The following is a 53883-nucleotide window of genomic DNA, read 5'->3' as shown; positions in this document are numbered from 1 at the left end:
GGCCCGGAATCCGGGCCACCAACGCGCGTTTCGACCTGCTGTGTCGGAGGCCTGCCGAGCAGGCGGCTCCTGGCGGACGGGAGGCCCGGTGCCAGCTGGCACCGGGCCTCCCCACCGGCACGGCCGGCCCGCCGCTGGCCCGTCGGTCCGGAACCGGCGGCGTGGGCCCACTCCGTCAGGCGCGCTGAGCGCGACGCAGGGTCAGGATCTCGGGACCGGTCTCGGTGACGGCGACCGTGTGCTCGACGTGCGCGGCACGGGATCCGTCGACGCTCCGGAGCGTCCAGCCGTCATCGTCCTGGTACAGCTCGTCGGTGCCGCGCATCAGCCACGGTTCGATCGCGACGACGAGGCCGGGTCGGAGCTTCAGGCCGCGGCCCGGTCGCGCGTCGTTCGGCACATGTGGTTCGCCGTGCATCGTGCGCCCGACCCCGTGGCCGCCGAACTGCAGGTTGACGTCGTAGCCGCCCTGGTGCGCGACCCCGCCGATCGCATGCGAGACGTCGCCGAGCCTGTTGCCGGGGCGCGCCGCGGCGATCCCGGCGACCAGGGCGCGTTCCACCGTGTCGATCAGCCGCTGGTCCTCGGCGTCCTGGGTGCCGACCTGCACCGTCACGGCGGAGTCTGCGACCCAGCCATCGAGACTCGCCGCGAAGTCGAGGCTGACCACGTCGCCGTCCTGGAGCCGGTAGGCGTGCGGCAGGCCGTGCAGCGCGGCGTCGTTGACCGACGTGCAGAGGTTCCTGCCGAACGGCGACTTCCCGAACGACGGGTGGTAGTCGACGTAGCAGCTCACGGCGCCGCGGTCGGCGATCATCCTGGCGGCCAGCCGGTCGAGGTCGAGCAGGTCGACGCCGACGTCCACCGTGGTGAGCAGCTCGTCGAGCACGTCGGCGACGAACCGGCCGGCGGCGCGGAGCCCGTCGAGTTCGTCGGGGGTGCGGAGTTCGATCATGCGTCCATCCTGGTCGGTGCGGATCCGTTTGGCTGCGACAGGACGATGTGGCAGTATTGAGCGCTGTGCCCTGGCTGGACTCTGCCACGGGGGAGTCGCCGACACCGGGCACATCACCACTTCGTTTCCGAATTCGATCCGCGGCGACCCGTGCGCGTCCGCAGAGAGTGACCCAACAATGAGCCAGCTCCTCGACAACGTCGACGCAGCATCGCTGCGGACCGACGTCCCCGACTTCCGTGCGGGTGACACCGTCAAGGTCCACGTGAACATCATCGAAGGCACGCGCTCGCGCATCCAGGTCTTCCAGGGTGTCGTCATCGGCCGTCAGGGCCACGGGCTCGGCGAGACCTTCAAGGTCCGCAAGGTCAGCTTCCAGGTCGGCGTCGAGCGCTGGTTCCCGGTGCACTCGCCGATCATCGACCACATCGAGGTCGTCACCCGTGGTGACGTGCGCCGCGCGAAGCTGTACTACCTCCGCGAACTCCGCGGCAAGGCGGCCCGCCGCAAGATCAAGGAGAAGCGCGACAACTGATCGCCNNNNGATGTACGGTTGTGCATCGGCGGGGGGCTTCCCTGTTCCCTGTTGTCCTGACTCGAGGGTGGAATGACCGACACGACCGAGAACGACGTGCATCGGCCGCGTTCCCCCAAGCAGCGGAACGGCGTCCTGACGTTCCTGCGCGACCTGCTCATCATCTTCGTCGCCGCACTGCTGGTGTCGTTCCTCGTGAAGACGTTCCTGATCCGCTCGTTCTACATCCCGTCGGCGTCGATGCAGAACACCCTGCAGATCAACGACCGGGTGATCGTGAACGAGCTCGTCCCGGACACCGTCGCGCTGAAGCACGGTGACGTCGTCGTCTTCAAGGACCCGGGTGGGTGGCTCACCGGCTCCGAGGTGCCGAGCGTGACGCCGACGTCCCAGCCGGCGAAGGCGATCGACTGGCTGCTGACGCAGGTCGGCCTCGGGACTGGCGACAGCGACGACCACCTCATCAAGCGCGTCATCGGCCTGCCGGGCGACAAGGTGGCCTGCTGCAACGACCTCGGGCAGATGACGGTCAACGGGGTGCCGCTCAAGGAGCCGTACCTCAAGCTGCCCGCGGGGGAGACCCGGGCCTCGGGCACGGACTTCTCGGTCACGGTGCCGAAGGGCACCATCTGGGTGATGGGCGACAACCGCTACGACTCGAAGGACTCCCGCTACAACGGGAACACCCCGTCCAAGGGGTTCGTGCCGCTCTCCGACGTCACCGGTCGGGCATTCGTGATCTCGTGGCCGACCAGCCGCTGGACGTGGCTCGACGACTACCCGAACGTCTTCGCGGGGGTCGAGGAGAAGGACCGGTGACCCCGGTCCGTCCGTCGCTCCGGCTCGAGAAGTCCCACTTCGCGGCCGGGCGCGTGACGGTGATCGGTGTGGACGAGGTGGGGCGTGGCGCCATCGCGGGTCCGGTGGCCGTCGGCGTCGCTGCCGTGACGGTCGACGTCCGACGGGTGCCGCAGGGCCTTGCCGACTCCAAGCTGATCTCGGCGGCGCGCCGCACCGAGCTCGTGCCGGCGGTCACCCGGTGGGCGAGGACGGCCGTGGGCATGGCCTCGGCGTCCGTCGTGGACTCCGAGGGCATCGTGCCCGCGCTCGGTCTCGCCGGAGCACGAGCCCTGTCGTCGCTCGTCGCGTCCGGGGTCTCGCTCGAGGGGGCGGTCGTGATCCTGGACGGGTCGTTCGACTGGCTCTCGCGCGCTCTGCCACCGACGCTCGTCACCGCTTCGGCTCCGCTCGACGTCACCGTCCGGGTGAAGGCCGACCGCGACTGCGCCTCGGTCGCCGCGGCCTCGGTCGTCGCGAAGGTCGAGCGAGACGCACTGATGGTCGCCGCGCACGAGGATGCCCCGCACTACGCCTGGGCGTCGAACAAGGGGTACGGGTCCAGCGCGCACTACGACGCGATCCGGGCCGTGGGGCCGCACAGCATGCACCGGACGACGTGGTTGCACACGGTCGTCGCCGCGACACCCTCGGTCGTGCTCGACGGGTTCGAGGAACTGGACGGGGTCGCCGGCTGAGCTCGTCGGTCGGTCTCGCGCCATGTGGTCCGTCGCGCGCTCCTGCGCCGTAGACTGTGGCCGCAATGGATGACGACGAATTCGACGACTACGACCGCGAGGTCGAGCTCGCCCTCTACCGTGAGTACCGCGACGTCGTGGCGCAGTTCCGCTACGTGGTCGAGACCGAGCGACGGTTCTACCTCGCCAACGAGGTCGAACTCGCCCGACGCGACACCGAACACGACTTCTACTTCGAACTGACCATGAACGACGTCTGGGTGTGGGACGTCTACCGTTCCGACCGATTCGTGAAATCGGTCCGCGTGCTGACGTTCAAGGACGTGAATGTCGAGGAACTCACGACGCGGGAACTCGAACTGCCGAAGGAACTCGCACTCGACGAGTGATCGTCGACTTTTCTGCCGCAGGAACGTCCTCCGACATTCCTTGGGAATGCGCGGTACGCTGACGGGGAATTCCTGTCCCCACAGCAAGGAGAACACAATGGCGCAGAAGGTCACCGTGCAGCTCGTCGACGACCTCGACGACTCGCCCATCACACCCGGTGCAGGACGGACCGTGGAATTCGCTTTCGACGGCTCCACCTACGAGATCGACCTGTCCGACGACAACGTGGACAAGTTCCGCGAATCGATCTCCGACTACGTCGCCGCCGCGCGCAAGGTGAGTGGCCGCCGTACCGGTGCCACGAGCACCCCGAAGGCCGCGCCCAAGCGGGGCAATTCCGAAGAGCTGGCCAAGGTCCGCGAATGGGCCAAGGAGAACGGGTACGAAGTCTCCACCCGCGGGCGTATCTCCACCCAGGTGCAGGAAGCGTACGCAGCCGCGCACTGAACGACTGCTCTCCAGGACCCGATCGACCACCATGGTCGGTCGGGTCCTGCGCGTTCGGCACCGTTGTTCCTGCACAGGTGCGTGAGGGTCGAATTTCCTCCACAGATCATGGTCCGGCCCGCCGTCCGCCTTTCTGGTTCGCGACGCTGTGCTCATGGGAACAGCGGAATTGGGTGCGCAGGGTGAAGACATCGCTGCTGCATGGCTCGAACGACACGGGTACACGATCGTCGACCGCAACTGGCGGTGTGCTCGCGGCGAGGTCGACATCGTCGCCCGGTGCGCCGACGGTCTCGTCTTCGTCGAGGTGAAGACCCGCAGCGGGGCGACGGCTGGGCACCCGCTCGAAGCGATCACCCGGACCAAGCTCCGGCGGCTCCGGCAACTCGTGCCCGCGTGGTTCGCGGCGCACCCGGACCACGCCGCGCCGCAGATCCGGATCGACGCGATGGCCGTGCACCTGATCGGGCCTCGTGCGGTCGTCGAGCACGTCGAGGCGATCGTATGAGCGACATCGGGCGATCGGCGGCCGTCGCACTGCTCGGGGTGAGCGGGCGGCTGGTCGAGGTCGAGGCGCACCTGACCAGCCAGCTCCCCGGATTCAGCATCATCGGGCTGCCGGACACGTCCCTCGGTGAAGCGCGTGAGCGTGTCCGCTCGGCCGCGGCGAACGCGGGCTGTCCGCTGCCGGCGCGACGCATCACGGTCAACCTCACACCCGCGGCGATACCGAAGCGGGGCTCGGGCTTCGACCTGGCCATCGCGATGGCGGTGCTCGCGGCGGCCGGCACGGCCCCGCGGACCTCCGGTCGGGTCGTCTACGTGGGCGAACTCGGACTCGACGGACGCGTCCGTCCGGTCCCCGGCGTGGTCCCGATGGTGCTCGCGGCGCGTGCGGCCGGTGTCGCGCGGGTCGTCGTGCCCGTGGGCAACCTCGAAGAAGCGCTCGTCGTCCCCGGCGTGCTCGTGCACGGCGTCGACTCACTTCGCGGTGCTGCCATCGACGCCGGGGCGATGCTGCCCGCCGTCGACGTCGACCCCGTCCTGCCGACCGCCCTCGCCGACGTCCGGGTCCCCGATGCCGAGTTCGGCGACGTCCTCGGCAACGAGATCGGCGTCCGGGCGATGCTGACCGCTGCTGCGGGCGGACACCACGTGCTGTTGCTCGGACCGCCCGGCGCGGGCAAGACGATGCTCGCCGAGCGGCTCCCCGGGCTCCTGCCCGACCTGCACTCCGAGGCGGCGCTCGAGGTCGCGGCCGTGCGTTCGGTCGCCGGTCTCGGTGCTCGGTCGTGGACGACCCGCCCGCCGTGGGAAGCCCCACACCACTCCGCGTCCGCGATCGCGCTCATCGGCGGCGGCTCGGGCACGATCCGGCCGGGTGCCGTGTCCCGGGCGACGCAGGGCGTGCTGTTCCTCGACGAGGCCCCCGAGTTCCCGCGTGCGGTGCTCGATGCCCTCCGACAGCCGCTCGAGTCGGGCCGGATCACGGTGCACCGCGCCGCCGGATCGGCCGAGTTCCCGGCGCGGTGCCAGGTGGTCTTGGCCGCCAACCCCTGTCCCTGCGGCCACGCCGGCAGCAGACCCGAGCTGGGCGGACCCGTCTGCGACTGCTCGCCGACCACCGTCCGGCGCTACCTCGCGCGGATGTCCGGGCCGCTCCTCGACCGCATCGACATCCGCGTGCAGGTGCCTCGGGTGACGGCCGCGGTGATGCGGCGGTCGGCCGGGACGACCCCGACCACCGCCGAGGCGCGGGTCGTCGTCGAAGCCGCACGCGCCCGCATGACGGACCGACTCGCCGGCACCGGGTGGAGCAGGAACGCCGAGGTCACGGGTGCATGGCTCCGGGGGCCGGGTCGAGCTGAGCCCGGTGCGACGACGGCCCTGGACCGAGGCCTCGAGCTCGGCACGCTGACGATGCGCGGGTGGGACCGGGTGATGCGCCTGGCCTGGACGATCGCCGACCTCACCGCGGTCGACCGTCCGGGTGGCGATCAGGTGTCGGCGGCCCTCGGGCTGCGGAGCGGGCTGTGAGCGCCGCCGACGCCGAGGCGCTCGCGCGGGTGGCGTGGAGCGCACTCGTCGAACCGGGGGACAGCACGGCCGGTGCGCTGGTCCGGATGCTCGGCGCGGAACGGTCGCTGCGGCTCGTCACCGGGCCCGGACCGGTGCAGGCGATCCGCGACGCGTGCGCCGCCGACGTCCATGCCGACGACTCGCTGGCCGACGGGCTCGCCGACGCACTCGTCGTGGCGCTGGAGCGGTGGCGCCCGCGGTTCGCCCGAGCCGACCCGGAGCGGATCCTCGATGCGGCGACGGCGGTCGGAGCGACCCTCCTGCTGCCGGGCGACCCCGAGTGGCCGGCGGGCATGGACGACCTCGGGGAGCACGCGCCACTGGTGCTCTGGCGTCGAGGCCGGCCGCGTGGGGACCAACCGCCCGTCGTGTCGCGTCCGTGCCTGTCCGTCGTCGGTGCCCGGTCGAACACGCTCGCCGGTGCGGAAGCGTGCGCCGAGATCACCTCGGCTGCTGCGGACGCCGGGTGCACGACCGTGAGCGGGGGCGCCTACGGGATTGACGCCGTCGCACACCGGGTCGCCATCGCCGCGCGGACGCCCACGGTCGCGGTCCTCGCCGGTGGCGTCGACCAGCTCTACCCGGCGGGGCACGTCGAACTGCTCGGCAACGTGGGGCGACAGGGCATGCTGCTCGCCGAGTCCCCGCCGGGCACCCCGCCCACCCGATGGCGGTTCCTCGCACGGAACCGGTTGATCGCGGCGCTCGGGCACACCGTCGTGGTGGTCGAGGCGGCTGCGCGGTCGGGAGCGCTCAACACGGCGCACCACGCGGCGCAGCTCGGGCGCCCGGTGTTCGCCGTCCCCGGCGCCTTCTCGTCTCCAGCCTCGGTCGGGTGTCACCGGCTGGTGGCCGACGGCGTCGCGCAGCTGGCCGTGTACGCCCATGACCCGGTGCGCTCCGCCGTCGCCGTCCACAGCGGCGTCGACCCCGACGACACGCCGACCACGTTGTGCTCGGCGACCGTCGACCCCGAGACGGTCCGGGTGGTCGATGCGCTGGGCCGCCGACCGATCACGGTCGTCGAGGTCGCCGAGCGCTCGGGGCTCTCCGTCGCCGCGGCCACCGACACGCTGGCGCTCGCCGAACTGCAGGGGCTCGTCGAGCGTCGCGTCGACGGCTGGGTGCTGGGTGCTGCTGGTCGTTCCGGTCCGACGGGTCGGCGCGCATGAGCGGGAGCGGTGCGGACGCCTACGCTGTCCGACATGGACCACGACGGCGGGACACTCGGCGCTGCGGTCCTCGCGTTCCTCGGACACACCGCCACCGGGCGGGGGCTCAGCGAGCAGACGGTGCGGGCGTACCGGGGCGACCTCGAGGACCTGCTCGGGTTCTGCGCCCAGCGCGGGGTCGACCGGGTCGCCGACTGCTCGCTCGACGTCCTGCGCGACTGGCTGTGGGCCGGCAGCGAGCGCGGGCTCGCGCGGTCGAGCATCGCGCGGCGATCGTCGTCAGTCCGCGCCTTCACCCGGTGGGCGACCGAGACCGGGCTCGTCACGACGGACCCCGGTGTGCGACTCCGTGCACCGAAGGGCGCGGCGCACCTGCCACGCGTCGTCTCCGAGGACCAGGTGCGGACGTTGCTCGACGGCCTGGCGGCACGTGCGAGCTCCGATGACCCGAGTGCCCTCCGGGACCTGGCGCTCGTCGAACTGCTGTACGCCGCGGCCATCCGCGTGAGCGAGCTCGTCGGCATCGACGTCGGCGACCTCGACCGTGGTCGCCTGACGGTCCGTGTGCTCGGGAAGGGCGGCAAGGAGCGCGTCGTGCCGTTCGGTGTCCCCGCGCGGGACGCCGTCGAGGGCTGGCTGGACCGGGGACGACCGGTGCTGCTCGGTCGGGCCGCCGGACCGTCGGATGCGCTCTTCCTGGGGGACCGCGGCGCCAGGCTGGGGGTCCGGAGCGCCTACCGCGTGGTCGCCCGGTTGCTGCAGGACCTGCCCGGCGAAGGGCCGAGCGGACCGCACACGTTCCGACACACCGCCGCGACGCACCTGCTCGACGGGGGAGCCGACCTGCGTGCCGTCCAGGAGCTCCTGGGGCACGCGAGTCTCGGGACGACGCAGATCTACACGCACGTGTCGTCGGCGCGTCTACGCGAGGTCTACCGCACGGCACACCCCCGCGCCTGACGGCTCGCCTCGGTGCACCCCGCTCGGCGGCTCGTGCCGGTGCTGATCGCCCCGGTGTACACCGCTCGGCGGCTCGTGCCGGTGCTGATCGCCCCGGTGCACACCGCTCCGAGGCTCGTCCCGGTGCGGATCGCTCGATGCCTGCCCCCGCCCTCGTCGGGTCATCCAGGCCAGGCATCGTCCGGCAGGAGCACTGGCCAGGCCGCCGAGGGCAGGTACGCTATCGGGTCGACGTACCGGTCGTCGACCCGGGCCCCGAGGTGCAGGCACGGCGAGGTCGACGGACAGTGCCCGACCGCGACCGTCCCGACGACGTCGCCCTGCGCCACCGGCTGGTCCTTCGTGACCGACGGCGCGACCGAGTCCAGCGTGCTGACGAGTCCGCCGCCGTGGTCGATCGTCACGACCCCACGACCGGCAACGGACCCCGCGAACGCAACGACTCCGTCGTCGACGGCGACCACCGGAGTTCCCAGCGCCGCGGGGACGTCGATCCCCCGGTGCCCGGCGCCGTAGTCGCCGTCGGGCGCTTCCCACGGTCGCTCGACCACGCGGTCGCCCGTCGGCCACACCCACGGAGCCGTCGCACGCGCGGGGGTCTGCGTGGACGCGGCAGTGCCAGCGGGGGATACGGCACCGGGTGCTGGCATCGGTTCTCTCAACGCGGCCACTGCGAGCACCGGGGGAGGCAACAGCACCGCGACGAGGGACGCCGCGACGGTCAGGAGCGGTCGGGTCATGGGGCCAGCCTGGCGGCGGTGGAGCCGGCCAGGTCGGCATGTTGGCCGACCTGTGGAGGGTGAGCCGGGCCTCCAGGATGTGGAGGGGCCGCGCATCGGCACCACGAGGTGCGCGCGTCGGCACCACCGCGTGCGCGCGCCGGCACCACCGCGTGCGTGCGCCCGCACCGCCAGGTGCGGACGCCCGCCCCGCCGCCGCAATCCGCCGATGTGACCATCCGTCGATCGGGGAGTACAGTCGGGGCCGCTCCGGAACACGCAACGCCGCTCGGACGGCGAACCAGCCGACCGCCGGGGCACCGTGCCCACACGCAGCACGGCGGCAGAACCCAGGAGCATCGTGTCCAACACAGCCACCGGGCACGGCGAGGACCGTGCGTTCAAGGGGAAGGTCACCGCGTTCGCCATCGCAGCAGCGGTGGGCGGTTTCCTCTTCGGTTTCGACTCGTCCGTCATCAACGGTGCCGTCGACGCGATCAAGGGTGAGTTCGGCCTGTCTGAGGCCGCCAGCGGCTTCGCGGTCGCCTCGGCACTGATCGGGTGTGCGTTCGGTGCGTTCTTCGCCGGGCGTCTCGCCGACCGGTTCGGCCGCACCCGCATCATGTTCTGGGCAGCGGTGCTGTTCTTCGTCTCGTCGATCGGCTCGGGCTTCGCGTTCGCCACGTGGGACTTCGTGATCTGGCGTCTGGTCGGCGGTCTCGGCATCGGCACCGCGTCGGTCATCGCGCCCGCCTACATCTCGGAGGTCTCCCCGAAGGCGATCCGTGGGCGGCTGGCCTCGTTCCAGCAGCTCGCCATCACCCTCGGCATCTTCGCCGCCCTGCTGTCCGACCAGTTCTTCGCGGTCACGGCAGGCGGCGCGTCCGAGGTCGTCGCCGGTCTTCCGGCATGGCGTTGGATGTTCCTGGTCGGCATCGTCCCGTCGATCGTCTACGGCATCCTCGCCATCACCCTGCCGGAGTCGCCGCGCTACCTGCTGGCGAAGGGCCGCACCGAGGACGCGCGCGAGGTCATGACGAAGATCGTGCCGCGCGACACGGTGAACACGAGCCTGGAGGAGATCCAGGACGGCATCGAGAAGGAAGCCAGCGAGAAGAAGGGCTCCATCCGCGGCAACCGCTTCGGTCTGCAGCCGATCGTCTGGGTGGGCATCATCCTGGCCGTGCTGCAGCAGTTCGTCGGCATCAACGTGATCTTCTACTACTCGACGACGCTCTGGCAGGCCGTGGGGTTCAAGGAGAGCGACTCGTTCCTCATCTCGACGATCACCTCCGTGGTCAACGTCGCCGTGACCTTCATCGCGATCTTCTCCGTGGACAAGCTCGGTCGGAAGCCGCTGCTGACCGCCGGTTCCGCGGGCATGTTCGTGTCGCTGCTCATGGTCGCCATCGCCTTCTCGCAGGCGACGATCGTCAACGGCTCGCCGCAGCTGCCCGGCGCGTGGGGGATCGTCGCCCTCATCTTCGCGAACCTGTTCGTCGTGTCCTTCGGCGCGACCTGGGGCCCGCTCATGTGGGTGCTGCTCGGTGAGATGTTCCCGAACCGCATCCGCGCCACCGCGCTGGGCGTCGGCTCCGCCGCGAACTGGGTCGCGAACTTCCTGGTCACGATCACGTTCCCGGTCCTGTCCGGCTTCAACCTGACGGTCACCTACGGCATCTACGCGCTGTTCGCGCTGATCTCGCTCTTCTTCGTCATCGCGAAGATCCCGGAGACCAAGGGCCGCTCGCTCGAGGAGATGGGCATCACGGCCGAAGGCGACACGGTCGACGCGAAGGCGTAGTCACCACCACGGCCAGGAGGCACGGTGCGGGTCCGACCCGCACCGTGCCTCCTTCCCGTCCTGCTAGTATCTCTGCAGCAGCGCGCTGTGCGCGCTGACTTCGCGTGTCCACGCAACACACCCGGTCATCGGTCCCGCTCTCGAGCGGGCGGTCGCGTGTCAGGACACCAGGGACAACGACCTCCGGTCGTGGTCGACACAACCGCACCAGGTGCACGGTCATGCCGCGCGCCGAGAACAACGAAGGAGGACGGCACATGGCCGTCGTCACCATCCGCCAGCTGCTCGACAGCGGCGTCCACTTCGGACACCAGACCCGTCGGTGGAACCCGAAGGTGAAGCGATTCATCCTCGCCGAGCGCTCCGGCATCCACATCATCGACCTGCAGCAGTCGCTGGCCTACATCGACCGCGCGTACGACTTCGTCAAGGAGACGGTCTCGCACGGCGGCACGATCCTCTTCGTGGGCACCAAGAAGCAGGCGCAGGGGTCCATCGCCGAGCAGGCGACCCGCGTCGGCCAGCCGTACGTCAACCAGCGTTGGCTCGGCGGTCTGCTCACGAACTTCCAGACGGTCTCCAAGCGCCTCGCGCGCATGAAGGAGCTCGAGGAGATCGACTTCGACGACACGACGAAGGGCTTCACCAAGAAGGAGCTCCTCATCAAGAAGCGCGAGCTGGACAAGCTCCACAAGACCCTCGGCGGCATCCGCAACCTCACGCGGACCCCGAGCGCGCTCTGGATCGTCGACACCAAGAAGGAGCACCTCGCCGTCGACGAGGCGCAGAAGCTCGGGATCCCGGTCATCGGCATCCTCGACACCAACTGCGACCCCGACGAGATCGCCTACCCGATCCCGGGCAACGACGACGCGATCCGCTCGGTCGGCCTGCTGACCCGCATCATCGCCGACGCCGCTGCCGAGGGCCTCAAGACCCGTCACAACGGTGGCGACGACGACGAGGCCACCGAGCCCCTCGCCGAGTGGGAGCAGGAGCTCCTCGGTGGCGAGACCGCCGCTCCGGCCGCCACGGAGACCCCGGCCGCTGCCGCCTCCGAGACCCCGGTCGAGGAGAACGACGCCGACGCACAGGTCGCCGCGAAGGAGATCGGCGAGCCGATCGCCGACGACGCGAAGAACGCGGAGCCGACGGCCGAGGCCGAGGCCGCTGCGGAGACCACCCCCGCCGAGTGAGTGTCCGAGGGCGCCGGGCCACGCGGCCCGGCGCCCTCGACGCCGCTCTCCCTCCACACACGCACAGTCCAGAAAGGACGCCAGCCAATGGCAAACTTCACCGCACAGGACGTGAAGAAGCTCCGCGAGGACCTCGGGGCCGGCATGATGGACGCGAAGAACGCGCTCGTCGAGGCCGACGGCGATTACGACAAGGCCGTCGAGCTGCTCCGCATCAAGGGCGCCAAGGCCGTCGCCAAGCGCGATGACCGCGCCACCTCCGAGGGCGTCGTCGTCGCGACCGCCGACAACGGTGCCGCCACCGTCGTCGAGCTGGCCAGCGAGACCGACTTCGTCGCGAAGAACGAGAAGTTCACCACCCTCGCCGACAAGGTCCTCGCCGCGGTCGCCGCTGCGGGTGCCACCGACGTCGCGTCGGCCAACCAGGCCCCGCTCGACGGCAAGACCGTCCTCGACGTCGTCAACGAGAACGCCGCCGCGCTCGGCGAGAAGCTCGAGGTCCGCACGGTCCGCCGTGTCGAGGGCTCGGCCTTCGAGATCTACCTGCACAAGACCAGCCAGGACCTGCCGCCGCAGATCGCCGTCGTCGTCGCGTACCAGGGTGACAACGCCGCCGAGGCCCGCTCGATCGCGCAGCACGTCGCGTTCGCGAACCCGACGTACCTGACGCGCGACGAGGTCCCGGCCGACGAGATCGCCAAGGAGCGCGCCACCGTCGAGGCGATCACGCGCGAAGAGGGCAAGCCCGAGGCCGCCCTCCCGAAGATCGTCGAGGGTCGGGTGAACGCCTACATCAAGCAGGTGTCGCTCCTCGACCAGGACTACGCGAAGGACAACAAGATCTCCGTCGCGAAGGCCGCCAGCAACGCCGGCATCACGATCCAGGGCTTCGCTCGCGTCAAGGTCGGCGCGTAACGAACCCGTGACGGGGTCAGGAACCAATCGGTTCCTGACCCCGTTTCTGTGCCCGCGGCACCACCGACCGCTCGGGCGCTAGTAGATTCCACGAGACGCACGCAACGAAGGGCGACCACATGACCGACGAGAAGACCGGGCGACGACGGGTCCTGCTGAAGCTCTCCGGAGAGGCGTTCGGCGCCGGCTCCCTGGGGGTCAACCCCGACGTGATCAGCACCATCGCGAAGGAGATCGCCATCGCCGCGCGCGACGTCGAGGTCGCCATCGTCGTGGGCGGCGGCAACTTCTTCCGCGGTGCCGAGCTCTCGCAGCGGGGCATGGACCGGGGGCGCGCCGACTACATGGGCATGCTCGGCACGGTCATGAACGCGCTCGCCCTGCAGGACTTCCTCGAGCAGGCCGGTGCAGCCACCCGCGTGCAGTCGGCGATCAGCATGACCCAGGTCGCCGAGCCCTACATCCCGCGGCGTGCTGAGCGGCACCTCGAGAAGGGCCGGGTCGTCATCTTCGGTGCCGGTGCCGGGCTGCCCTACTTCTCCACGGACACCGTCGCGGCGCAGCGTGCCCTCGAGATCGGCGCCACCGAGGTCCTCGTGGCCAAGAACGGCGTCGACGGCGTGTACTCCGCCGACCCCAAGAAGGACCCCTCGGCCGAGAAGCTCGACCACGTGACGTACCAGGACGCCCTGCTCAAGGGGCTCAAGGTCGTGGACGCCACCGCTTTCTCGCTCTGCATGGACAACGGCATGCCGATGCACGTGTTCGGCATGGAGGGCGAGGGCAACGTCCAGGCAGCCATCCGCGGTGAGCGCATCGGCACGGTCGTCAGCAACTGACACCTCGCCTGACTAGACTCGACGACGTACCGAAGGAGAACCACCGTGATCAGTGATGTCATGACCGAGGCCACCGAGAAGATGGCGAAGGCAGTCGACGTCGCGAAGGACGACTTCGCAACCGTCCGGACCGGCCGCATCAACGCCGCGCTCTTCCAGAAGATCCCCGTGGACTACTACGGTTCGCCGACGCCGCTCGCGCAGCTGGCCTCGCTCCAGACCCCCGAGGCGCGCACGCTCATCGTGACGCCCTACGACAAGACGGCGCTCAAGGAGATCGAGCGGTCCATCGCGACCTTCCCGAACCTCGGCGCCAGCCCGACCAACGACGGCGAGATCGTCCGCGTGACGATCCCCGAGCTCACGCAGGACCGCCGCAAGGAGTTCGTCAAGCTCGTCCGCGGCAAGGGCGAGGACCACAAGGTCGTCATCCGCAACATCCGCCGCCGGGCGAAGGACGACCTCGAGGCACTGAAGGGCGAGGTCTCCGACGACGAGATCGCACGCAGCGACAAGGACCTCGAGACCCTCACCAAGAAGCACGTCGACCTCATCGACGACGCGCTGAAGAAGAAGGAAGCCGAACTCCTCGAGGTCTGATGCCGCGTCGTGACGAGGGCGCAGACCGCCCCACAGCAGATGATCCCCGTCCCGCGACGAAGGGCTTGCGGCACGACTTCGATGCCCGGGCTCGAGCCGCCCGCGAGGACTTCGAGACCCAGCTCCGGCAGCGTCGCGCGTCGTTCGACGCACACCGGGCGTCGTTCGACGCCCGCAACGAAGCCCTGACGGCGCGGACGGGGCGCAACCTGCCTGCGGCGATCGCGATCGCCCTGGCCTTCGCCGTGGTGATGCTCGGGTCGCTCCTGATCTTCACGCCGGTGTTCATGGTCGTCGCCGCGTTCCTGACCGGGTTCGCGGCGTACGAGCTCGCGAGTGCGATGCGCTTCGCCGGACGCGACGTCCCGCGCATCCCGAGTGTCGCGACCGGCATCGCGATGGTCCCCGCGGCGTTCCTCGGCGGTCCGGTGCAGGTGCTGTTCACGATCCTGGGCGGCATCGTGCTGATCACCGTGTGGCGACTGGTCGAGGTGGCTGTCGCCCGGCAGAAGCCGTCGGCGGGCAACGTGTTCCGCGACCTGACGAACGGCCTCTTCGTCCAGGCCTACGTCACGCTGCTCTGCGCCTGCGTGGTGCTGCTGTCGGCCCTGCCCCGAGGCAACTTCTGGGTGGTCGGCTTCGTCCTGGTCGTGGTGGCCGTCGACACCGGCGCCTACGCCACGGGGCTCAACCTCGGCAAGCACCCGATGGCGCCCCGGATCAGCCCGAAGAAGACGTGGGAGGGCTTCGCGGGGTCGGTCGCTGCCAGCATCGTCATGGGCATCCTGGTGTCCTGGCTGATGCTCGGCGAGCCGTGGTGGTTCGGCATCATCCTGGGCGTGCTCATCTCCGGGTCCGCCACGCTGGGAGACCTGACCGAGTCGATGATCAAGCGCGACCTCGGGATCAAGGACATCTCGTCGTTCCTGCCGGGGCACGGCGGGCTGCTCGACCGGATCGACAGCATCCTGCCCTCGGCAGCCGTCGCCTACCTGCTGTACCTCATCGTCAACCACTGAGGCCCCCGGCGGTTCCGCCACTGCGTGCTCCTGCGGTGTCCGCCGCTGAGTGCTCCCGCGGTCTCCGTCCCGCGCGTCCAGCTGGCGTCGATGGAGTGTCCTGGCAGAATGTCGCCGTGCCCACGACGTTCCCGACAGCTCCCCGTTCGGTCCTCGGATACGACATCGACGAGGTCGAGCGTTTCCTCGAGGACGCCCGTCGCGCCTACACGGCGAACGACAGCGCTCCGGGGATCGAAGCCGCCAAGATCCGCGCCACCGCGTTCTCGATGAAGAAGGGCGGGTACTCGACGCAGCACGTCGACGCTGCGCTGGAGCGCCTCGAGGACGCCTTCGCCACGCGTGAGCGCGAACGCGAGATCGCCGAGTCGGGTCAGAAGACCTGGTACGCCGAGGCCCGCACGAAGGCCTCGGACGTCGTCGCGCGGCTCGAGCGGCCGGACGGCCAGCGGTTCCACCGGGTGAACGTGCTCGCGACGGGGTACCACCCGAAGGACGTCGACGCGTTCGCGCAGCGACTGGGCGGCTACTTCCGCGACGGCAAGCCGCTCAGCCTGACCGAGGTCCGGTCGATCGTGTTCCGGCCCAAGCACGGCGGCTACCGCGAGGCCCAGGTCGACGCGCTCCTCGACGCGGTCGTCGAGGTCATGCTCGCCGTCCGCTGACCCCGTCGGCGACGCGCTGGTCGGATGCGCTTCGCTTTCCGTGATCGTTCCGTTATCCTGGTCGAACTCATGGGCAGGCACACGGCAGACATTCGATCCGACCGCGCATCCCGGCAGCAGTTCGACCACCCCGTGGTCAGCGAGCGCCGCGCGGCACAGAACCGAATCCGCACCGCGGACACCTCGGTTGCTCCGGCGAACGCATCGACCCCGGCGACAGCCGCGGTCGCGACGCCGGTCCCCACCCCGATCGCGCCGAAGTCGGTTGCGGCGAACCGGGTCAGCCCGGACCTCGCGCACGCCGTCCCCGCGACGCCGTCCGACCCGCGCATCGTGAAGCAGCGTCGCGCAGCGGTCCGTCCGGCGAGGTCCGCGACGGCGAAGGCCCCGGTCACGCTCAACGGCTTCATGCGACGCCGCGCCACCATCCCGGCGCTGTCCTTCTTCGCGGTGTCGCTCATGGCCGGCGGGTCGCTGTTCAATCCGCTGCAGGCCGACGTCGCCCAGGCCGCGGTGACGACCCCGGTCCTGACCAAGGCACCGGCCGCTCCGCAGGAGTTCTCCGCGCACGGTGCCTACGCCGCGTTCGACGTCTCGCGTGACGGCTACGACATCACGAAGCCCGCGCCCAAGGTGGTCGCTCCCGCCCCGGTCGTCGCCGACGACACCACGACGGACACCACGAAGACGACGTCGACGTCGACGAAGACCGCAGTCACCCCGACGAACGCGATCGCGCCGTCCGCGGCGACGCCCGACCCGGGCAGCGCCCAGGCCATCGCACAGCAGCTCGTCGCCGCGCGCGGGTGGGGGAGCGACCAGTACAGCTGCCTCGTCTCCCTGTGGAACAAGGAGTCGGGCTGGCGCGTCAACGCTTACAACCCGAGCGGTGCGTACGGCATCCCGCAGGCCCTGCCCGGCAGCAAGATGGCCACGGCCGGCGCTGACTGGCAGACCAACCCGGCGACGCAGATCACCTGGGGTCTCAACTACATCTCCGGCGTCTACGGCACCCCGTGTGGGGCCTGGGGACACAGCCAGTCCTTCAACTGGTACTGATCGGCGGTCCCGCAGGTGCCGCGCAGCAACCGACCGCGGCGCCCACGGGGTGATCGTCGCGTCGACGACGTCGAAGAGCCCGTCGGTCTCGACCGGCTGATGAGTGGGTGGAAGCGCACCGAGCTCCGGCGTGGGCGTGAGTACGCCGTACAGCCCGTGTCCGCTGCGTCGGCGCAGAAGGAGTACGTCTGCCCCGGCTGCGGCGGCGCTGTCCTGCCCGGGGCCGCCCATGTGGTCGTGTGGCGCACCGACGGCGTCCTGGGCGACGCCGCGGACCTGGCGTCACGCCGGCACTGGCACACCCACTGCTGGAGGACCGCATGACCGACCCACGCAGCTCGGACGACGGGGAGATCCGGTCCGGTACCGTCCTGCCCGCCCGCCGGACCGACATCGAGCTCGTCACGGACGACCACCTGACCCTGGTGGGGGAGCTCGCCGAACCACTCGAGCGTCCCGCCCGCGGCACCGTCGTGACACTCCACCCGCTGCCCACGGCGCAGGGGTTCATGGACTCCCACGTCCTCAAGAAGGCGGCGTCCCGGTTGCCCGCCCTCGCCGACATCGCGGTGCTGCGGTTCAACTTCCGCTCGGTCACCTCCCCACGTGGCACGTCCGAAGGGTCCTTCGGCGAGGGCGTCTCCGAGGGCTTCGACCTGCGCGCGGCCGTCGCCGACGTCGCGGCTCGGGGACTCCCGACTCCGTGGCTCGTCGGCTGGTCGTTCGGCACCGAGGTCGTCCTCAAGCACGCGCTCGAGCACGTCGAGGCCGGCCGTGTCGCCGGGGTCGTGCTGCTGTCCCCGCCGCTGCACCGCACGACCGACCAGGAACTCGCCCGGTGGTCCGACTCCGGGGTCCCCGTGGTCGCCCTCGTGCCCGAGCACGACGACTTCCTGCAGCCGGACGAGGCAGCCCGGCGCTTTGCCGTCGCACCGGACATCCGGGTCGTCCCGGTGGCTGGCGCGAAGCACCTGTGGGTCGGCGAACGGTACGTCCGCATCGTGCTCGACGCGATCGCCGACCTGGTCGTCCCGGGCAGCGCCCCGCTGCCCACGCACTGGCACGGCTGACCGCCGAGGCGAGCGGCGGTGGCCGGCCGGCCCCTTCGGAGCTGACCCGGTCTGGAGGCTCGTGGAGCGCCTGCAGACCGGCCTCCGTCAGGAGCGGGTGGCGTCCGCCTGGGACGGGACGTCGTCGACGACGCCGGCGGCGTGCGACAGCACGCCCCGCAGGTTCTCGAGGTAGCCGGCCACGGCATCGCGTTCGGTGCGGATCGCCGCCAGGCGGTCCTCGGCCTCGGCGATCTCCGTCGCGGTGCGTGCCTCGGCCTCGGCGACGATGCGGTGTGCACGTTCGTTCGCCTCGGCGACGACCGCGCGCGCGTGCTCTTCGGCGTCGGCCGTGCTGGTGCGCTCGAGGTCGTTCGCCGCCTGCTGCAGGCGCTCGGCGCGCTCGCGCGCATCGGCTGCACGCCGGGTGGCCTCGGCGAGCTGCAGGTTCGCCTCGTCGAGGTACTTCTGCGTCTCGGCGACGGTCTCGTGGTGCTTGCGGAGGTACTCCTGCTCGGCGTCGTCGCGGCGGTTCGCGAGCTCCGACTCGAGCGTGGTGACGGCGTCGGCGCGTTCCCGGGCGATCTCGGCGCGGACCTCGTCGCGCTCCTTCGTCAGGTCGGCACGCGCGGAGTCGATCTCCTGGCGCAGTGCCGTGCGTTCCGCTTCGAGGGTGCCCAGTTCGGCGCTGCGGCGTTCGGCGATCTCGGTGTCCACCTCGGCGTGCTCGCGTTCGCGTCGAGCGGCGAGTTCGGCCTCGTGGTCCTGCGCGGCTCGCTCGGCGGCGGCGAGGGCCTCGGCCCGTTCGCGTTCGATCCGTGCGACGTGTTCGTCGGTCTCGCGGGCGATGCGGGCCTGGGTCTCCTGCACCAGCCGCTCGTTCTCGATCGCGGTCTGGTCCTGCTCGACCCGCAGCTGCGCGCGGGCTGCCTCGAGCTCCTGGGCGAGGGCCACGCGGGCGGCGGCGAGTTCACGGTCCCACTCGGCCCTGGCGGCGGCGAGTTCCTCGTCGTGGACGCGCCGGCGGTCGGCGAGCTCCGCGGCCAGGTCGGCACGGCGGCCGTCCACCTCGGCCAGCAGGTCGGCGCGACCGGTCGCGAGCTCGAGCTCGTGCACGCGGCGGCCCTCGGCCCGCTCGTGCTCCCACGCCGCGCGACCGTCGGTGATCTCGCGCTCGAGCGCTGCGCGACGGGTCTGCTCGTCGCGGTCGAGGTCCTCGACGCGTCGGGCGTGGTCGGCCTCGAAGACGGTGCGACGGTGCTCGGTCTCGCGGTCGAGGTCAGCCGCGGCCCCACGGGCGTCGGCGGCTTCGCGCTGGGCGAGTTCGCGCAGCTCGGCGACCTCGCGCTCGACCGCGGCCCGCAGTGCGTCGGTCTCGCGGATCGCGACCGAGCGCACCTCGGCGGCCTCGGTGACCGCGGCCCCGCGGATCGCCGCGGCTTCGTTGCGGGCGTCCTGCGTGTGCATGCCGGCTTCGGAGCGTGCACGTTCGACGGTGTCGGCGGACTCGGCGCGGGCACGGGCGAGTTCGTTCGTGGCACGGGTGCGGGCGTCCTCGAGGGTCTCGCTGGCCTCGGAACGGGCTTCCCGCAGCGTGCGCTCGGCCTCGGCGCGGCTGGACGCGCGCAGGCGCTGGGCATCGATGTCGGCCTGGCTGATCAGCCGGGTCGACTGTTCCTCGGCGACACGCAGGGTGGACTCGAGTCGCGTGCCGAGTCCGCTGTACGTGGGGGTGCCCGCTTCGTCGAGCTCGCTCTGCATGTCCGCGACCCGGGTCTGCAGCAGCCGGATCTCCTTCGCCGCCTCGGCGCGGTCGTTGTTCGACTTGATGAGTTCGCGGCGGAGGTCGTTCAGCGCGCGGTCGACGTCGTCCTTGCGGTAGCCCCGCAGCTCGACCCCGAACTCTGCCTCGTCGTTCGCCACGTGTCGCTCCCGCTGGTCCCGCCGGACGACCCCGTGCCGTCCGCGCACCGATTGTAGTGTGCCGCGCCGAGCACCCTTCGAGGCTGTGGACAGGCGACGGGGATGCGTTCTCCAGCGTGGTTCGCGTACCCTGGGCCGTTGGTTCGCGCGCCGATTCCCCCACCCCGGCGCGGAGGGAGAGAGATCCGTGCGATTCGTCCTGGCGATCGTCGCCTTCGTCATCGGGTTGCTGCTGGTCGGCCTCGGTGTGGCGCAGCGGACCGTGTTCGCTCCACCGTCCTCGATCGTCGCGCAGACGTCCACGACCGCGAAGGCGCCGGTGACCGTCATCCCGGGCACCGTGCTCAACGCGAACCCCGGGTACCAGCGCATCAACATCTCCGGCTCCGGCTCGGTCTTCGCGGCGTACGGCAAGACGAGCGACGTCGACGCCTGGGTGGGTGACTCGGCCCACACCACACTGCGGTACGACGCCGACAAGTCCGAGCTCGTGGGCAGGAAGACCGGCAGCGGGACCTCGGTCCCCGACCCCCGGGGCAGCGACCTCTGGTACCAGGAGTGGGACGACGCGGGGCAGTTCACCGTCCGCCTGCCCCAGGACGTCTCGATGGTCGTCGTCTCCGACGGCAAGTCGGCGGCACCGTCCGACGTCTCCGTCACCTGGCCGAGCGACACCGCGACACCCTCGGTCGGCCCCCTCATGACGGCGGGCACCGTCTTCGTGCTCGGCGGCATCGTCCTGCTGGTGTGGGCGTTCCTGCACCAGCGTCGGTCGCGCGGCCCGCGTCGTCGCAGCGGTGGGACGCGACCCCCGCGCGTGCGTGCCTCGCGCCGGGCGGCCGCCGCCGGTGCGCAGGTCCCGTCCCGGTCGCGTCGCGGCCGCCGTTCCCTCATCGCCGTCCCCGTGGTCCTGGTCGGAGCGCTGTCGCTCGCCGGCTGCTCGTCCGAGTACTGGCCGCAGGGCGGGGGAGACGCCTCGGCGACCCCCACCCCGTCCGCCTCGGCCACCGGTGCCGCCGAGCAGGCCGAGCCCACCGCGGCCACCCGTCAGCAGATCAACCGCGTCGTCCAGCGCGTCGCCGAGGTCGCGACGAAGGCCGACGCCGACAAGGACGCCTCGCTCGCCGAGACCCGCTTCACCGGGCCGGCGCTCGAGCTCCGCAAGGCGAACTACCAGATCCGCGACAAGGACCAGGACGTGCAGGCACCGCCGGCGATCTCGGCCTCGGACATCTCGGTCGCGCTGCCGCAGCAGACCGACTCGTGGCCGCGCACCGTGTTCGTCGTCGCGTCGGACCCCGACGACGAGAAGACCGCCCCGCAGGCACTCACCCTGGTGCAGGAGTCCGCGCGGGACGACTACAAGGTCATGTACGACGTGTCGCTCGAAGCCGACGCCGAGCTCCCCTCGGTCGCGCCGGTCTCGATCGGTGCGGCGCAGCTGGCCTCGGACTCGAAGCTGCTCGCGCTCGCCCCGGACCAGGTCGCGACCGCCTACGGCGACATCCTGTCAAAGGACACCGACAGCGAGGACGCCGCGCTGTTCCGGTCCGACGGCGACGACCTGCGCGCCAAGATCGGCAAGGACTACAAGGACAAGAAGTCCGCGTCCCTGCCCGACACCGCCAAGATCGAGTACTCGTCCGAGTCCCCGGACGACACCGCCGTCGCACTGGCCACGAACGGTGCCGGCGCCCTGGTGTCCGTGAACCTGAACGAGATCGAGAAGGTCACGCCGACCGCCGACGGCGCCGAGGTGAACACCGAGGGTGCCGTCAAGGCCCTGTCCGGCGTCGACTCCAGCAAGAAGGGCGTGAGCGCCACCTACGGCGTGCAGCTGCTCTTCTCCGTGCCGGCCGTCGGGTCGGACGACAAGATAGTCCTGCTCGGGTTCACGCAGGGCCTGATCGCAGCGAGTGAGGTGCAATGAGCAACATCCCCCCGACCCCGTCCGGACTCCGTGGTGCTGTCGACCTGTCATCCCTGGTCGACCGAGCACAGCGACCGGCACAGCAGCAGACGCCAGGAGCCGGTCCGTCCGGCGCCGCGGCTCCGGGTGCGCCCGGGACCGAAGGCGGTGCAGCGCTGACCGTGCCGTCGCTCGTCATCGACGTCACCGACGCCAGCTTCCAGGACGTCCTCGAGCTGTCGACCGTCGTGCCGGTCATCGTCGACATCTGGGCCGAGTGGTGCGGGCCGTGCAAGCAGCTCTCACCGGTCCTCGAGCAGCTGACGGCCGAGTACGACGGCCGTCTGGTGCTGGCCAAGGTCGACGCCGACACGAACCCGCAGCTCGTGCAGGCGTTCCAGGCGCAGTCCATCCCGACCGTGGCCGCGGTGATCGGCGGACGGCCCCTCGGGCTCTTCGTCGGCGCACTGCCCGAGGCGCAGGTGCGCGACGTCTTCGAGCAGGTGCTCCAGGCCGCCGAACAGAACGGCGTGACCGGTCGCGTGGCCGTCGACGGCGCTGCCGCCCCGGACGACACCGCCGAACAGGGCGAGCTCGAGCCCGAACCGCTCCCGCCGCACCACCAGGCCGCCTACGACGCGATCGAACAGGGCGACTACGCCACCGCGATCCAGGAGTACCGGACCGCGATCGCGCAGGACCCGCACGACCAGATGGCCGTCGCCGGACTCGCGCAGGTGTCGCTGCTCGACCGCCTGGCCGGCAGGACCGCCGACGAGATCCGCGCCGCGGCGGGCAACGGCCCCGACGACGTCGCCGCACAGCTCGCGGTGGCCGACCTCGACATCAGCGGTGGCCACGTCGAGGACGCCTTCGGGCGACTGCTCGACCTCGTGCCGACGGTCTTCGGCGAGGACCGCGAAGCGCTGCGGGTCCGGCTCGTCGAGTACTTCGAGCTCATCGGTGCTGAGGACCCGCGCGTCGTCGCGGCACGGCGGCGCCTGGCGAACGCCCTGTACTGACGTCGGCGTCTCGTCGTCCGCGCGGCGACGTCGACGCACCACCTGACGGACAGGAGGCCCGGTACCAGCTGGTACCGGGCCTCCTGTCCGTCGTGTGCTCGCCGCTACTGCTGCAGCTGCAGCCAGACCGCACCGAGCGGCGGCACCACCAGGTGCGCCGACGCGGGCCGTCCGGCCCACGGGGTGTCCTCGGCCGTGACGACGCCGAGGTTGCCGACACCCGAGCCGCCGTACTCCGTCGCGTCGGTGTTGAGCACTTCGGTCCAGGACCCGGCGACCGGCAGGCCGAAGCGACGCTCGACCGGCACACCGGAGAAGTTGACGAACACGGCCAGGCGTTCGTCGCCGGCCTTGCGCAGGAACCCGATGGTCGAGTGCGGTGCGTCGCCGCCCTCGATCCACTCGAAGCCCTCGGCAGTGGAGTCGAACGTCCACAGCGCCGGGGTGTCCCGGTAGACACGGTTCAACTCGGCCACCAGGCGCTGCACGCCGTTGTGTCCGGGCTCATCGGCCTGCCACCAGTCGAGACCGCGCTCCTCGGACCACTCCGCGACCTGCGCGAACTCCTGGCCCATGAAGAGCAGCTGCTTGCCGGGGTGCGCCCACATGAACGACAGGTAGGCGCGCACGTTGGCGAGCTTCTGCCACTCGTCGCCGGGCATCTTGCCGTACAGCGAGCCCTTGCCGTGCACGACCTCGTCGTGGCTGATCGGCAGCGTGAACTGCTCGCTGAACGCGTACACGAACGAGAACGTCAGCTCGTCGTGGTGGTACGAGCGGTACGCCGGGTCGCGCTGCACGTACTCGAGCGAGTCGTGCATCCAGCCCATGTTCCACTTCTGCCCGAACCCGAGTCCGCCCGCGCTGGTCGGCTGGGTGACGCCGGGCCACGACGTGCTCTCCTCGGCGATCATGACGATGCCGGGGTAGCGCTTGTAGGCGGTGGCGTTGGTCTCCTGCAGGAACGCGATCGCGTCGAGGTTCTCGCGGCCGCCGTGGATGTTCGGCAGCCAGTCGGTGCGCGAGTAGTCCAGGTACAGGATCGAGGCCACGGCGTCGACCCTCAGGCCGTCGACGTGGAACTCCTCGAGCCAGTAGAGCGCGTTGGCGACCAGGAAGTTGCGCACCTGCGGCTGCCCGAAGTCGAAGACGTAGGTGCCCCAGTCGAGCTGCTCGCCGCGTCGGGGGTCCGGGTGCTCGAACAGGGCGTGGCCGTCGAACCGGCCCAGCGCCCACTCGTCCTTCGGGAAGTGCCCGGGGACCCAGTCCATGATCACGCCGATGCCCGCGGAGTGCAGGCGGTCGATGAGGTAACGGAGGTCGTCCGGGGAACCGAAGCGAGCCGTCGGCGCGTAGTAGCCGGTGACCTGGTAGCCCCATGAACCGCCGAAGGGGTGCTCGGCGAACGGCAGGAACTCGATGTGGGTGAAGCCGAGGTACTGCACGTGCCCGATGAGCTGGTCCGCGACCTCGCGGTAGCTCAGCCCCGGACGCCAGGACCCGAGGTGGACCTCGTAGACGCTCATCGGCCGGTCGTGCGTGGTCGTCTCGGCACGCTGCTGCATCCAAGCGCGGTCGCCGTCGGACCACGTGTACTCGGACCGGGTGATGACCGAGGCCGTCAGCGGGGGGACCTCGGTGCGGCGCGCGAAGGGGTCCGCACGCTCGACCCAGCCGCTGTCGGTCAGGATCTGGAACTTGTAGCGCTGGCCCACCAGTGCACCGGGGACGAACAGCTCCCAGACGCCCAGGTCGCTCAGGCGACGCATCGCGGTGGTGCGTCCCTCCCAGCCCTCGAAGTCACCGATCACGCGCACGGCGGTCGCCCGCGGTGCCCAGACGGCGAACGCGACACCGTCGACGCCGTCGACCGTGGTGACGTGGGCCCCGAGGTGGTTCCAGAGCTGCTCGTCGCGGCCCTCGCCGAACAGGTGCAGGTCCAGTTCGCCGAGGGTCGGCGGGAACCGGTACGCGTCGTCGGTGGTCCACGTGGCGTCGTCCGAGTCGGTCGACTCGTCGAAGTCGTAGTCGGCTTCGACCCGGTAGCGACCGAGCGTCTCGGCGGTGGCCCCGGCCCAGAGGCCGTCGCCCTCGTGGGTGAGCTCGACGTCGTCGCCGTCGGGTCGGACCAGGCGGACGGCCTTGGCCAGGTGGCGGACGACGCGCACGCTGATGCCACCGTCGACGGGGTGCGGGCCCAGGACGTCGTGCGGCTGGGACCAGCGGGCCTCGGCGACCTGCTGTCGGAGCCACTCCTCGACCGGTGCGGGACGCGGCGCGGGCGAGTCGGGACCGGTGCCGGTCGGGGCAGCGGTGGTCGGCGCAGCGGGGGTTGCCGACGCGGCGGTGGTCGGCGCGGCGGCGGTGGCCGGCTCCGCACTGTGCGCTCCGGCGGTCGGCGACGGCTCGGCGTCGGCGGTCGCAGCGGCCGCGTCCACGGGGGCCTCGGGCGCGACGTGGCGGGCGTGCTCGTCCAGCGGAGCCGTCCGTCCGGCCATCGTGGCTGACTCCTCGACGCCCCGGTCGGGTGCCTCGCGCTTCGGCAGCCGCGCGCCGGGCAGGTCCTCGCCGGGAGCCGACGTGCGCGGCTCGGTCCGAGCCAGTCCAGCGGCGGGTGCCGGACGCGCGGGCACGGGCCGCGGAACGGGTGCCGCGGGGCGTGCCGACACGGGCGGGGGCGGCGGCTGGACCGGCGGAACGCTCGGCCCCTGCCCGCGGTCCCGGGGTTCGGTCCGGTCGGCCTCGTTGGGGTCGGTGGTCATCGGTGTGGTCCTTCCACGACGAGCAGGTGCACGGGCTCCTGGAAGGCGTCCAGGCGCACGTAGTTGGACGAACCCCACACCCAGCGCTGCCCGGTCACGACGTCGCGGACGTCGAACGCCTGCTCCGGGTCGAGGCCGAGGGCGGCGAGGTCGAGGTGCACGGTCGTCTCACGGGCGGAGTGGGGGTCGACGTTCGCGACGACGATCACGGTGTCGTCACGACCGGAGCGGACGAACCGCCCGGGCAGGTGCTTCGAGTAGACGACGATCGCGCCGTCCTCAGCGTCGTGCACGTGCAGGTTGCGGAGCTGTCGGAGGGCGGGGTGCGCTGACCGGAAGCGGTTGAGCATCGTGACGTACGGCGCCAGGCTGGCACCCTCGGCCTCGGCCAGGGCGAAGTCGCGCGGCTTGTACTCGAACTTCTCGTTGTCGATGTTCTCTTCGGACCCCGGGCGGGCGACGTCCTCGAAGAGTTCGTACCCGGAGTACATGCCCCACGTCGGCGCCCCCGTCGCGGCGAGCGCCGCACGCACCTTGTAGCCGGCTCGGCCGCCGAACTGCAGGAACTCGGTGAGGATGTCCGGCGTGTTCACGAACAGGTTCGGGCGGAGGTAGTCGCTCGTCTCGTGGCTGAGTTCCTCGAAGTAGTCGGTGATCTCGTCCTTCGTGTTGCGCCACGTGAAGTACGAGTACGACTGCTGGAAGCCGGCCTCGGCAAGGGCACGCATCATCGCCGGGCGGGTGAACGCCTCGGCGAGGAAGACCGTGTCCGGGTGCTCGTCGCGGACCTCGCGGATGACCCGCTCCCAGAACCACAGCGGCTTGGTGTGCGGGTTGTCGACGCGGAAGATCCGGATGCCGAACGCGATCCAGTGCCGCAGCACCCGCTCGACCTCGGCGACCAGGCCCTCGGGGTCGGTGTCGAACTGGATCGGGTAGATGTCCTGGTACAGCTTCGGCGGGTTCTCGGCGGTGGCGATCGAGCCGTCGGCGCGGACCGTGAACCACTCCGGGTGCTCCGTCACCCATGGGTGGTCGGGGGAGCACTGCAGCGCGAAGTCGAGCGCGACCTCCATCCCCGCGTTCTTCGCCGTCTCGACGAAGTCGCGGAAGTCGTCCTCGGTGCCGAGGTCGGGGTGGATGGCGTCGTGTCCGCCGTCCTCGGAGCCGATCGCCCACGGGCTGCCCGGGTCGTTCGGGCCGGCGTCGAGGGTGTTGTTCGGGCCCTTGCGCGCGGTGTGCCCGATCGGGTGGATCGGCGGCAGGTAGACGACGTCGAAGCCCATGCGGGCGACACCGGGCAGGCGGCGGGCGGCGCTGCGGAAGTCGCCGCTCTTCCACGAGCCGTCGGGGTTGCGCTTGGCGCCTTCGCTGCGGGGGAAGAACTCGTACCAGGAGCCGACACCGGCGCGGGTGCGCTCGACGTCGAGCAGCTGCACGGCGGAGTGCGTGCGGAGCGAGGTGAGCGGCGCTTCCTCGACCTCGGCGGCGATGCGCGGGTCGTCGACCGCGGCGAGCCGTTCGGCAGGGTCGAGGTCCTGGTCGCGGACGCGTGCCGCCGCGCGGGTGGCGGCGGGGGAGTCGGTCGCGTCGGCGAGCCGGTCGAGCAGGGCCGCACCGTCGAGCAGCGTCGCCTGCAGGTCGACGCCCGCGGCGACCTTGAGCCGCGCGGCGCGGAGCCACGTCGTCCAGTCGTCGGAGTACGCCTCGACGTGCCACGCCCACACGCCGACGTGGTCGACCTGCACGGTCGCCTCGTAGCGGTCGGTCCCCGCGGCGACCAGGGTGAGCGGCACCGTGCGGGTGCCCCCGTCTGGTCGTTCGAGGACGACGTCGGCGCCGATCACGCCGTGCCCTTCGCGGAAGACGGTCGCACCGAACGTGATCACCTCGCCGTCGAAGGCCTTGCCCGGGAAGCCGTTGGGCGTCCTGGGGGAGAGCTCGGTGATCGGGATGCGCCCGATCTTCGGACGCCGGGGTCGGTCTGCGGTGGCCACGGACCAGACGCTACCCGGAAGGGACCTCCGTGTTCCCCGGAACCCGGAGCTGTGGACAACTCCCGCTGGGGTGCACCGGGTCGTCAGACGATCGCGAAGACGTGGATGCCGGGGCCGTAGGCGGTGAAGACGGTGCCGGCGGGCCGCAGGCGCTCGTGGTCGCGGTGTTTCTCGCTCGACCACGCCAGCCGGTACGCGGTGACGTCGTCCGGCGCGGGCAGGGTCAGGTCGCGGGTGCGACCGCTGCCGTGCACCACGACCAGGACACGGTCGTCGGGCTCGTCGTCGTCATGGGGGGTCGACGCGACGAACCACTGCACCGCGCGGTGGATGGGCTGGTCCCACCACTCGCCGGTCATCGGCCCGCCGTCGGGCCCGTACCAGCGCATGCGCGAGGCCCCGGGGGTGGTCTGCCCGTCGACGCCGTACCGGTCGGGTCGGAGCGCCGGATGGGCTGCGCGCAGACGGGTGAGCGCGGCGACGGTCTCGGTCATCGACTCGGCGTCCTCGTCGTCGGACCAGTCGACCGGGGTCAGGTCCTCGGTCACCACGTAGGCGTTGTTGTTGCCGTGCTGGGTGCGGCTGCGTTCGTCCCCGGCGGTGAGCATCGGCACGCCGGCCGACAGGAACAGCGTGCCGAGCAGGTTGCGCATCGACCGGCCCCGAGCCGCACGGACGCCGCGGTCCTCGGTCGGGCCCTCGACGCCGTGGTTGAACGAGCGGTTGTCGTCCGACCCGTCGCGGTCGTCCTCGCCGTTGGCCGCGTTGTGCTTCCGGTCGTAGGCGGTCAGGTCGTGCAGCGTGAACCCGTCGTGTGCGGTCACGAAGTTCACCCCGGACAGCGGGCCGCGGTCGACGCCGAACAGGTGGCGCGACCCCGTCAGCGCGCCGGCGAGCGCCCCGATGCCGGCACCGGGGACGCCCGTCCGGCGCTCCTGGGCGATGTCCGTCAGCCAGAACTGCCGCACCGTGTTGCGGAAACCGTCGTTCCACTCGGTGGTCCTGGCACCGAAGTGACCGGTCCGCCAGCCGTCGGGACCCACGTCCCACGGTTCGGCGATGACCAGCACGTCCTGCAGGTCCGGATCGGTGCGGATCCGGTCGAGCACCGGGTGCGCCGGATCGAATACGTGCTCGGCGTCGCGCGCCAGCGATGCCATCAGGTCGAACCGGAACCCGTCGACCTGCACTTCGCGCGCCCAGTACCGAAGGCTGTCGAGCACCAGGTCGGCGGCGGCGTCGACCGAGGTGTCGAGCGTGTTGCCGCAGCCGGTCGTGTCGTAGTAGGTGTCGTCCGGCGCCCAGCGGTACCGGTTCGCACCGTCGATCCCACGCAGGGACGAGGTCGGGCCGCGCAGGCCCTCTTCTGCGGTGTGGTTGAACACGACGTCGAGGACCACCTGGATGCCGGCCTCGTGCAGCAGCCGGACCATGCCCTTGAACTCGCGGAGCACCGCCTGTGCACCGGCATGCCGTGCGGGCTCCGAGGCGTGCGCGGCGTGCGGAGCGAAGAACCCGAGCGTGTTGTAGCCCCACGCGTTCTCGCGTCCGGCCTCCTGCAACCAACGCTCGGAGTCGAACGCGTGCACCGGCAGCAGCTCGATCGTCGTGACGCCGAGGCGCTGCAGGTGCCGGATCGTGCTCTCGTGCGCCACACCCGCGTACGTGCCGCGCAGGTGCTCCGGCACGGCGTGGTTCGCGCTCGTCAGGGTGCGGACGTTCGCCTCGTAGACGACGGCCCGGTCGAGCGGCACGACGGGCTTCGTCGATCCGCCCCAGTCGAAGGCGTCGTCCACCGCGACGCTCGTCCACCGCGACGCCGTGCCCCTGGTGATGCCCCGCGCGTACGGGTCGAGCAGTGGCCGGTCCGCGTCGAAGTCGTACCGCGACCCGACGGGTCCGTCGACGAGCAGGTGGTACGTGTCGCCGGGGTGCACGTCGTCGAGGGTGCCGGTCCACAGGTCCGAGTCCGGGACCCGCTCGAGCGCCACCGCACCGCGGCCGTCGACGACGAGTGTCGCTGCGGTCGCGGTGGCGGAGCGCAGGCCGAACCGCGCACCGCCGTCCACGAGGCGCAGCCCCTGGGCGGTGTCGATCGCGGTCTCGTGCATCCGACCAGGGTACGAGAACCCGCGGCTATCCTGGGAACGCACCAGAAAGGGGTCCCCGTGCCGGTCTACCTCGACCACGCCGCGACCACGCCGATCCTGCCGGAGGCGCTCGCCGCCTTCACCGACGCCATGACGACCGTGGGCAACCCGTCGTCGATCCACAGCGCCGGGCAGCGCGCGAAGATGCTGCTCGAGGACGGTCGCGCCCGTGTCGCCGCGTCGCTCGACGCCGAACCGGTGGAGGTCGTGTTCACCTCCGGCGGCACCGAGAGCATCAACCTGGCCGTCAAGGGCCTGTTCTGGGCGCGGCAGCAGGACCGGCCGCGGCCCCGCATCGTGGTCGCCGCGGGTGAGCACCACGCCACCGTTGACACCGTCGACTGGCTCGAGCGCCACGACGGCGCGGTCGTCGACGTGGTCCCGCTCGATGCGCAGGGTCGCATCGACCTGGCCGGACTGGAGGCCCGACTCGCCTCCGCCGACGACGTCGCGCTGGTCACGTTCCTCTGGGCCAACAACGAGGTCGGCACGATCCAGCCGGTCACCTCGGTCGTCGCGCTCGCGCACGCCGCCTGCGTCCCCGTACACGCCGACGCTGTCGCCGCCTACGGGCAGGTGCCGGTCTCGTTCCGCGCGTCCGGGTTGGACGCGTTGAGCGTCTCGGCGCACAAGATCGGCGGGCCGGTGGGCATCGGTGCGCTCGTCCTCGGGCGCACCGCCACCGTCGAACCGCTCATCCACGGTGGCGGGCAGCAGCGCCAGGTCCGGAGCGGCACCCAGGACGCCCCCGCGGCGATCGCGTTCGGGGTCGCGGCGTCGATGCCGCACGCCTCGGTCCGGGCGCTGCGTGACCGGTTGGTCGCCGGGGTGCTCGACGCCGTGCCGTCCGCGGTGCTCCGCGGCGATCCCGTCGACCGGCTCCCCGGCAACGCCCACTTCACGTTCCCGGGCTGCGAGGGCGACTCACTGCTGTTCCTGCTCGACGCCGCGGGGGTGGCCGTGTCGACGGGGTCGGCGTGCCAGGCCGGCGTGCCCGAGGCGTCACACGTGCTGCTCGCGATGGGGCTCACCGAGGACGACGCCCGCGGGGCGCTCCGGATCACCCTCGGCCACACCTCGACCGACGCCGACGTGGATGCGTTCCTGGCGGCGCTGCCTGATGCCGTGGCACGGGCGGGCGTGGCGGGGATGGCGTCGCGGGAGCCGTCGCTCGGGCGGTAGCCGTCGCACCGGCCCGACCGGTGTCACCGGTCCGGCCGTATCCTGGCTCCGGCTCGCCGCCGCGGGGGAGGACCCCGGGCTCGGCCGCTCGGCATCCACGTCGGGCCTGGAGCCCACGGAAGGAAACCGCAATGAGCATGGAAGGCGTGGCCTGGAGCTCGCTCTACAAGATCTCCACCGCCCGGGACGGCAAGCACGGCATCTCCCGCGAGTCCGTGCGGCGGATCATGACGTTCGCCGTGCCCTACCGGGCGAAGCTGGTGGTCTTCATCGTCCTCTCGGTCGTCGGGGCGTTCCTCGCGGTCGCGACGCCGGTGCTCGCCGGCCAGGTGGTCGACGTCATCGCTGCCCGGGGCGCGGTCGGCACCATCGTGTGGCTCGCGGTCGTCATCGCCCTGGTCGCCGTCGCCGACGCCGCCACGTCACTGGTCACGCGCTGGTACTCCGCGCGGATCGGAGAAGGCGTGATCCTGGACCTCCGCACCGCTGTCTTCAACCACGTGCAGAAGATGCCGATCGCTTTCTTCACCCGCACGCGCACCGGTGCCCTGGTCAGCCGGCTCAACAACGACGTGATCGGCGCGCAGCAGGCCTTCAGCGGCACCCTGTCCGGCGTGGTCACGAACGTCGTGGCGCTGGTCCTCACCCTGGCCGTCATGCTCAGCACCTCCTGGCTCGTGACGGTGCTCGCGGTGGTCATGCTCCCGGTCTTCCTGATCCCGGCGCGCCGGATGGGCAGCCGTCTCGCCGCACTGCGCCGTGAGGCCGCCGACCACAACTCCGCGATGAGCACGCAGATGACCGAGCGGTTCTCCGCGCCCGGCGCCACTCTGGTGAAGCTGTTCGGCCGTCCCGAAGAAGAGGCTGAGGAGTTCCGGGTGCGAGCCGCTCGCGTCCGCGACATCGGGGTCCGGAGCGCGCTGTTGCAGTTCGTCTTCGTCACCGCACTCACCCTGGTCTCCGCGCTCGCACTCGCCCTCGTCTACGGGGTCGGTGGGTCCCTCGCGCTCGGCGGCGCGCTGAACACCGGCGACGTCGTGACCCTCGCACTGCTGCTCACCCGCCTGTACGCGCCGCTGACCAGCCTCGCGAACGCCCGTGTCGAGATCATGAGCGCCGTGGTGAGCTTCGAGCGCGTCTTCGAGGTGCTCGACCTCGAACCGCTCATCCAGGAGAAGCCCGACGCCGTCACCATCCCAGACGGGCCGGTCGCCGTCGAGTTCGACGACGTCCGCTTCGCCTACCCGTCGGCGGACAAGGTGTCCCTCGCCTCGCTGGAAGAAGTGTCGACACTGGACTCCCGTGGCGGCGACGAGGTCCTGCACGGCGTGTCGTTCCGGATCGAGCCGGGGCAGACGGTCGCCCTCGTCGGGACCTCCGGAGCCGGCAAGTCCACGGTTGCGCAGCTCCTGTCGCGGCTCTACGACGTCGACAGCGGCGCCGTCCGTCTGGCGGGGACCGACGTCCGCGACGTGACCTTCGCCTCCATGCGGCACACCATGGGGATGGTGACGCAGGACGGCCACCTGTTCCACGAGACGATCCTGTCCAACCTGCGCCTCGCCCGGCCCGAGGCCACCGAGGCCGAGGTGTGGGACGCGGTCCGCCGGGCGCGGCTCGAGCCCCTCATCCGGTCCCTGCCGGACCAGCTCGACACCATGGTGGGGGAGCGCGGCTACCGGCTGTCCGGCGGCGAGCGTCAGCGGATGACCATCGCGCGGCTCCTGCTCGCGCAGCCGCGGGTCGTCATCCTCGACGAGGCGACGGCCGCGCTGGACTCCACGTCCGAGGCAGCGGTGCAGGAGGCACTGAGCGAGGCGCTCGAGGGCCGGACGGCGATGGTGATCGCTCACCGTCTCTCCACGATCCGCAGCGCGGACATGATCCTCGTGGTCGAGGACGGCTCGATCGTGCAACGCGGGACGCACGAGGAACTGCTGGCCGCCGGCGGACGGTACGAGGAACTGCACCGCACCCAGTTCGCGGTGCAGAAGGACCTGGCGGCGGACGAAGCGGCGCCGGTCGGCTGATGAGCGTGCACCTCGTCGTGCAGCTGGTCCAGGTCGGGCCGCTCGCCGGCGAGGAGCCCATCGGCGCGGACGACGCGGACGACGGGGACACGGCGGCATCGACGGCAGACCGCAGGCGCGGCGTGACGCGGTGGGAACGGATCGACGCGATCCGGTCGGCCGCAGCCGTGCTGATCTTCGTGCTGTCGACGAACGCCCTCGTCCGTGCGTGCTGCTCGCGACGGGCCGTCGGCACCGTGTCCCCAGTCCGGGGTTGATCCGGTCCGGACCCTGTCCCCAGTCCGGGGACGATCCGATCCGGACCCTGTCCCCAGTCCGGGGACGACCCCGTCACAACGGGCTGCTCCGCACGTACTGTCTCGATCGTTCCGGCCGGTCAGGGTCGGACCAGGGGCAGGGGAGCACACGATGGACACGCAGACGGAGACGGGTCGCGACGCGGTGTCGGCACGAACGGATGGCGGGTCGGTCGTCGTCCGCCACCACACACGCCGACGCCTCGCTGTCGTCATCGCCGTGTCGGCGATCGTCGCCGGGGTGCTCAGTCCGGTCCCGGCGCTCGCCGCGGCCGCGACACCGACGGGCTCACTCGACGCCGTCGTTGCCGGTCCGGGCACCGTCCTGGTCCGTGGGTGGGCGGTCGACCCGGCGCGGTCGAGCGCCTCGACGAGCGTCCGCGTCACCGTCGGGGGCTCCGTGGTCGGCACCGTCCCGGCCGCTTCGGACCGTGCCGACGTCAACCGCGCCCTGCGTGTCAGCGGCGCCCACGGGTACCGCGCGACCCTCGTCGCCACGAAGACCGGCACGCAGTCGGTCTGTGTAACGGCACTGAGCCTGACCCGCGGGAAGGACGCCGGGCTCGGGTGCCGGACGGTCGTCGTCAGGGAGCCGTCCCCGACCGGGTCGTACGACGGGGTCTCCGCGTCCCCGGGCACGGTGCGGGTCCGCGGGTGGGCAGTCGACCCGAACACCCCGGCCGATGCGACCGACGTGGCCGTCACCGTCGGTGGCACCAGGGTCGGGACCGTGCACACGGACGTCACCCGGGCCGATGTGAACCAGGCGGTCGGCGTCACCGGTGCCCACGGCTTCAACGCCTCGCTCGCGACGGCGACGACCGGCAGTCAGTCGGTGTGTGTCGTCGCGGTCAACGTCGGCCCCGGGACCGACAGGCCGCTCAGGTGCCGGACGGTGACCATCCCGGCAGCACCACCGGTAACCGAGCCGTCTACCGCGCCCGCGACGTCGCCCGCACCCACGACGTCGCCCACGCCCACGCCCACGCCGTCGCCCGCACCCACGACGTCGCCCGCACCCACGACATCGCCCGCACCCACGACGTCGCCCGCGCCGCCGACGACACCGGACGGTCCCGCCGGGTCGGACCAGCAGGACGGCGGGGCCATGCCGGCGGCAGCGTCGGGGTGGACGCGCGTCTTCGGAGAGGACTTCACGACACCGGCAGCGCCCGGGGCCTTCACGAAGACCTACGGCGACCGCTTCATCGCCTACGACGGGTTCGGTGACACGAGCGGCGCCGGGATGTACCGACAGTCCGCGATGTCCGTCACCGACGGGACGCTCGACATGCACATGTCCACCGACGCCACGGGGCAGCCCACCGGCGCTGCGTTCATCCCGCTCGTCAACGGCCGGTGGGGCGGACAGACCAGCGGCCGGTACGACATCCGGCTCCGCGCGGACCCGGTCGCGGGCTACGGCCTCGCCGGACTGCTGTGGTCGGACACCAACACCTGGGACGACGGCGAGGTGGACTTCCCCGAGGGCGCCCTCGACGGCAGCGTCACGCTCGCGAACCACTGCCCCGGCAACCCGTCCGTCAACTGCCTGCACCGGGACCTCGGGACGACGTTCTCCGCCTGGCACACCTACACGATCGTGTGGACGCCGACCAAGCTGGACTTCCTCGTCGACGGCGTGCGTGTGAGCTCGACGACGCAGAACATCCCCACGAAGCCGCTGCACCTCGTGCTGCAGGCGGCGACGGCGACCTCGCAGAAGCCGGCGGCGAACGCTGCCGGCGACGTGCAGGTGGCGTGGGTGAGCATCTCCCGTGCCGCATGACGGAGCCGGGTGCCCGGCAGACGGGGGTCACGTCGACGTGACCGGCGGGACGGGACCACGCCGGGCCTCCCGTCCGGTCCGCGCGGCCAGCGCACCCCGGTAGACTCGGTGACCATGGTCGAACTGGACTACACCGAGCAACTCTCCGCCCTCCGCGAGACCTTCGGCAACATCCGCTCGGTGGTCGACGTCGACCGCCTGCAGCGCGAGATCGCCGACCTCAGCGAGCAGGCCGGGGCCCAGGACCTCTGGGACGACGTCGACCACGCGCAGCAGGTGACGAGCGCGCTCTCCCACCGTCAGACGGCACTGAAGAAGATCACCGACACGCAAGCGCGCATCGACGATCTCGAGGTCCTGGTCGAGATGGCGAACGAGGGTGACGACCAGGAATCCGCCGACGAGGCCGCATCCGAGCTCAAGGCGATCACGAAGACGATGGGCGAGCTCGAGGTGCAGACGCTCCTCGACGGCGAGTACGACGACCGCCCCGCGGTCATCACCATCCGTGCCGGGGCCGGTGGCGTCGACGCAGCCGACTTCGCCGAGATGCTCATGCGCATGTACCTGCGGTACGCCGAGCAGCACGGTTTCAAGGCCACCGTCATGGACACCTCCTACGCCGAAGAGGCGGGTATCAAGTCCGCCACGTTCGAGGTCGACGCCCCGCACGCTTTCGGCACCCTGTCGGTCGAGGCCGGCACGCACCGCCTGGTCCGGATGTCGCCGTTCGGCGCCGCGGGCAAGCGACAGACGTCCTTCGCCGCGGTCGAGGTCATCCCGCTCATGCCGGAGACCGCCGTCATCGACATCCCCGAGAACGACATCCGTGTCGACGTGTTCCGCTCGTCGGGGCCCGGGGGGCAGTCGGTCAACACGACGGACTCCGCGGTCCGCCTGACGCACATCCCGACCGGCACCGTGGTGTCGATGCAGAACGAGAAGTCGCAGATCCAGAACCGCGCTGCGGCCATGCGCGTGCTGCAGTCGCGACTCCTGCTCCTGAAGAAGGAAGAGGAGAACGCGAAGAAGAAGGAGCTCGCCGGCAACATCACGGCGAGCTGGGGCGACCAGATCCGCTCCTACGTCCTGGCGCCGTACCAGATGGTCAAGGACCTCCGGACCGAGCACGAGGTGAACAACCCCTCAGCCGTGTTCGACGGCGACCTGGACGGCTTCATCAACGCGGGCATCCGCTGGCGCAAGCAGGGTGAGGCGTCCTGAGCTGCCCGCGGGGCCGTCGTGAGCCGCGCGCCTCACTTGCTTTCCGAGCCGCGCGACCTACCCTGATCCGGTCATGATCAAATTCGACCAGGTCACCAAGCTGTACTCGGGCAACCCGAGTCCCGCCCTCGACGACATCACGCTCGAGATCCTCAAGGGCGAGTTCGTCTTCCTCGTCGGCGCGTCCGGTTCGGGGAAGTCCAGCTTCCTGCGCCTCGTGCTCAAGGAGGAGAAGCCCTCCCGCGGGCAGATCCACGTCCTCGGGCAGCGCCTCGGCGCCCTGTCCTCGCGTAAGGTGCCGTACTTCCGTCGGAACCTCGGCGTGGTCTTCCAGGACTTCCGCCTGCTGCCGAACAAGAACGTGTTCGACAACGTCGCGTTCTCGCTGCAGGTGATCGGCAAGAGCAAGGGCTTCATCAGCGAAGCCGTGACCGACGTGCTCAAGCTCGTCGGCCTGAACGGCAAGGCGACCCGCATGCCGCACGAGCTGTCGGGTGGCGAGCAGCAGCGCGTGGCGATCGCGCGTGCCGTCGTGAACAAGCCGTCGGTGCTCCTGGCCGACGAGCCCACGGGCAACCTCGACCCGACGACCTCGGCGGGCATCATGGCGCTCCTCGAACGCATCAACCAAGGAGGCACCACCGTGCTCATGGCGACGCACGACGCCAGCATCGTCAACCAGATGCAGCGCCGGGTCATCGAGCTCTCCGGTGGGCGCGTCCTCCGCGACGAGCAGTCGGGCGGGTACCAGACGCAGGCGCTCCCGGTGCAGCACCCCGCTGGCGTATCGAACACGACCGGCATCCAGACCATCCCGGGGCTCATCCGATGAGGCTCGGGCTCGTCATGTCCGAGGTCGGTTCCGGCCTCCGACGCAACGCCTCGATGGTCGTCTCCGTCGTCCTGGTGACCTTCATCTCGCTCACCTTCGTCGGCACCGCGATCCTGCTGCAGATGCAGATCAACCAGATGAAGGGGTACTGGTACGACCGGGCGCAGGTCGCCGTCTACCTGTGCACCGACACCGACACGACGGGCAACTGCACCGGCGCGAAGGCCACCGACGACCAGCGCCAGCAGGTCGAGGAACAGCTCAAGGGCTCGACGCTGTCGCCGTACATCGAGAAGACGTACTACGAGGACCAGCAGCAGGCGTACGACCGGTTCAAGCAGCAGTTCAAGGACTCGCCCGCGACCGAGTTCGTCAAGCCCGAGTACCTCAACGAGACCTACTGGGTGAACCTCAAGAACCCGTCCCAGGCAGACGTGCTGCAGGAGAGCCTGTCGAAGGTCGCCGGCGTGCAGAGCGTGGTCGACCAGCGCGGCTACCTGCAACCGATCTTCAACCTGCTGAACGCGTCGTCTTACACCGCGATCGGGATCGCCGCGCTGATGTTGGTGGCCGCCGTCCTGCTGATCGCCACCACGATCCGGTTGTCGGCGTTCTCGCGACGCCGAGAACTCGGGATCATGCGTCTGGTGGGCGCGTCCAACCGCTTCATCCAGACACCGTTCGTGCTCGAGGGCGTGATCGCCGCGGCCATCGGGGCGGTGTTGGCCGGGGGTGCGATCACCGCGGTGGTCTGGTTCTTCGTCCGCAACTACCTGACCAAGCGGTTCTCCGGCACGGCGTTCATCGGCATGAGCGACGCGGCCGTGGTCGTGCCGGCGGTGATCGTCATCGGCGTGGTCCTGGCCGGGATCTCGGCGTCGATCGCCATCCGTCGGTACCTCAAGGTCTAGCCGCGGGCCGCTGCGGGTGTAGTCTGTAGGGCTGCCCATCAGCAGCGACGCAACGGAAGGGGACGCGCATGGCGAAGGAACGCGGCGAGAAGACCGTGGCCACGAATCGTCGTGCCCGTCACGACTACCTGATCGAGGACACGTACGAGGCCGGCATGGTCCTGTCGGGCACCGAGGTCAAGTCGCTGCGCGAAGGGCGGGCATCGCTGGTCGACGGCTACGCGTTCGTCGACGGTGGCGAAGCCTGGCTCGACGCCGTGCACATCCCCGAGTACACCGAGGGCACCTGGAACAACCACGCCCCCCGGCGCAAGCGCAAGCTCCTGCTGCACAAGCAGGAGATCGTGAAGATCTCGCACAAGACGGCGCAGGGCGGGTACACGCTCGTGCCGATGAAGATCTACTTCCACGACGGTCGGGCCAAGGTCGAGATCGCGGTGGCCAAGGGCAAGCGTGAGTTCGACAAGCGCCAGGCCCTGCGCGAGAAGACCGACAAGCGTGAGGCCGAGCGGGCGATGCGGTCCCGGAACCGCCTGGGCGACTAGCCCGGGCCGCTGGCGTCCACGCCGGATCACCGATAGACTGAACAACCGCCTGCGCTGCAGGTGATCGCAACTCCACAGTGTGACAGCGGCTCGCTGCTCGGCCCGTACGGGGATGATCGGTTTCGACATTGCCTGTGTGCCGACGGGAAGCGGGCCGAGGACCCACGGTCATCTCGTGAACGATCCGTGGAAAACAACAAGTGCCAATTCCAAGCGCACTGACTTCGCTCTCGCTGCGTAAGCAGCCCAGCACATGAAGTCCGTCGGCCAGGTGATCGTCTCCTAACCTGAGTTCCGGCGTCATCCAGGGGACTTGCTCCACGGTTGCGCCTCAGGGCCGCGGGGGACTTGCACTGAGACTGGGCCCGTCGTCCTAGAAGCCGGTAGCAAAGGACGGGGCCGAGCAGAACGACTCATCCGGATACGCCCGTAGAAGACGTCGAATTGCAGCGATGGACGGGGGTTCGATTCCCCCCATCTCCACCATCGCCGAGCGGCGCAGCTGCTGTCACACGTGGCCTGAGTGATCAGGACGGCAATGCCCGGTCGGTGTCGAAGGACACCGACCGGGCATTCGTCGTTCGTGCACACCCGACGACTACGCTCCGGGGCAGGACCGAGCACACGCCCGAGTCCGGAACCCGTGAGTGGAAGGTGTCGACGTGCAGGAGATCGCGATCCGAGTCCGGCTGCGAGAGCAGGAACGTGTCGGCTTGGCCGAGTACGAGCGCATCGTCGGCTCCGTCGCGACGGTGGCGGCGCTGGTCGCATGGCTGCCGACGCCGGATGCCCGCCTGGTCGTCCGCGGACGCGGCGCAGAGCCCGTCCGGCTGGAGACCCTGTCGTACGGGTCGACGTTCGAGATGCTCGTCGTGCTCGATCAGCGCAGCGCCGGCGTCGAGCGTGCCGCGGCGACCGTGGCTGCGCTGATCGAGTCCGTGCGGCACGAGCACGTCGAGGACGACGTCGCCGGGGTCGCCGGTGAGCTCGACCGTCTGGACCGATCCGCACCGCGGGGTCGTTCCGTTGCCGAGCGCTCACTGCGCGCCTTCCTCGAGGGGGCCCGCGCCGACGTGCTCGCCCGGAAGAGCACGACACGGCTCCGTGCGGCGCAGGCCCTCGTACGGCTCGCCGAGGACGCCGCCGAGCTGACGGTCGAGCGGGTCGAGGACGCCCTCGCCTCCGAGCTCACCGAGCAGCCGGTCGACGTGCTGCAGGACACCGGGTCGGCCGTCGTGGTCGAACCCGTCGACGGCATCGTGGACGACGCGCCCGCCTCCTCCGGCGTGGAGCGGTCGGACCAGTCCGAGGAACCCGACAAGTCCGTCAAGGGCAAGGGCAAGGGCAAGGGCAAGGGCAAGGGCAAGGGCAAGGACAAGAAGTCCGACAAGAAGTCCGACAAGAAGTCCGACAAGAAGTCCGACAAGAAGTCCGACAAGAAGAAGGACAAGGGCAAGGACGACAAGAAGAAGAAGTCCACGAAGAAGTAGCCTGAGGGGTTATACAGGACGATTGTTTCCACTGCGTTAACAATTCGTCCGGGAACGCCGCACAGTGCCAGAGTCGATGACCACGACCCCTGCAAGGGGGTCGTGGTCATCTCGACAGGAGCAACTGTGGCAACCACGACCACCCAGGCGCTGCCCGATTCCGGGCTGAAGCGCAACGTCGGCTTCATCGGCCTCATCTGGGCCTCGACCGGCTCGATCATCGGTTCCGGCTGGCTGTTCGGCTCGCAGGAGGCGCTCAAGACCGCCGGACCCGCGGCGATCATCTCGTGGGTGATCGGCGGCGTCGCGGTGCTGGTGCTGGCACTCGTGCACGCCGAGCTCGGCGGCATGTTCCCGATCGCCGGCGGCACGGCCCGTTTCCCGCACATCGCGTTCGGCGGCATCGCGGGCGCCTCGTTCGGCTGGTTCTCGTGGCTGCAGTCCGTCACGGTCGCGCCGATCGAGGTCGAGGCGATGATCAAGTACGCGCAGCACTGGCAGTTCGCGCACCCCTGGTTGCACACGACAACGGTGGACGGTGAGACCCAGCAGCTGCTGACCGGCTCGGGCATCGCGGTCGCGGTCCTGCTGATGGCCGTCGTCACGGTCGTCAACCTGCTGAGCGTCCGCATCCTCGCGAACACGAACTCCGCGGCGACCTGGTGGAAGGTGTTCATCCCGCTGCTGGTGATCCTCGTGCTGGCGTTCAGCGGCTTCCACGGCGAGAACTTCACCGCGGCGAACGGCTTCATGCCCGAGGGAGCGAAGGGCATCCTGGCGGCGGTCTCGACGTCGGGCATCATCTTCGCGTTCCTCGGCTTCGAACAGGCGGACCAGCTGGCCGGCGAGGCGAAGAACCCGAAGCGTGACATCCCGCGCGCGGTGATCGGTTCCGTGCTCATCGGCCTCGTCATCTACCTGCTGCTGCAGATCGTGTTCCTCGGTGCGCTCCGCTCCGAGGTCGTCCAGGGCTCGTGGGCGACGGCGGACTTCACGAAGTACAGCGGCCCCTTCGCCGACATCGCCATGGCGGCCGGCATCACCTGGCTCGCGGTGGTGATCTTCATCGACGCGATCATCTCGCCCGCGGGGACCGGTCTCATCTACGTCACGGCGACCACCCGCATCTCGTACGGGCTGAGCCGGAACGGGTACTTCCCGAAGGCGTTCGAGTGGACGACCAAGGCCGGTGTGCCGTGGGTCGGGCTGGTCACCGCGTTCGTCGTGGGCTGCGCCTGCTTCGCTCCGTTCCCGTCGTGGCAGGGGCTCGTCAGCCTGATCACCAGTGCCTCTGTGCTCATGTACGCCGGGGCGCCGCTCGCCCTCGGCGCCTTCCGCAAGCGCATCCCCGAGGTCGAGCGTCCCTACCGCATGCCGATCGCGTCCGTGCTGTCGCCGATCGCGTTCGTCATCGCCAACCTGATCATCCTGTGGACCGGGTGGGACACCGACTGGAAGCTCGGCATCGCGATCCTGCTGGGCGCGGTCGTCATCATCCTGAACAACGTGTTCCGCGGCGCTTCGAGCGTCCGACCCCGGTGGGACTGGAAGGCGGCGCAGTGGCTGCTGCCCTACCTGGTCGGCATGGGGCTCATCGTGTTCCTGAGCGACTTCGGTCCGCTGACGCACCCGGTGTTCCCGCTGTGGATCGACATCGTCGTGGTCGCGGTGTTCTCCCTCGTGATCTACTACTGGGCCGTCAACTCGGCCTCGCCGCGCGAGGAGATCCTGCGGACCGCCGCAGACGTGCGCGACGTCGAGGAGACTGCCGTCATGGAGCCGGTGCGCCACTGACGCGCTGCGTTACGGGGCGCTGCGTCACGGACGCGCTGCGCCACTGCCGCGACGCGGCAGACGACGGACGGGAGGCCCGGTGCCAGCTGGCACCGGGCCTCCCGTCCGTCGTGGGGCACGTCAGAAGTCGAACAGGTTGCCGCGGATCCCGCCCGCGCCGTACTCGCGCCGCAGCAGCCCGCGCTGCCGCAGCACCGGCACCAGGTCGCCGAACATCCGGTACACCGATGCGGGGTGCAGGTCGCCGGAGAAGATGATCCCGTCGTTGTCGGCGTCCGCCCCGAGCTCCTCGATGAAGTCGGCGAACTCGCCCGCGGTGCCGACGAACCCCTGGCGCGATGCGACCCGTCCCTTGCGGGCCTTGCGCGTGAGGAGCTCGCGGAGCGGCGCGTCCGGGGTGTCGCCGAGCAGCCCGCGGATCGTGCCCGCGGAGACGTGGTCGCCGAACGTGCCGTCCGGTACGGGAGCGTCGAGGTCGAGCGCGAGCAGGTCGGTCTCGGAGTCGCTCGACCACGCGATCGCGGCGGTGCGCAGGTCCTCGTCGGACGGGTGCGTCGAGGCCGAGACGATCCGGTCGGCCTCGTCCGCGGAGACGGTGATCTCGGGCTTGAGCACGAACAGGATGCGCAGGTCCGACGCGGCACGACCGGCGTCGGCGGCCGCGGCGAGCACCCGGCCCCGGTACTCCGACACGGCGGATGCCGACAGCGGTGCGAGGGCGAGCTGCACGTCCGAGTGGGTCCCGGCGAACCCGAGCCCGCGACCCGAGCCTCCCGGGGAGACCACGACCGGGTCGCTGTCGAGCGGCAGGGCGTTGAGCGGGCCGTCCGCCGTGAAGTACGCGCCCTCGTGGTGGAACGCGTCGAGCGCGTCACCGGCGGCGAAGTGCCAGTCGGGGCGTGACCCGACGTACCCGTCGGAGCCCCACGAGCGCCAGAGCCGCCGCAGCAGGGTGATCCACTCCTCGGCGCGGTCGTAGGCCTGGTCGTGGGGGAGCGGCGGCAGCCCTGCGTGCCGGGCGCTGCCCACGTCGGTGACGACGTTGATCCCCAGGCGCTCGGACGACAGGTGCGCGAGCGTGGCGAACTGCCGGGCGGCCAGGTACGGCGGGGTGATCCCGGCGTTCACGGTCGGCGCGATGCCGATGTGGCTGGTCGCGGCGAACAGGTAGGGCGCGAGCAGCAGCGGGTCGTGCTTCGGCCCGCCGTACGCCTGGCGGATGCGCAGGTCGAGCGTCGACGGGTTCCCGAGCGAGATCGCGTCCTCGGCGATCACCAGGTCCATGCCGGCCTGCTCGAGTGCCCGGACCGATTGCTGGTAGAGGTCCGGCTTGGTCCAGTCGTGGCCCCAGTCCCAGTCGGACCGGCCCCACGCCTGCGGGCCGAACCCACGCGAGAAGAAGTACCCGAAGTGCTGCAGGTCGGCCATCGTCAGACCTCCTCCGCGATCACGTGCTGCCCGGGGACCGCGTGCTCGAGTGCCGTGCGCTCCGTGTCGGCGTCGACCGGCGTCTGCTGTCCGCGCAGCGCTGCGAAGCCGCGACCCAGGTCGCGGAGCAGGTCGGCCACGTCCTCGATCCCCACGGACAGCCGGATCAGTCCGTCGTCGATGCCCTGCGCGGTGCGCTCGGCGGGCGTCCGCCCGGCGTGCGTCGTCGTCGCCGGGTGCAGGATGAGCGACCGGACGTCGCCCAGGTGGGTCATCCGGCTGAACAGCTGGACCGCGTCGATGAACGTCCGAGCGGCGGCCTCGCCGCCGGCGAGCGTGAACGCGAACACGGACCCGGCTCCCCGGGGCAGGTAGCGCTCGGCGAGGTCGTGGAACGGACTGGAGGCCAGACCCGCGTGGTCGACGCTCGTCACCTCCGGCTGCTGCTCGAGGAACGTCGCGACGGCCAGCGCGTTCGCGCTGTGCCGCTCGACCCGCAGGCTCAGGGTCTCGATGCCCTGGCGGAGCAGGAACGCGTTGAACGGCGAGGGCGTCGGACCGATCCGGGAGCTGATGACGTCGCGCGCGAAGACGACGTAGGCACGGGCGCCGTACCGCTCGACGTAGCTCTGCCCGCCGAGGGAGCGCTCCGGGGTGGTCAGGTGCGTCCAGCGTTCGGGCGATGCCGACCAGTCGAACGTGCCGCCGTCGACGACGACCCCGCCGAGCCCGGAACCGTGGCCGGAGAGGAACTTCGACGCCGAGTGGATCACGATGTCGGCGCCGTGCTCGACCGGACGGACCAGGTACGGCGTGGCGAGGGTGTTGTCGACGACGAGGGGCACGCCGGCCCGGTGCGCAGCCGAGGCCACGCCCGCGATGTCGAGGACGTCGTTCTTCGGGTTGGGGATCGTCTCGGCGAAGAAGAGCTTGGTGTTCGGGCGGACCGCCGCTGCCCAGGCGTCGAGGTCGCGGGCGTCGGCGACGAAGTCGACCTCGATGCCGAGCCGGCCCAGGTTCTGCAGCAGCAGGCCACGCGTGCCCTCGTAGATGCTCTGCGCGCTGACGACGTGGTCACCTGCCTGCAGCAGCCCGAGGAACGCGACGGTCGCCGCCGCCTGCCCACTGGACACGAGGATGGCCTCGGCGCCGCGTTCGAGCAGCGCGATCCGGCGCTCGACGTCGGCGTTCGTGGGGTTGCCGAGCCGGGTGTACGTGTAGCCGTCGTCGGTCCCGGCGAAGCGGTCACGCGCCTGGTCGAAGTCGTCGAACAGGAAGCCGGACGACATGTGGATCGCGGGGACCCGGGCACCGTGGCCCGCGTCGGGCATGAACCCGCCGTGGACCTGCTCGGTCGCGAAGCCGTGGTCGTCGTTCGACATGGCGCACCTCCGGTAGACGTGTCGTCACTCTCGCAGCGTTCGCCGCGTGCCGGCTCCATTGCGGCCTCCGGTTACGTCGCGACCCGGCCGATCGATCGGCAGTGGTCGGGGCGCGGGCAGGTTCGTCGCGCGCCGTGACGAATCCGGTCGACGATCTCCGGCGACCGTGAACCGCATTCGTCAGGAGCGGCCGTGACGACCCCGACCCAGCGCCGGAGCATGGTCCGACTCGGACCCCGACCCCGACCCCGACCCCGTCCGCGATGCCGACCCGACCCCGACCCGACCCCGACCCCGACCCCGACCCCGACCCCGACCCCGTCCGCGATCCCGCCCCTACGGCCGGGTCGCGTCAGCGATGCTCGTCCCGGGCCGCGACCAGGACGCCGTCGAGGCGCTGTGCGAAGCCGTCGGGCAGGGTGTCGGGGAGCTCGTCCACCGGGAACCAGCGGACGTCGTTGCTCTCGTCGCTGACGGCGGTCGCGGTGCCGCGGGGGACGATCGCGACGAAGCCGACGTCCCAGTGCGCGGCGCAGGAGAACCCGCCGTGCAGGTCGTGGCGGTCGAGGTCGACGATCTGTTCGGACGCCAGGTGCAGGTCGGCGATGCCGGACTCCTCGCGGGCCTCGCGGCGTGCTGCTTCGGTGAGCGAGCGGTCCCCGGGCTCGAGGTGCCCGCCGAACTGCACCCAGAAGCCGCCCTTGCGGTGGTGGCAGAGCAGCACGTGCGTCAGGTCGGGCGAGAGCACGAAGCACGACGCGGTCAGGTGCTCGGGGCCACCCGTCCGCCACAGCGCCGCGTCTCCCGCTCGGTGCACGAAGGCGGTGTACCGGTCGCGGCGTGGCCCTGCCGGTGCGTCGGCGAGCTCGGCGAGGACGTCGGTCGCGTCCACGTCAGAACAGCCCTCGGACACCGGCGGCGATCGTGTCCCACACACCGAGCAGCGGGCCGCGCGCGAACCACACCGCCACGCCGTTGACGACGACGAAGAGCACGAACCACACGGCAGCAGGCAGGCGCATCTCGGCAGCCGCGATGTGGAAGTCCGTCTGCACGCGGGCGCCGGTGAGGAGCCAGCGTGCGACCTGGACCACTGAGCGGAGACCGTCGACGACGAAGAGCGCGCCGACCGCGGCGACGACGAGCACCGTCACCTCGGACGGTCGGAGGGCGACCCAGAGCGCCAGCGCGTCGAAGCCGACGACCACGAGCAGCCCGAACCAGTTCCGGACGAACAGCAGTGCGATCACCCCGATCACGCCGAGCACAGCGACCGGGAGCCACCGCGAGCCGTGCAGCACCCCCGTCAGCAGCAGCGCCCCGGCCCACAGCGGTGCGCTGTAGCCCGCGTACAGGTTGAGGACGCGGACGAGCCAGCGGATGCTGTGCGGCACGCCGCCGAGCTGGACCCAGGCCTCGCCGGAGCCGTCCGGGCGCAGGTCGATGCGGCGGATCTGCCCACCGAAGGGCACGACGACGACCGCGTGCCCGACCTCGTGCGCGATCGTCGCGGCGATCCGGGCCACCCGTCCGACCACGGGGACGAACGGGAGCACGGCGCCCACGAGGATCGCGACGAAGACGAGCGAGGCGGAGGACACGAGGGGGACGGTGGACATCGTCCGCCACTGTGGCAGAGGCGGCTAGGAGAGTCCCGAGGCGGCGGTGAGCAGGACGACGAGCGTCACGGCCACGGCGACCGCGGTGAGGACGATGAGGAACACCGTCAGGCGGTTGTTGCGCGAGTGACCGGCTATTCGACCGTCACCGACTTCGCGAGGTTCCTCGGCTTGTCGACGTCGCAGCCCAGCTGCAGCGCGAGTTCGCGGGCGAGCATCTGCAGCGGCACGACGGCCTCGAGCGGTCCCCACGGGCCGGTCGTCCCGAGTGCGGGGATGTCCGACCCCGGTCCGCCGATGGTGATCACGAAGCCGCCGCGTGCACGGACCTCGGCGATCGCGGCCTGCAGGCGGTGCTCACCGTGGTCGATGACGACGACCGGGGTGCCCTCGTCGACGAGCGCCAGCGGTCCGTGCTTGAGTTCGCCGGCCGGGTAGGCCTCGGCCCACCGGTAGCTGAGCTCCTTGAGCTTGAGGGCGCCCTCCGCGGCGTAGGGCAGTCCGACGCCGCGGCCGAGGAACAGGAAGCCCGTGGCCTCGCGGACGCTCGACACGAGCAGCGGGATCCGGTCCGCGGCGACCTGTCCGGCCGTCGTGATCCGAGCCGGCAGCTCGCGGAGGCCGGCGACGAGTTCGTGCGCCCGGCCGTGGTCGATCCGTCCCGAGGCGACGAGTGCGGAGACCATCGCAGCGACCCCGACGACGACCTGCGCGGTGAAGGTCTTCGTCGCGGCGACGCCGATCTCCGGGCCGGCCTGGCAGTCGAGCACCGCGTCGGCCCGGCGGGCGAGGGAGGAGTGGACGTTGTTCGTCAGGGCGAGGACGGGGAAGCGGTCCTCGAAGCGGTCGAGTGCCCGCAGGACGTCCGCGGTCTCGCCGGACTGGCTGATGGCGACCACGAGGGTGCCGGAGCCGAGGACCGCCTGGTCCGCCTCGCTGGCGACGACGATGTCGGTCGGGATCCCGCCGATGCCGCGGAGCGCGGTGGCGATGACCTGCCCGGCGTTCAGCGACGTGCCGCAGGCGACGATCGCGAGCCGGTCGAAGCCGGGGAGTCCGAGGCCGACCCACATGCTGCCGTCGGCCGCCCGCGCGGCGATGCGCTCGACGATCTCGGCGACGACGCCGGGCTGCTCCTCGATCTCCTTCGCCATGAAGTCGGGGTGGTCGCCGAGGTCGAGGGCCGCGGCGGCGAACGGCGACGGCGTCGGGAAGGGCACCGGCACCGCCACGCCGTTCGAGGACCAGTTCCAGGACTCGCCGAGCTCGACGACGTCGCCGTCGCGGAGCGCCACGAAGGTCTCACACCACTCGGCGATCGCCCCGATGTCGCTGGCGACGAAGTCCCCACGCGGAGCGCGGGCGACGACCAGGGGGGAGCGGTCGGCGGCGACGACCATGCGGTTGGTCCGGGCGTCGAGCACGACGAGCGCCCAGGAACCCTCGAGCTGTGCGGTGGCGATCTGCACCGCGAGCATCAGGTCCTGATCGACGACGAGCGCCCGCTCGACCAGGTGCGTGACGACCTCGGAGTCGACGTCGGACACGAAGCGGTGGCCCTGGGCCTCGAGCATCGCGCGCAGCGGACCGGCGTTCTCGATGATGCCGTTGTGCACGACGCTGATCCGGCCGGAGCAGTCCTGGTGGGGGTGGGCGTTCCGCTCGCAGACGCCGCCGTGGGTGGCCCACCGGGTGTGGCCGATGCCGGTGCCGGTCAGGGCGTCCCCGGACCGCGCTGCGACGAGCGTCCGGAGGTCACCCACACGCGACACGGACCGGATGACCTCGGTGCTGCCGGAAGCGGTCCGGACGGCGATGCCGGCGGAGTCGTAGCCGCGGTACTCGAGTCGTTCGAGTCCGTCGAGCAGGTAGGGGGTCGCGTCGTCGGAGACACGGGCCGCGATGATGCCGCACATCGGGTTTCCCTTCGGGGGAGGCTGCGGGAGAGCGGGGCGGCACCGACCGCCGCTCGGGTCCGCCACGCGATCGGGGCCACCGGCCGAGACCGACGCCCGTCCTCGGATCAGGCGAGGACGGACGTCGGCGTTCGTGGGCCGATGGTTCGGGTACCGATCGGGGTACCGTGGGCTGGCCTCCGAGGAGGCGCGGCGGTCGGTGCACCAGAAGCATCTCCGCAACCGGACCGGACCGACAACGTCGGGCGACGCTTGTTGCGGTTCCCCGCGCGCAGGGTGCGACTCCGTGCGGTGGCGTGCGGAGTCGCGCAACGCCCGGACAGACGGCAAGGAGGCCCGGTGCCAGCTGGCACCGGGCCTCCCGTCATGCGGAACGGACCGTCAGGTCACGTGAGCAGCGCGACCAGGTGGGAGCGCGATCGCGCACCGACCTTCCGGTAGATCTGCGTCAGCCGCAGTTCCACGGTCCGCTGCGACATGTACAGCGACGAGGCGATCTCGCGGTTGCGGTACCCCTCGGTCACCTTCTGCACGACCGCGCGCTCCTCCGCCGTGAGCGAGGTGAGCACCGCGGCGGCGTCGGGAGCACTCCGGGGTGTGCCCGGGGTCATCGGGGTGGACGCGGACAGCACCGCGCCGGAGCGCACACCGCCGGCGAACGGACCCGCGACGCCCGTCGTCCCACCGAGGGACGGCATCGCGACCGTCGGCGCCGGCGTGACGAGCGGACGCCGGAGCCCCGCTGCCTCGTAGGCGGCCGCTGCCGCTGCGCCGAGCCGGGCCCGGTCGGCCGGGTTGCCGATCGCGGCGAGTGCCGCGAAGGTCCGTGCCCGTTCGAACTGCGAGTCCGCCGGCTGGAAGAGCTCCAGCGCACGACGCCGCGAGGTGTCCCTCGTGGTGTCGTCGGCGATGAGCGCGAGGCTCCGTGCCAGCACCAGCGCGCCCCACCGGGACGGACGGGCGTGGTGGTCGGCGGCGAGACGCGCGGTGATGTTCCGCGCGTCCTCGACCCGGTCGAGCCGGACGTACGCCTCGACCAGGTCGCCGAGGTGCCGCAGGACCGCGGGGTTCCGCAGGCTCCGGCCGATCGCGTCGGCGGCCTCGAGCGAGGACGCGGCCTCGTCGAGACGGCCGTCGAGCAGCAGGACCCGCCCGCGGAGCGCGTACAGCTTCGCCGTCGCTCCCCACAGCCGGTTCGTCGACCGTTGCCGCAGGCAGTGGTCGACGACGTCGAGCGCGTCGGCGGTGCGTCCCTCGGCGAAGTGCCGCCACGCGACGGCGATCGCGCGAGACGGCTCACGGAGTCGTTCCATGACGGCCGAGCCGGATTCCCACACGTCGATCGCGCGGAGCGCCTGCCGGTAGTTCCCGGAGCGCACCTCGTTCTCGGCGGACAGGTAGCGGGCGGCCTCGATCCACACGGGCTGCGTGTCCTTGGCGCGTGCCAGGACCAGCGCGAAGACCCGGCGTGCGCTGCGGTAGCGCTCGGCGAGGCTGAGCGCGTGCGACAGCAGGAGCAGGGCGGGGTCGCTCATGGCGAGCAACTGCTGCGCGGCGAGACCGTCGTGCAGCTCCGCGTCCGGCGGCAGGGTGCCGTCGACCGCGGCCACGAGCTCCCGTGCCGTCGCGAGGATCTCCGCGGTGTGCGCGGAGGCGTGCTCCTCGAAGGTCTCGGCCCGGTGCAGCAGGTCGCGGGCCTGGTCGAGCTCCCACGCCTCGGCACGGAAGGACGCGACCATCGCCAGCAGCCCGGTGAAGGCGTCTGCCTCGGCGGGGTCGGCGGTGTCGACGGGCACCATGAGCTCGTCGGCGTGCACGGCGTCCCCGCTGAGGTACTGCACCGAGTACTGCAGCCGGAGTCGGCGGACCTCGTCCGACAGCTCCACGAACGGCTTGATCGCCGCCAGGTACCGCTGCCCGTAGCCGAGCAGCCGGTGCGCGAGCAGGACCTCGGTCACCCCGAGCAGGGCGATGTGCTCCTCCTCGGACCCCGTCCCCACGTGCAGGGCACGTTCGGTCAGGGCGACCGCGGCGCGTGCATCACCGTCGCGGGCGTAGGAGCGACCGGCGTCGAGCAGCGCGACGGCGTCGGGGACGTCGTCGACGAAGCTCGTGTGCCACACGGCCGATCGGTCGTCGTGTGCTGCAGCGGCGACCGCCAGCTCGGCGTGCGCCTCGCGGCGGTCCTTCGCTGGCGTGCTCCAGTACAGGTACGACCGGACGAGCGGGTCCTTGACGCCGATCGACTGCCCGCGGACGGTCGCGAGACCGGCCCCGACTAGGTCGTCGATGGCGTCCCGGTCCCAGGCGGCGACGCGCGCCGTCGGGACGAGTGCCAGGCGCTGCAGGACATCCAGATCCCGTCCTGCAGCGGCTTCGAGGACGAGCTCCGCCGCAGCGGTCGTCGTCGGTGTGGGGCGCAGCGGCAGCACGAGCGGCTCGGTGCCCACGAGCTGCTCACGACGGAGTCCGCCGATCTGCTCGCGGAGCGCACCGGGGTTGCCGCCCGTCTCCTCGGCGAGGACGGCGAGCACGCCGTCGTTCGCCTCTTCGGGCGCCATGTCGCGGGCCAGCACGAGTGCCTCGTCCGACGGCAGCGGCGTGAGCCGCAGGATCGGGAGGGACGCGAGGGGACCGTCGAGCGGCACACGGCGGACCGTGGCCACGAGACGCAGCGCGGTGCCGGCGAGCCGACCCGCCAGGAACGCCACGAGCTCCTGGCTCTCGGCGTCCATGCGGTCCAGGTCGTCGATGAGCACGAGCGTCGGCGGGAGCGTCAGCGCGTGCACGGCGTCCAGGAAGTCGTGCGCTGCGGCGAGGCCCTCGTCGACGTTCCGGACGAGCCGCGCGATGTGCGCCGAGGCCCGGGGGTCGTCGAGAGCGGTGAACAGGGAGGTGACGCCCGACATGGGCCAACGTGCTTCTGCACCGTTGACGCCGAGTCGGACGACGGGGATGGAGACGCGGTGCGAGACCGCGTCGAGGACGCTCGAGCGTCCGGAGCCAGGGTCGCCGACGACGACCATCGCGGACTCCCGAGGGAGTACGGCGAGGGTCGCGATCCGGTCGACCTCAGAACGTCGACCGGTGAGTTCCATGCGGACTCACCGGCCTCCGGGCCCGGATGCGAACGGGGAGGCGGGGCGCACGGAGGCGGACCGGGCACGCGCGCGGCGGGTGACCGCGGCGGAGCTCGGACGTGTGGCGGCCATCAGGGTGGCGCCGGGCTGATCGTGGTTGGCATGCGGCCGAGTGAGGGTGCACTCGGTTCCGCTCGGGAACGATGAATTCATCGTCGTATCACCCTTCGGGTTGGGTTCTTGACGAACACGACGGAGTCTGCGCTGCTCCCGGGACTAGGGATCCCGAGACGGCACCTGACCTGTCGTCTGCGATGACGATAACCCAGGTCGAGGGACATTGAGCCGGACCACGCAATCGGATGTGACGGATGGTCACCCCAGTACGGGGGGTGCCGACCCCCCTGGTGGGGGGTCAGCGATGCCCATGCGTGTGCATTGAGGTACAGCCACGGGGTACGTCGACCGGATCCCGGTTGGAGCGCTCCGCGAAGCTCGGAGGTCTCAGCGACGGATGACGTCGACCACGGCGTCGTGCACCAGGCCGTTCGTGGCGAGGGCGCTGCCGTGCCAGGGGCCGGGATCGCCGTCGAGCGAGGTGAAGCGTCCGCCGGCCTCCTCGACGATCGGCACGAGGGCCGCCATGTCCCACGGCTTGAGGTCGGGCTCGCCCGCGACGTCGAGGACGCCCTCGGCCACCATCATGTACGACCACATGTCGCCGTACGCGCGCGTCCGCCAGACCCTGCGCGAGAGGTCGATGAGCGGCTGGAGACGGTCGTCGTCGTCCCACTGCTGGATGCTGTTGTAGCTGAGGCTCGCCTCGCCGAGTTCGGCGACGGTCGACACGTGCAGTTCGCCGTCCAGGGAGTGTGCACCCCTGCCCTCGGCCGCCCACCAGCGCTTGCCGAGGGCCGGTGCACTGACCACGCCGAGCACCGGGCGCCCGTCGACGGCGAGCGCGATGAGCGTCGCCCAGACCGGCACGCCGCGGAGGTAGTTCGCCGTGCCGTCGATCGGGTCGACGACCCACTGGCGGTGGCCCTCGCTGGCGGCCTCGGCGCCGGAGTCCGCGGTGGTCTCCTCGCCCAGGAACGCGTCGTCGGGACGCTCGGCCGTGATGCGTGCGCGGAGTGCTCCTTCCACCGCCTGGTCGGCGTCCGTGACGTGGGTGCTGTCGGCCTTCCGCGAGACGCGGAGGTCGGCGGCGCGGAACCGCTCGAGGCTGATCGCGTCGGCGGTGTCGGCGAGGGAGCGGGCGAAGTCCAGGTCGGCGCGGAGGTCCACGGGTCGAGCGTAGCGGCGGGCGCTACGCGGCGACGACCTCTTCCTCTTCGAGACGGCTGACCTCGCGCTCGCGGGCGATCCGGGTGCGTCGGGCGACCAGGCCGTGCACCACGACGCAGAGCACGACGGCGGCGACGAGCCACAGGCTCAGCACGAGCGAGCTCCGTCCGAGCGACGCGCCGGGGAAGTACTGCAGGTCCTGGGCGGCCTGCAACCACGCCGCCCCGCTCCAGAACGTGTTGAGCGCGGCGAAGAACCCGGGCTGGAACGCCGGTTGGAAGATGCCGCCCGAGGACGTGAAGTTGAGCATCACGAAGAGCATCGTCAGCACCGGGGTGGTCCAGCGCCCGAGCAGCGGGTGCAGCCCGATGCCCAGGCCGACGATGACCGCGTCGTACATCCATGCGAACAGGAACACCTGCCACTGGTGGGTCGTGATCACCCCGTACACCGGACCTGCCACGAGGACGCCGATGCCGGCGACGACCGCAGCGGTGCCGAGGCCGACGACCGCGGTCCAGACGGCACCGAGCCGGGTCGCGAAGGCGGCGACGGCGATCGCCGACGCGTACCCGCCGACGCTCAGGGCCACGAGCAGGAAGAACAGCCCCTGCCCGGTGGTGTCCTGCTCGCCCGTCGGCACGACGTCGACCACGGTGAACGGCAGGTGCTGTCCGTACGCGATCGGCAGGAACACCTTCTGCGCCGCTGTGGCGGTGGTCTCGCTGGCAGCGGTCGAGACGTAGAGGGTCGCACTCGTCGACGTCGGTGCGTACACCGCTGCCAGGTCACGGTCGCGGACCTGACGCTCCGCGCTCGCGGCGTCCGGCACCACGTGGGCGACGAGGGCCCCGTCGGACTGGTCGGTCACGGTCTGGGCGAACACCTGCGTGGTCGCGCCCTGGCCGACGATGCCGACGGGCAGGTCCTTCGGTGCGGGGGCGTGGAAGGCGCCGAGGTACGCCAGACCCATCCCGCCCGCCAGGAACAGCGGGACGAGGATGTGCGTCGCGAAGGAGAGCAGCGTCCGTCCGAGGCCGGCGGGGCGCAGGGCGTTCGGGGAGCGGTGGGGCGACCGGGGCGCGGCGTGGCCTCGGTGCTGGGACGCGGCGACGTCGGCGCGGGCGGGGGAGACGGGAGCGTCGACGCGGGTCGGCGCAAAGTTGTACTTTGCAACTTCAGACACGAGGGGCAACGGTACCACCGCGGGCGACCACCGGACAACCGCCGCCCGAGTCCGTCCCACCTCGCCGCCCCCGCCTCGCCGCCCCGCCGAGGTCGCACAATTGTGGGATCTCGAGGCCGCGCACGTGCTGAACGCGACACCTCGGCGCAACTGAGCGGCGAGTTGTGCGACCTCGATGTCGGTTGCCGAGA

General features: G+C 71.0%; 45 protein-coding genes and 1 other RNA gene. 32 read left to right on the top strand and 14 right to left on the bottom strand.

From position 1 onward, the window contains the following. Positions 1–175: 175 nt before the first annotated feature. Positions 176–955, bottom strand: a complete 780-nt coding sequence (map, locus tag ASG04_RS15185; protein WP_056126035.1) for a type I methionyl aminopeptidase — start codon at positions 953–955, stop codon at positions 176–178. Positions 956–1133: 178 nt separating this feature from the next. On the opposite strand from map, the gene rplS reads away from it, so the two are divergent. From rplS to ASG04_RS15140, 9 genes are all read left to right on the top strand, one after another. Beyond that, positions 1134–1490, top strand: coding sequence for a 50S ribosomal protein L19 (gene rplS / locus ASG04_RS15180; protein ID WP_056126034.1), 357 nt, complete (start codon positions 1134–1136; stop codon positions 1488–1490). A gap of 72 nt (positions 1491–1562) precedes the next feature. Further along, complete coding sequence (lepB, locus tag ASG04_RS15175; RefSeq protein WP_056126032.1) at positions 1563–2309, top strand: signal peptidase I; 747 nt, start codon at positions 1563–1565, stop codon at positions 2307–2309. After that, positions 2306–3025, top strand: a complete 720-nt coding sequence (locus ASG04_RS15170) for a ribonuclease HII (protein ID WP_056126030.1) — start codon at positions 2306–2308, stop codon at positions 3023–3025. Before lepB ends, ASG04_RS15170 begins: the two co-directional genes overlap by 4 nt. Positions 3026–3090: 65 nt before the next feature. Continuing rightward, the gene (locus tag ASG04_RS15165) at positions 3091–3414 is read left to right on the top strand and encodes a DUF2469 family protein (RefSeq protein ID WP_056126028.1); all 324 of its coding nucleotides are present in this window, start codon (positions 3091–3093) and stop codon (positions 3412–3414) included. A 97-nt stretch (positions 3415–3511) separates the two neighbouring features. Continuing rightward, complete coding sequence (locus ASG04_RS15160) at positions 3512–3862, top strand: histone-like nucleoid-structuring protein Lsr2 (RefSeq protein ID WP_056126026.1); 351 nt, start codon at positions 3512–3514, stop codon at positions 3860–3862. 154 nt (positions 3863–4016) lie between these two features. Then, the gene (locus tag ASG04_RS15155) at positions 4017–4370 is read left to right on the top strand and encodes a YraN family protein (protein WP_056126152.1); all 354 of its coding nucleotides are present in this window, start codon (positions 4017–4019) and stop codon (positions 4368–4370) included. Next, the gene (locus tag ASG04_RS15150; protein ID WP_056126024.1) at positions 4367–5899 is read left to right on the top strand and encodes a YifB family Mg chelatase-like AAA ATPase; all 1533 of its coding nucleotides are present in this window, start codon (positions 4367–4369) and stop codon (positions 5897–5899) included. Before ASG04_RS15155 ends, ASG04_RS15150 begins: the two co-directional genes overlap by 4 nt. After that, positions 5896–7113, top strand: a complete 1218-nt coding sequence (locus tag ASG04_RS15145) for a DNA-processing protein DprA (RefSeq protein WP_056126022.1) — start codon at positions 5896–5898, stop codon at positions 7111–7113. Before ASG04_RS15150 ends, ASG04_RS15145 begins: the two co-directional genes overlap by 4 nt. A 33-nt stretch (positions 7114–7146) precedes the next feature. Further along, entirely contained in the window at positions 7147–8073 is a 927-nt protein-coding gene (locus ASG04_RS15140; RefSeq protein ID WP_056126020.1) for a tyrosine recombinase XerC, read from the top strand. A 161-nt stretch (positions 8074–8234) separates the two neighbouring features. Here the strand turns inward: ASG04_RS15140 and ASG04_RS17660 are convergent, their stop codons facing one another. Continuing rightward, a complete protein-coding gene (locus tag ASG04_RS17660; RefSeq protein WP_162241734.1) occupies positions 8235–8813 on the bottom strand; it encodes a M23 family metallopeptidase in 579 nt (192 codons plus the stop codon). 340 nt (positions 8814–9153) lie between these two features. On the opposite strand from ASG04_RS17660, the gene ASG04_RS15130 reads away from it, so the two are divergent. The 10 genes from ASG04_RS15130 to ASG04_RS15085 all read left to right on the top strand — a co-directional run bounded on the left by ASG04_RS15130 (position 9154) and on the right by ASG04_RS15085 (position 17959). After that, complete coding sequence (locus tag ASG04_RS15130; protein ID WP_056126016.1) at positions 9154–10596, top strand: sugar porter family MFS transporter; 1443 nt, start codon at positions 9154–9156, stop codon at positions 10594–10596. Positions 10597–10853: 257 nt separating this feature from the next. Further along, on the top strand, positions 10854–11792 hold the full coding sequence (gene rpsB, locus ASG04_RS15125; RefSeq protein ID WP_056126014.1) for a 30S ribosomal protein S2: 939 nt from the start codon (positions 10854–10856) through the stop codon (positions 11790–11792). Positions 11793–11879: 87 nt separating this feature from the next. Further along, entirely contained in the window at positions 11880–12707 is an 828-nt protein-coding gene (tsf, locus tag ASG04_RS15120) for a translation elongation factor Ts (RefSeq protein ID WP_056126013.1), read from the top strand. 119 nt (positions 12708–12826) lie between these two features. Beyond that, on the top strand, positions 12827–13546 hold the full coding sequence (pyrH, locus tag ASG04_RS15115) for a UMP kinase (RefSeq protein ID WP_056126010.1): 720 nt from the start codon (positions 12827–12829) through the stop codon (positions 13544–13546). 45 nt (positions 13547–13591) lie between these two features. Next, a complete protein-coding gene (frr, locus tag ASG04_RS15110) occupies positions 13592–14146 on the top strand; it encodes a ribosome recycling factor (RefSeq protein WP_056126008.1) in 555 nt (184 codons plus the stop codon). Continuing rightward, a complete protein-coding gene (locus ASG04_RS15105) occupies positions 14146–15165 on the top strand; it encodes a phosphatidate cytidylyltransferase (RefSeq protein WP_082518250.1) in 1020 nt (339 codons plus the stop codon). Before frr ends, ASG04_RS15105 begins: the two co-directional genes overlap by 1 nt. 116 nt (positions 15166–15281) lie before the next feature. Continuing rightward, positions 15282–15830, top strand: a complete 549-nt coding sequence (locus tag ASG04_RS15100) for a DivIVA domain-containing protein (RefSeq protein ID WP_056126148.1) — start codon at positions 15282–15284, stop codon at positions 15828–15830. A 69-nt stretch (positions 15831–15899) separates the two neighbouring features. Beyond that, positions 15900–16889, top strand: coding sequence for a transglycosylase SLT domain-containing protein (locus ASG04_RS17945; RefSeq protein WP_235515566.1), 990 nt, complete (start codon positions 15900–15902; stop codon positions 16887–16889). A gap of 15 nt (positions 16890–16904) precedes the next feature. Further along, a complete protein-coding gene (locus ASG04_RS15090) occupies positions 16905–17213 on the top strand; it encodes a hypothetical protein (protein WP_056126005.1) in 309 nt (102 codons plus the stop codon). Then, positions 17210–17959: an alpha/beta hydrolase gene (locus tag ASG04_RS15085; RefSeq protein ID WP_056126003.1), complete on the top strand. Its 750-nt coding sequence runs from the start codon at positions 17210–17212 to the stop codon at positions 17957–17959. Before ASG04_RS15090 ends, ASG04_RS15085 begins: the two co-directional genes overlap by 4 nt. 87 nt (positions 17960–18046) lie before the next feature. Here ASG04_RS15085 and ASG04_RS15080 read toward each other — a convergent pair whose 3' ends face one another. Then, on the bottom strand, positions 18047–19861 hold the full coding sequence (locus ASG04_RS15080; RefSeq protein WP_156463700.1) for a hypothetical protein: 1815 nt from the start codon (positions 19859–19861) through the stop codon (positions 18047–18049). A gap of 187 nt (positions 19862–20048) precedes the next feature. On the opposite strand from ASG04_RS15080, the gene ASG04_RS15075 reads away from it, so the two are divergent. Beyond that, positions 20049–21791 (top strand): hypothetical protein, encoded by a 1743-nt coding sequence (locus tag ASG04_RS15075; RefSeq protein ID WP_056125998.1) that lies wholly within the window; start codon positions 20049–20051, stop codon positions 21789–21791. Continuing rightward, positions 21788–22792, top strand: a complete 1005-nt coding sequence (locus tag ASG04_RS15070) for a tetratricopeptide repeat protein (protein ID WP_056125996.1) — start codon at positions 21788–21790, stop codon at positions 22790–22792. The genes ASG04_RS15075 and ASG04_RS15070 overlap by 4 nt, the downstream gene beginning before the upstream one ends. Before the next feature lie 104 nt (positions 22793–22896). On the opposite strand, the gene glgB is transcribed toward ASG04_RS15070, so the two are convergent. The 3 genes from glgB to ASG04_RS15055 all read right to left on the bottom strand — a co-directional run bounded on the left by glgB (position 22897) and on the right by ASG04_RS15055 (position 29662). Further along, the gene (glgB, locus tag ASG04_RS15065) at positions 22897–25554 is read right to left on the bottom strand and encodes a 1,4-alpha-glucan branching protein GlgB (RefSeq protein WP_235515565.1); all 2658 of its coding nucleotides are present in this window, start codon (positions 25552–25554) and stop codon (positions 22897–22899) included. Further along, positions 25551–27551 (bottom strand): maltotransferase domain-containing protein, encoded by a 2001-nt coding sequence (locus tag ASG04_RS15060; protein WP_235515564.1) that lies wholly within the window; start codon positions 27549–27551, stop codon positions 25551–25553. The genes glgB and ASG04_RS15060 overlap by 4 nt, the downstream gene beginning before the upstream one ends. 83 nt (positions 27552–27634) lie before the next feature. Beyond that, positions 27635–29662, bottom strand: coding sequence for a glycogen debranching protein (locus ASG04_RS15055; RefSeq protein WP_056125995.1), 2028 nt, complete (start codon positions 29660–29662; stop codon positions 27635–27637). A gap of 57 nt (positions 29663–29719) precedes the next feature. Here ASG04_RS15055 and ASG04_RS15050 point away from each other — a divergent pair, with 57 nt between their 5' ends. The 11 genes from ASG04_RS15050 (at position 29720) to ASG04_RS15005 (ending at position 41794) form a co-directional block, all read left to right on the top strand. Next, positions 29720–30883, top strand: a complete 1164-nt coding sequence (locus tag ASG04_RS15050; RefSeq protein WP_056125993.1) for a cysteine desulfurase family protein — start codon at positions 29720–29722, stop codon at positions 30881–30883. A gap of 131 nt (positions 30884–31014) precedes the next feature. Next, positions 31015–32913, top strand: a complete 1899-nt coding sequence (locus ASG04_RS15045) for an ABC transporter ATP-binding protein (protein ID WP_056125991.1) — start codon at positions 31015–31017, stop codon at positions 32911–32913. Next, the gene (locus ASG04_RS15040) at positions 32913–33170 is read left to right on the top strand and encodes a hypothetical protein (protein ID WP_056125989.1); all 258 of its coding nucleotides are present in this window, start codon (positions 32913–32915) and stop codon (positions 33168–33170) included. Before ASG04_RS15045 ends, ASG04_RS15040 begins: the two co-directional genes overlap by 1 nt. A 151-nt stretch (positions 33171–33321) precedes the next feature. Beyond that, positions 33322–34998: a glycoside hydrolase family 16 protein gene (locus ASG04_RS15035; protein WP_056125987.1), complete on the top strand. Its 1677-nt coding sequence runs from the start codon at positions 33322–33324 to the stop codon at positions 34996–34998. A 114-nt stretch (positions 34999–35112) separates the two neighbouring features. After that, complete coding sequence (gene prfB / locus ASG04_RS15030; protein ID WP_056126142.1) at positions 35113–36222, top strand: peptide chain release factor 2; 1110 nt, start codon at positions 35113–35115, stop codon at positions 36220–36222. Positions 36223–36295: 73 nt separating this feature from the next. After that, positions 36296–37054 carry a cell division ATP-binding protein FtsE gene (gene ftsE, locus ASG04_RS15025; RefSeq protein WP_056125985.1) on the top strand — a complete coding sequence of 253 codons (759 nt, stop codon included), beginning with the start codon at positions 36296–36298 and terminating at the stop codon, positions 37052–37054. Continuing rightward, a complete protein-coding gene (gene ftsX, locus ASG04_RS15020) occupies positions 37051–37965 on the top strand; it encodes a permease-like cell division protein FtsX (protein ID WP_056125983.1) in 915 nt (304 codons plus the stop codon). The genes ftsE and ftsX overlap by 4 nt, the downstream gene beginning before the upstream one ends. Positions 37966–38033: 68 nt before the next feature. Beyond that, positions 38034–38510: an SsrA-binding protein SmpB gene (gene smpB / locus ASG04_RS15015; RefSeq protein WP_056125981.1), complete on the top strand. Its 477-nt coding sequence runs from the start codon at positions 38034–38036 to the stop codon at positions 38508–38510. A 108-nt stretch (positions 38511–38618) separates the two neighbouring features. Then, positions 38619–38996: a transfer-messenger RNA gene (ssrA, locus tag ASG04_RS17200) on the top strand. A 227-nt stretch (positions 38997–39223) separates the two neighbouring features. Further along, positions 39224–40000 carry a hypothetical protein gene (locus tag ASG04_RS15010; protein ID WP_235515563.1) on the top strand — a complete coding sequence of 259 codons (777 nt, stop codon included), beginning with the start codon at positions 39224–39226 and terminating at the stop codon, positions 39998–40000. Between the two features lie 126 nt (positions 40001–40126). Further along, positions 40127–41794, top strand: a complete 1668-nt coding sequence (locus tag ASG04_RS15005) for an APC family permease (protein ID WP_200938537.1) — start codon at positions 40127–40129, stop codon at positions 41792–41794. A 120-nt stretch (positions 41795–41914) separates the two neighbouring features. Here the strand turns inward: ASG04_RS15005 and ASG04_RS15000 are convergent, their stop codons facing one another. The 8 genes from ASG04_RS15000 to ASG04_RS14965 form a co-directional block, all read right to left on the bottom strand. After that, a complete protein-coding gene (locus tag ASG04_RS15000) occupies positions 41915–43222 on the bottom strand; it encodes an LLM class flavin-dependent oxidoreductase (protein ID WP_056125977.1) in 1308 nt (435 codons plus the stop codon). 2 nt (positions 43223–43224) lie between these two features. After that, positions 43225–44604 (bottom strand): O-acetylhomoserine aminocarboxypropyltransferase/cysteine synthase family protein, encoded by a 1380-nt coding sequence (locus tag ASG04_RS14995; RefSeq protein WP_056125975.1) that lies wholly within the window; start codon positions 44602–44604, stop codon positions 43225–43227. Positions 44605–44956: 352 nt separating this feature from the next. Then, a complete protein-coding gene (locus tag ASG04_RS14990; protein WP_056125973.1) occupies positions 44957–45496 on the bottom strand; it encodes an NUDIX hydrolase in 540 nt (179 codons plus the stop codon). A gap of 1 nt (position 45497) precedes the next feature. Beyond that, positions 45498–46223 (bottom strand): M50 family metallopeptidase, encoded by a 726-nt coding sequence (locus ASG04_RS14985; protein ID WP_056125971.1) that lies wholly within the window; start codon positions 46221–46223, stop codon positions 45498–45500. Positions 46224–46357: 134 nt separating this feature from the next. Continuing rightward, complete coding sequence (gene glmS, locus ASG04_RS14980) at positions 46358–48139, bottom strand: glutamine--fructose-6-phosphate transaminase (isomerizing) (RefSeq protein ID WP_056125970.1); 1782 nt, start codon at positions 48137–48139, stop codon at positions 46358–46360. A gap of 386 nt (positions 48140–48525) precedes the next feature. Next, positions 48526–51237, bottom strand: a complete 2712-nt coding sequence (locus ASG04_RS14975) for a helix-turn-helix transcriptional regulator (RefSeq protein ID WP_056125968.1) — start codon at positions 51235–51237, stop codon at positions 48526–48528. A gap of 486 nt (positions 51238–51723) precedes the next feature. Further along, positions 51724–52506 carry an inositol monophosphatase family protein gene (locus tag ASG04_RS14970; RefSeq protein WP_056125964.1) on the bottom strand — a complete coding sequence of 261 codons (783 nt, stop codon included), beginning with the start codon at positions 52504–52506 and terminating at the stop codon, positions 51724–51726. Between the two features lie 22 nt (positions 52507–52528). Continuing rightward, positions 52529–53692, bottom strand: a complete 1164-nt coding sequence (locus ASG04_RS14965) for a hypothetical protein (protein WP_056125962.1) — start codon at positions 53690–53692, stop codon at positions 52529–52531. Between the last annotated feature and the right edge of the window lie 191 nt (positions 53693–53883).

Origin of the sequence: Curtobacterium sp. Leaf183 (genome assembly GCF_001424385.1) — a bacterium.
In the GTDB taxonomy this organism is placed as follows: Bacteria; Actinomycetota; Actinomycetes; order Actinomycetales; family Microbacteriaceae; genus Curtobacterium.
This window is presented reverse-complemented; position numbering and strand designations above follow the sequence as displayed.

Bases quoted from the DNA above. Each gene is read 5' to 3' on its own strand.
- map (WP_056126035.1), bottom strand. From the start codon at position 955: ATGATCGAACTCCGCACCCCCGACGAACTCGACGGGCTCCGCGCCGCC.
- rplS (WP_056126034.1), top strand. From the start codon at position 1,134: ATGAGCCAGCTCCTCGACAACGTCGACGCAGCATCGCTGCGGACCGAC.
- lepB (WP_056126032.1), top strand. From the start codon at position 1,563: ATGACCGACACGACCGAGAACGACGTGCATCGGCCGCGTTCCCCCAAG.
- ASG04_RS15165 (WP_056126028.1), top strand. From the start codon at position 3,091: ATGGATGACGACGAATTCGACGACTACGACCGCGAGGTCGAGCTCGCC.
- ASG04_RS15160 (WP_056126026.1), top strand. From the start codon at position 3,512: ATGGCGCAGAAGGTCACCGTGCAGCTCGTCGACGACCTCGACGACTCG.
- ASG04_RS15155 (WP_056126152.1), top strand. From the start codon at position 4,017: ATGGGAACAGCGGAATTGGGTGCGCAGGGTGAAGACATCGCTGCTGCA.
- ASG04_RS15150 (WP_056126024.1), top strand. From the start codon at position 4,367: ATGAGCGACATCGGGCGATCGGCGGCCGTCGCACTGCTCGGGGTGAGC.
- ASG04_RS15140 (WP_056126020.1), top strand. From the start codon at position 7,147: ATGGACCACGACGGCGGGACACTCGGCGCTGCGGTCCTCGCGTTCCTC.
- ASG04_RS17660 (WP_162241734.1), bottom strand. From the start codon at position 8,813: ATGACCCGACCGCTCCTGACCGTCGCGGCGTCCCTCGTCGCGGTGCTG.
- rpsB (WP_056126014.1), top strand. From the start codon at position 10,854: ATGGCCGTCGTCACCATCCGCCAGCTGCTCGACAGCGGCGTCCACTTC.
- tsf (WP_056126013.1), top strand. From the start codon at position 11,880: ATGGCAAACTTCACCGCACAGGACGTGAAGAAGCTCCGCGAGGACCTC.
- pyrH (WP_056126010.1), top strand. From the start codon at position 12,827: ATGACCGACGAGAAGACCGGGCGACGACGGGTCCTGCTGAAGCTCTCC.
- ASG04_RS15105 (WP_082518250.1), top strand. From the start codon at position 14,146: ATGCCGCGTCGTGACGAGGGCGCAGACCGCCCCACAGCAGATGATCCC.
- ASG04_RS17945 (WP_235515566.1), top strand. From the start codon at position 15,900: ATGGGCAGGCACACGGCAGACATTCGATCCGACCGCGCATCCCGGCAG.
- ASG04_RS15085 (WP_056126003.1), top strand. From the start codon at position 17,210: ATGACCGACCCACGCAGCTCGGACGACGGGGAGATCCGGTCCGGTACC.
- ASG04_RS15070 (WP_056125996.1), top strand. From the start codon at position 21,788: ATGAGCAACATCCCCCCGACCCCGTCCGGACTCCGTGGTGCTGTCGAC.
- glgB (WP_235515565.1), bottom strand. From the start codon at position 25,554: ATGACCACCGACCCCAACGAGGCCGACCGGACCGAACCCCGGGACCGC.
- ASG04_RS15055 (WP_056125995.1), bottom strand. From the start codon at position 29,662: ATGCACGAGACCGCGATCGACACCGCCCAGGGGCTGCGCCTCGTGGAC.
- ASG04_RS15045 (WP_056125991.1), top strand. From the start codon at position 31,015: ATGAGCATGGAAGGCGTGGCCTGGAGCTCGCTCTACAAGATCTCCACC.
- ASG04_RS15040 (WP_056125989.1), top strand. From the start codon at position 32,913: ATGAGCGTGCACCTCGTCGTGCAGCTGGTCCAGGTCGGGCCGCTCGCC.
- ASG04_RS15035 (WP_056125987.1), top strand. From the start codon at position 33,322: ATGGACACGCAGACGGAGACGGGTCGCGACGCGGTGTCGGCACGAACG.
- prfB (WP_056126142.1), top strand. From the start codon at position 35,113: ATGGTCGAACTGGACTACACCGAGCAACTCTCCGCCCTCCGCGAGACC.
- ftsE (WP_056125985.1), top strand. From the start codon at position 36,296: ATGATCAAATTCGACCAGGTCACCAAGCTGTACTCGGGCAACCCGAGT.
- ftsX (WP_056125983.1), top strand. From the start codon at position 37,051: ATGAGGCTCGGGCTCGTCATGTCCGAGGTCGGTTCCGGCCTCCGACGC.
- smpB (WP_056125981.1), top strand. From the start codon at position 38,034: ATGGCGAAGGAACGCGGCGAGAAGACCGTGGCCACGAATCGTCGTGCC.
- ASG04_RS15000 (WP_056125977.1), bottom strand. From the start codon at position 43,222: ATGGCCGACCTGCAGCACTTCGGGTACTTCTTCTCGCGTGGGTTCGGC.
- ASG04_RS14995 (WP_056125975.1), bottom strand. From the start codon at position 44,604: ATGTCGAACGACGACCACGGCTTCGCGACCGAGCAGGTCCACGGCGGG.
- ASG04_RS14985 (WP_056125971.1), bottom strand. From the start codon at position 46,223: ATGTCCACCGTCCCCCTCGTGTCCTCCGCCTCGCTCGTCTTCGTCGCG.
- glmS (WP_056125970.1), bottom strand. From the start codon at position 48,139: ATGTGCGGCATCATCGCGGCCCGTGTCTCCGACGACGCGACCCCCTAC.
- ASG04_RS14975 (WP_056125968.1), bottom strand. From the start codon at position 51,237: ATGGAACTCACCGGTCGACGTTCTGAGGTCGACCGGATCGCGACCCTC.